The organism is Streptomyces sp. NPDC020362 (genome assembly GCF_040642095.1).
Taxonomy (GTDB): Bacteria; Actinomycetota; Actinomycetes; order Streptomycetales; family Streptomycetaceae; genus Streptomyces.
This window is the reverse complement of the sequence record NZ_JBFAET010000044.1, coordinates 1-55,618: the sequence shown is the minus strand read 5'-3', so window position 1 is coordinate 55,618 and position 55,618 is coordinate 1. Positions and strand designations below refer to the sequence as shown.

General features: G+C 72.1%; 55 protein-coding genes (1 of these 55 cut by a window edge). 20 read left to right on the top strand and 35 right to left on the bottom strand.

Going from position 1 to position 55,618, the window contains the following annotated elements:
* The 7 genes from cobT to AB0H32_RS18640 form a co-directional block, all read right to left on the bottom strand.
* Window positions 1–4,361, bottom strand: partial view of a nicotinate-nucleotide--dimethylbenzimidazole phosphoribosyltransferase gene (gene cobT / locus AB0H32_RS18670; protein ID WP_361121272.1) — the 5' portion only. The gene continues 175 nt to the left of window position 1, outside the view; only the first 4,361 of its 4,536 coding nucleotides appear in the window; it begins with the start codon at window positions 4,359–4,361; its stop codon lies beyond the left edge, outside the window.
* 345 nt (window positions 4,362–4,706) lie between these two features.
* Window positions 4,707–5,936 carry a precorrin-6y C5,15-methyltransferase (decarboxylating) subunit CbiE gene (cbiE, locus tag AB0H32_RS18665; RefSeq protein WP_361121269.1) on the bottom strand — a complete coding sequence of 410 codons (1,230 nt, stop codon included), beginning with the start codon at window positions 5,934–5,936 and terminating at the stop codon, window positions 4,707–4,709.
* Window positions 5,937–6,072: 136 nt separating this feature from the next.
* Complete coding sequence (locus AB0H32_RS18660) at window positions 6,073–6,711, bottom strand: GNAT family N-acetyltransferase (protein ID WP_361121266.1); 639 nt, start codon at window positions 6,709–6,711, stop codon at window positions 6,073–6,075.
* 193 nt (window positions 6,712–6,904) lie between these two features.
* Entirely contained in the window at window positions 6,905–7,735 is an 831-nt protein-coding gene (locus AB0H32_RS18655) for a MetQ/NlpA family ABC transporter substrate-binding protein (RefSeq protein ID WP_361121263.1), read from the bottom strand.
* 118 nt (window positions 7,736–7,853) lie between these two features.
* The gene (locus AB0H32_RS18650) at window positions 7,854–8,597 is read right to left on the bottom strand and encodes a methionine ABC transporter permease (protein WP_361121260.1); all 744 of its coding nucleotides are present in this window, start codon (window positions 8,595–8,597) and stop codon (window positions 7,854–7,856) included.
* Complete coding sequence (locus AB0H32_RS18645; protein ID WP_361121257.1) at window positions 8,594–9,646, bottom strand: ATP-binding cassette domain-containing protein; 1,053 nt, start codon at window positions 9,644–9,646, stop codon at window positions 8,594–8,596. The genes AB0H32_RS18650 and AB0H32_RS18645 overlap by 4 nt, the downstream gene beginning before the upstream one ends.
* A 410-nt stretch (window positions 9,647–10,056) precedes the next feature.
* Window positions 10,057–10,707 (bottom strand): HAD family hydrolase, encoded by a 651-nt coding sequence (locus AB0H32_RS18640; RefSeq protein ID WP_361121254.1) that lies wholly within the window; start codon window positions 10,705–10,707, stop codon window positions 10,057–10,059.
* A gap of 69 nt (window positions 10,708–10,776) precedes the next feature.
* Between AB0H32_RS18640 and AB0H32_RS18635 the strand changes: the two genes are divergently transcribed.
* Both AB0H32_RS18635 and AB0H32_RS18630 read left to right on the top strand, forming a co-directional pair.
* Window positions 10,777–11,136, top strand: a complete 360-nt coding sequence (locus AB0H32_RS18635; RefSeq protein WP_361121251.1) for a hypothetical protein — start codon at window positions 10,777–10,779, stop codon at window positions 11,134–11,136.
* 1 nt (window position 11,137) lies between these two features.
* Window positions 11,138–11,557 (top strand): hypothetical protein, encoded by a 420-nt coding sequence (locus AB0H32_RS18630; RefSeq protein ID WP_361121248.1) that lies wholly within the window; start codon window positions 11,138–11,140, stop codon window positions 11,555–11,557.
* A 72-nt stretch (window positions 11,558–11,629) separates the two neighbouring features.
* Here the strand turns inward: AB0H32_RS18630 and AB0H32_RS18625 are convergent, their stop codons facing one another.
* The 3 genes from AB0H32_RS18625 to AB0H32_RS18615 form a co-directional block, all read right to left on the bottom strand.
* Window positions 11,630–12,127 (bottom strand): GNAT family N-acetyltransferase, encoded by a 498-nt coding sequence (locus AB0H32_RS18625; protein WP_361121245.1) that lies wholly within the window; start codon window positions 12,125–12,127, stop codon window positions 11,630–11,632.
* Between the two features lie 45 nt (window positions 12,128–12,172).
* The gene (locus AB0H32_RS18620) at window positions 12,173–12,679 is read right to left on the bottom strand and encodes a sigma-70 family RNA polymerase sigma factor (RefSeq protein WP_361121242.1); all 507 of its coding nucleotides are present in this window, start codon (window positions 12,677–12,679) and stop codon (window positions 12,173–12,175) included.
* A 155-nt stretch (window positions 12,680–12,834) separates the two neighbouring features.
* Window positions 12,835–14,010, bottom strand: coding sequence for a glycerophosphodiester phosphodiesterase (locus AB0H32_RS18615; RefSeq protein WP_361121239.1), 1,176 nt, complete (start codon window positions 14,008–14,010; stop codon window positions 12,835–12,837).
* A 368-nt stretch (window positions 14,011–14,378) separates the two neighbouring features.
* Between AB0H32_RS18615 and AB0H32_RS18610 the strand changes: the two genes are divergently transcribed.
* Window positions 14,379–15,050, top strand: coding sequence for a lysophospholipid acyltransferase family protein (locus AB0H32_RS18610; protein WP_361121236.1), 672 nt, complete (start codon window positions 14,379–14,381; stop codon window positions 15,048–15,050).
* Window positions 15,051–15,134: 84 nt separating this feature from the next.
* Here AB0H32_RS18610 and AB0H32_RS18605 read toward each other — a convergent pair whose 3' ends face one another.
* The 5 genes from AB0H32_RS18605 to AB0H32_RS18585 all read right to left on the bottom strand — a co-directional run bounded on the left by AB0H32_RS18605 (window position 15,135) and on the right by AB0H32_RS18585 (window position 21,255).
* Window positions 15,135–16,658 carry an MFS transporter gene (locus AB0H32_RS18605; protein ID WP_361121233.1) on the bottom strand — a complete coding sequence of 508 codons (1,524 nt, stop codon included), beginning with the start codon at window positions 16,656–16,658 and terminating at the stop codon, window positions 15,135–15,137.
* Window positions 16,655–17,296 (bottom strand): TetR/AcrR family transcriptional regulator, encoded by a 642-nt coding sequence (locus AB0H32_RS18600; protein ID WP_361121230.1) that lies wholly within the window; start codon window positions 17,294–17,296, stop codon window positions 16,655–16,657. Before AB0H32_RS18600 ends, AB0H32_RS18605 begins: the two co-directional genes overlap by 4 nt.
* Window positions 17,297–17,380: 84 nt before the next feature.
* A complete protein-coding gene (locus AB0H32_RS18595; RefSeq protein ID WP_361121227.1) occupies window positions 17,381–18,352 on the bottom strand; it encodes an aldo/keto reductase in 972 nt (323 codons plus the stop codon).
* Window positions 18,353–18,522: 170 nt separating this feature from the next.
* On the bottom strand, window positions 18,523–19,956 hold the full coding sequence (gene argH, locus AB0H32_RS18590; protein WP_361121224.1) for an argininosuccinate lyase: 1,434 nt from the start codon (window positions 19,954–19,956) through the stop codon (window positions 18,523–18,525).
* A gap of 105 nt (window positions 19,957–20,061) precedes the next feature.
* A complete protein-coding gene (locus tag AB0H32_RS18585; RefSeq protein WP_361121221.1) occupies window positions 20,062–21,255 on the bottom strand; it encodes an argininosuccinate synthase in 1,194 nt (397 codons plus the stop codon).
* 204 nt (window positions 21,256–21,459) lie between these two features.
* Here AB0H32_RS18585 and AB0H32_RS18580 point away from each other — a divergent pair, with 204 nt between their 5' ends.
* Together AB0H32_RS18580 and AB0H32_RS18575 are read left to right on the top strand one after the other, a co-directional pair.
* Entirely contained in the window at window positions 21,460–22,047 is a 588-nt protein-coding gene (locus AB0H32_RS18580) for a pyridoxamine 5'-phosphate oxidase family protein (RefSeq protein WP_361121219.1), read from the top strand.
* Window positions 22,048–22,050: 3 nt separating this feature from the next.
* Window positions 22,051–22,752, top strand: a complete 702-nt coding sequence (locus AB0H32_RS18575) for a L,D-transpeptidase family protein (protein ID WP_361121216.1) — start codon at window positions 22,051–22,053, stop codon at window positions 22,750–22,752.
* On the opposite strand, the gene AB0H32_RS18570 is transcribed toward AB0H32_RS18575, so the two are convergent.
* Complete coding sequence (locus AB0H32_RS18570; RefSeq protein WP_361121279.1) at window positions 22,739–24,211, bottom strand: HAMP domain-containing sensor histidine kinase; 1,473 nt, start codon at window positions 24,209–24,211, stop codon at window positions 22,739–22,741. The two genes, AB0H32_RS18575 and AB0H32_RS18570, sit on opposite strands and share 14 nt — an antisense overlap.
* A 5-nt stretch (window positions 24,212–24,216) precedes the next feature.
* Complete coding sequence (locus tag AB0H32_RS18565; RefSeq protein ID WP_361121213.1) at window positions 24,217–24,957, bottom strand: response regulator transcription factor; 741 nt, start codon at window positions 24,955–24,957, stop codon at window positions 24,217–24,219.
* Between the two features lie 154 nt (window positions 24,958–25,111).
* Between AB0H32_RS18565 and AB0H32_RS18560 the strand changes: the two genes are divergently transcribed.
* The 8 genes from AB0H32_RS18560 to AB0H32_RS18525 all read left to right on the top strand — a co-directional run bounded on the left by AB0H32_RS18560 (window position 25,112) and on the right by AB0H32_RS18525 (window position 33,215).
* Window positions 25,112–26,464 (top strand): ferredoxin reductase family protein, encoded by a 1,353-nt coding sequence (locus AB0H32_RS18560; protein ID WP_361121210.1) that lies wholly within the window; start codon window positions 25,112–25,114, stop codon window positions 26,462–26,464.
* A gap of 32 nt (window positions 26,465–26,496) precedes the next feature.
* Entirely contained in the window at window positions 26,497–26,955 is a 459-nt protein-coding gene (locus AB0H32_RS18555) for an FMN-binding protein (protein ID WP_361121207.1), read from the top strand.
* Between the two features lie 59 nt (window positions 26,956–27,014).
* Window positions 27,015–28,397 (top strand): ferredoxin reductase family protein, encoded by a 1,383-nt coding sequence (locus AB0H32_RS18550; protein ID WP_361121205.1) that lies wholly within the window; start codon window positions 27,015–27,017, stop codon window positions 28,395–28,397.
* A gap of 17 nt (window positions 28,398–28,414) precedes the next feature.
* The gene (locus tag AB0H32_RS18545; protein WP_361121202.1) at window positions 28,415–29,260 is read left to right on the top strand and encodes an FMN-binding protein; all 846 of its coding nucleotides are present in this window, start codon (window positions 28,415–28,417) and stop codon (window positions 29,258–29,260) included.
* Window positions 29,253–30,056, top strand: coding sequence for an FAD:protein FMN transferase (locus tag AB0H32_RS18540; protein ID WP_361121199.1), 804 nt, complete (start codon window positions 29,253–29,255; stop codon window positions 30,054–30,056). The genes AB0H32_RS18545 and AB0H32_RS18540 overlap by 8 nt, the downstream gene beginning before the upstream one ends.
* 128 nt (window positions 30,057–30,184) lie before the next feature.
* A complete protein-coding gene (locus AB0H32_RS18535) occupies window positions 30,185–30,382 on the top strand; it encodes a hypothetical protein (protein WP_361121196.1) in 198 nt (65 codons plus the stop codon).
* Between the two features lie 74 nt (window positions 30,383–30,456).
* Complete coding sequence (locus AB0H32_RS18530) at window positions 30,457–32,292, top strand: ABC transporter ATP-binding protein (protein WP_361121193.1); 1,836 nt, start codon at window positions 30,457–30,459, stop codon at window positions 32,290–32,292.
* On the top strand, window positions 32,289–33,215 hold the full coding sequence (locus tag AB0H32_RS18525; RefSeq protein WP_361121190.1) for a serine/threonine-protein kinase: 927 nt from the start codon (window positions 32,289–32,291) through the stop codon (window positions 33,213–33,215). Before AB0H32_RS18530 ends, AB0H32_RS18525 begins: the two co-directional genes overlap by 4 nt.
* A gap of 47 nt (window positions 33,216–33,262) precedes the next feature.
* Here the strand turns inward: AB0H32_RS18525 and AB0H32_RS18520 are convergent, their stop codons facing one another.
* The 10 genes from AB0H32_RS18520 to AB0H32_RS18475 form a co-directional block, all read right to left on the bottom strand.
* The gene (locus tag AB0H32_RS18520; protein WP_361121187.1) at window positions 33,263–34,033 is read right to left on the bottom strand and encodes a zf-HC2 domain-containing protein; all 771 of its coding nucleotides are present in this window, start codon (window positions 34,031–34,033) and stop codon (window positions 33,263–33,265) included.
* On the bottom strand, window positions 34,023–34,610 hold the full coding sequence (locus AB0H32_RS18515; protein ID WP_361121184.1) for a sigma-70 family RNA polymerase sigma factor: 588 nt from the start codon (window positions 34,608–34,610) through the stop codon (window positions 34,023–34,025). Before AB0H32_RS18515 ends, AB0H32_RS18520 begins: the two co-directional genes overlap by 11 nt.
* Window positions 34,611–34,707: 97 nt before the next feature.
* The gene (locus AB0H32_RS18510; protein WP_361121181.1) at window positions 34,708–35,250 is read right to left on the bottom strand and encodes an arginine repressor; all 543 of its coding nucleotides are present in this window, start codon (window positions 35,248–35,250) and stop codon (window positions 34,708–34,710) included.
* Between the two features lie 7 nt (window positions 35,251–35,257).
* The gene (locus AB0H32_RS18505) at window positions 35,258–36,475 is read right to left on the bottom strand and encodes an acetylornithine transaminase (RefSeq protein ID WP_361121178.1); all 1,218 of its coding nucleotides are present in this window, start codon (window positions 36,473–36,475) and stop codon (window positions 35,258–35,260) included.
* Window positions 36,472–37,386 carry an acetylglutamate kinase gene (argB, locus tag AB0H32_RS18500; protein WP_361121175.1) on the bottom strand — a complete coding sequence of 305 codons (915 nt, stop codon included), beginning with the start codon at window positions 37,384–37,386 and terminating at the stop codon, window positions 36,472–36,474. The genes AB0H32_RS18505 and argB overlap by 4 nt, the downstream gene beginning before the upstream one ends.
* A complete protein-coding gene (gene argJ, locus AB0H32_RS18495) occupies window positions 37,383–38,534 on the bottom strand; it encodes a bifunctional glutamate N-acetyltransferase/amino-acid acetyltransferase ArgJ (RefSeq protein ID WP_361121172.1) in 1,152 nt (383 codons plus the stop codon). The genes argB and argJ overlap by 4 nt, the downstream gene beginning before the upstream one ends.
* The gene (gene argC / locus AB0H32_RS18490) at window positions 38,531–39,559 is read right to left on the bottom strand and encodes an N-acetyl-gamma-glutamyl-phosphate reductase (protein ID WP_361121169.1); all 1,029 of its coding nucleotides are present in this window, start codon (window positions 39,557–39,559) and stop codon (window positions 38,531–38,533) included. Before argC ends, argJ begins: the two co-directional genes overlap by 4 nt.
* 45 nt (window positions 39,560–39,604) lie before the next feature.
* Window positions 39,605–39,976, bottom strand: a complete 372-nt coding sequence (locus AB0H32_RS18485) for a GtrA family protein (protein WP_361121166.1) — start codon at window positions 39,974–39,976, stop codon at window positions 39,605–39,607.
* Complete coding sequence (locus tag AB0H32_RS18480; protein WP_361121163.1) at window positions 39,976–40,926, bottom strand: glycosyltransferase family 2 protein; 951 nt, start codon at window positions 40,924–40,926, stop codon at window positions 39,976–39,978. The genes AB0H32_RS18485 and AB0H32_RS18480 overlap by 1 nt, the downstream gene beginning before the upstream one ends.
* A 23-nt stretch (window positions 40,927–40,949) precedes the next feature.
* Window positions 40,950–43,565, bottom strand: coding sequence for a YfhO family protein (locus tag AB0H32_RS18475; protein WP_361121160.1), 2,616 nt, complete (start codon window positions 43,563–43,565; stop codon window positions 40,950–40,952).
* Between the two features lie 338 nt (window positions 43,566–43,903).
* Here AB0H32_RS18475 and AB0H32_RS18470 point away from each other — a divergent pair, with 338 nt between their 5' ends.
* Together AB0H32_RS18470 and AB0H32_RS18465 are read left to right on the top strand one after the other, a co-directional pair.
* Window positions 43,904–44,329, top strand: coding sequence for a MerR family transcriptional regulator (locus tag AB0H32_RS18470; protein WP_361121157.1), 426 nt, complete (start codon window positions 43,904–43,906; stop codon window positions 44,327–44,329).
* On the top strand, window positions 44,326–44,769 hold the full coding sequence (locus AB0H32_RS18465; protein WP_361121154.1) for a carboxymuconolactone decarboxylase family protein: 444 nt from the start codon (window positions 44,326–44,328) through the stop codon (window positions 44,767–44,769). The genes AB0H32_RS18470 and AB0H32_RS18465 overlap by 4 nt, the downstream gene beginning before the upstream one ends.
* 78 nt (window positions 44,770–44,847) lie before the next feature.
* Here the strand turns inward: AB0H32_RS18465 and AB0H32_RS18460 are convergent, their stop codons facing one another.
* Window positions 44,848–44,973 carry a hypothetical protein gene (locus AB0H32_RS18460; RefSeq protein ID WP_361121151.1) on the bottom strand — a complete coding sequence of 42 codons (126 nt, stop codon included), beginning with the start codon at window positions 44,971–44,973 and terminating at the stop codon, window positions 44,848–44,850.
* A gap of 60 nt (window positions 44,974–45,033) precedes the next feature.
* Between AB0H32_RS18460 and AB0H32_RS18455 the strand changes: the two genes are divergently transcribed.
* Complete coding sequence (locus tag AB0H32_RS18455; RefSeq protein WP_361121148.1) at window positions 45,034–45,477, top strand: DUF6314 family protein; 444 nt, start codon at window positions 45,034–45,036, stop codon at window positions 45,475–45,477.
* Here AB0H32_RS18455 and AB0H32_RS18450 read toward each other — a convergent pair.
* The 3 genes from AB0H32_RS18450 to AB0H32_RS18440 form a co-directional block, all read right to left on the bottom strand.
* The gene (locus AB0H32_RS18450; protein ID WP_361121145.1) at window positions 45,459–46,052 is read right to left on the bottom strand and encodes a histidine phosphatase family protein; all 594 of its coding nucleotides are present in this window, start codon (window positions 46,050–46,052) and stop codon (window positions 45,459–45,461) included. The genes AB0H32_RS18455 and AB0H32_RS18450 overlap by 19 nt on opposite strands.
* A 73-nt stretch (window positions 46,053–46,125) precedes the next feature.
* A complete protein-coding gene (locus tag AB0H32_RS18445) occupies window positions 46,126–46,563 on the bottom strand; it encodes a GNAT family N-acetyltransferase (RefSeq protein WP_361121142.1) in 438 nt (145 codons plus the stop codon).
* 208 nt (window positions 46,564–46,771) lie between these two features.
* Window positions 46,772–48,208: a PLP-dependent aminotransferase family protein gene (locus tag AB0H32_RS18440; RefSeq protein WP_361121139.1), complete on the bottom strand. Its 1,437-nt coding sequence runs from the start codon at window positions 48,206–48,208 to the stop codon at window positions 46,772–46,774.
* Here AB0H32_RS18440 and AB0H32_RS18435 point away from each other — a divergent pair.
* Window positions 48,207–49,118, top strand: a complete 912-nt coding sequence (locus AB0H32_RS18435) for a DMT family transporter (RefSeq protein ID WP_361121136.1) — start codon at window positions 48,207–48,209, stop codon at window positions 49,116–49,118. The two genes, AB0H32_RS18440 and AB0H32_RS18435, sit on opposite strands and share 2 nt — an antisense overlap.
* 16 nt (window positions 49,119–49,134) lie before the next feature.
* Complete coding sequence (locus tag AB0H32_RS18430; RefSeq protein WP_361121133.1) at window positions 49,135–49,332, top strand: DUF1918 domain-containing protein; 198 nt, start codon at window positions 49,135–49,137, stop codon at window positions 49,330–49,332.
* Between the two features lies 1 nt (window position 49,333).
* On the opposite strand, the gene AB0H32_RS18425 is transcribed toward AB0H32_RS18430, so the two are convergent.
* Window positions 49,334–50,578 (bottom strand): family 10 glycosylhydrolase, encoded by a 1,245-nt coding sequence (locus tag AB0H32_RS18425; protein WP_361121130.1) that lies wholly within the window; start codon window positions 50,576–50,578, stop codon window positions 49,334–49,336.
* Window positions 50,579–50,748: 170 nt separating this feature from the next.
* Here AB0H32_RS18425 and AB0H32_RS18420 point away from each other — a divergent pair, with 170 nt between their 5' ends.
* Window positions 50,749–51,609, top strand: a complete 861-nt coding sequence (locus AB0H32_RS18420) for a 3-hydroxybutyryl-CoA dehydrogenase (RefSeq protein WP_361121127.1) — start codon at window positions 50,749–50,751, stop codon at window positions 51,607–51,609.
* A 194-nt stretch (window positions 51,610–51,803) separates the two neighbouring features.
* The gene (locus tag AB0H32_RS18415) at window positions 51,804–52,061 is read left to right on the top strand and encodes a hypothetical protein (protein WP_361121124.1); all 258 of its coding nucleotides are present in this window, start codon (window positions 51,804–51,806) and stop codon (window positions 52,059–52,061) included.
* On the opposite strand, the gene AB0H32_RS18410 is transcribed toward AB0H32_RS18415, so the two are convergent.
* The 3 genes from AB0H32_RS18410 to AB0H32_RS18400 form a co-directional block, all read right to left on the bottom strand.
* Window positions 52,058–52,594, bottom strand: coding sequence for an NUDIX hydrolase (locus AB0H32_RS18410; protein ID WP_361121121.1), 537 nt, complete (start codon window positions 52,592–52,594; stop codon window positions 52,058–52,060). The genes AB0H32_RS18415 and AB0H32_RS18410 overlap by 4 nt on opposite strands.
* Before the next feature lie 83 nt (window positions 52,595–52,677).
* Window positions 52,678–54,018 (bottom strand): transcriptional regulator, encoded by a 1,341-nt coding sequence (locus AB0H32_RS18405; RefSeq protein WP_361121118.1) that lies wholly within the window; start codon window positions 54,016–54,018, stop codon window positions 52,678–52,680.
* A 288-nt stretch (window positions 54,019–54,306) separates the two neighbouring features.
* Window positions 54,307–55,368, bottom strand: coding sequence for a PP2C family protein-serine/threonine phosphatase (locus tag AB0H32_RS18400; protein WP_361121115.1), 1,062 nt, complete (start codon window positions 55,366–55,368; stop codon window positions 54,307–54,309).
* Between the last annotated feature and the right edge of the window lie 250 nt (window positions 55,369–55,618).

The following is a 55,618-nucleotide window of genomic DNA, read 5'->3' as shown; positions in this document are numbered from 1 at the left end:
GCGCTGCGGTGGCCGGCGATACAGGCCGCAAGGACCTCGGGGGCGATGGCGCGGGCGACGAGGGCGGCGGCGCCGGCGCTGACGCCGTCCAGGATCACCGGCGTCCGCAGGGAGGCGCCGCCGAGGAGCAGGCCGACGATGGCCGCGTGCTCGAAGCCGCCGATCGCCGCGAGGACGCCGATCGGGTCGGCCGGGTCCGGCTGGTGGAGTTCCAGGGCACGCCGGACGACCTCGGTCTTGCGGGCCAGGGTCTCGTCGTTGATGCCGGTGCCACGACCGGTGACCTCCGCCGGGTCTGCGCCCGTGAAGACGGAGATCAGCGCGGCGGACGCCGTCGTGTTCGCGATGCCCATCTCGCCGGTGAGCAGTGCCTTGTTGCCGGCCGCCACGAGGTCGCGGGCGGTCTCGATGCCCACCTCGATGGCGGCCTTGGCCTCCTCGCGGGTCATCGCGGGGCCCGTGGTCATGTCGGACGTGCCGCCGCGGATCTTGCGGGGCAGCAGCCCGGGCGTGGCCGGCAGGTCGGCGGCGACACCGACGTCGACCACGCACACCTCGGCGCCGACCTGGTTGGCGAAGGCGTTGCAGACCGCTCCCCCGCCCAGGAAGTTGGCCACCATCTGGGAGGTGACCTCCTGCGGCCAGGGGGTGACGCCCTGGGCGTGGACACCGTGGTCGCCGGCGAAGATGGCGACGGCCGCGGGCTCCGGGATGGGCGGCGGGCACTGCCGGGACAGCCCGGACAGCTGCGCGGAGATGATCTCCAGCATGCCCAGCGCGCCGGCCGGCTTGGTCATGCGCTTCTGGCGCTCCCAGGCCTCGCCGAGCGCCTTGGCGTCGAGCGGGCGGATCTGTGCGACGGTCTCGGCAAGCAGGTCGTGGGGTTCCTCTCCGGGCAGGGCGCGGCGGCCGTACGTCTCCTCGTGCACCACCCAGGACAGGGGGCGTCGCTTGGACCAGCCGGCCTGCATCAGCTCGGGCTCGTCCGGGAACTCGTCGACGTACCCGACGCACAGGTAGGCGATGACCTCCAGGTGCTCGGGCAGGCCGAGGGCGCGAACCATCTCGCGCTCGTCGAAGAAGCTGACCCAGCCGACGCCGAGGCCCTCGGCACGGGCGGCGAGCCAGAGGTTCTCGACGGCGAGCGCGGCGGAGTACGGCGCCATCTGGGGCTGGGTGTGCCGGCCGAGGGTGTGGCGGCCGCCGCGGGTCGGGTCCGCGGTGACGACGATGTTCACCGGGGTGTCGAGGATGGCCTCGATCTTCAGTTCCTTGAACTGCTTGGCCCGGCCCTTGGGCAGCGACTTGGCGTACGCCTCGCGCTGGCGCTGGGCGAGTTCGTGCATCGTGCTGCGCGTCTCGGCGGAGCGGATGACGACGAAGTCCCAGGGCTGCGAGTGGCCCACGGACGGTGCCGTGTGGGCCGCCTCCAGAACACGCAGCAGCACCTCGTGCGGGATCGGGTCGCTGCGGAAACCGTTGCGGATGTCGCGCCGCTCGCGCATCACCTTCAGGACGGCCTCGCGCTCGGCGTCGTCGTAGGCGGGCGCGGCCGGTCCGGTGGACTGTCGTACCTCTTCCACTGCGGCCGTGCTCTCTTCCTGGTCGGCGGCCCTGGTCTCCAGGTCCTCCGCGTGCTGTACGACATCGGGGGCGTGCTCGGCGTCCGGCACTGCGGCGGGCTCTGCCTCGCGCGGCGCCGGGACCGTGGCCACGGACTCCTGCTGCTCCTGGACGGGCAGCACGAGCGGATGGGGCGGGGTCGGCGCCAGGTGCGGGGAGGTCGGCACCGAGCCCTCGACCGGCACGAACCGGCCGAGCAGCTGCTCGGGGTGCGGCTCCAGCGGGACGTTGGGCAGCAGCGGGTCCGCGGTGACGCCGGGCGCCGACGGGCCGGGGGCGCCCTGCTCCACTACGGGCCCCGCCTCGGCGGACCGGAGTTGCGGACCGGCCGGGGCGGAGGGCTGGGCCGGCATGGTGGCGGGGATGCCCTCGCCGACCGCCTCCTGCGGGTGCGACGGCTCCTGTGCGACGGCCACGGCCTCACCTTCGTTCGGAACGGCTGCGGCCATCTGCGGGCCCTGCGCCTGCGGGAGGACCGCTTCAGGCGCCTCGGTGGCCACAAGTGTGCCGGCGGCCGGAGTCACCGCACCGTCGGCGACGGGCGGGGCCTGCACGGGGCCCTGTCCCGGGGGGGCGACGGCCTCGGCCTGCGGCTCGACAGCCGCGGTGGCGGCGGCGACCGGCTCGGCGGCCACTGCCTGCTCGGCGGCCTGCGCGGAGTCGGCGGCGGGCGCGGACTCGGCAGCCTGCGCGGACTCGGCGGCGGGCGCCTGGCCGGGGTCGGCGACCTGGTCGGCAACGGGCACCTGCACGGGATCGGCGACGGGGGCGCCCTCGACGACGGAGCTGCCTTCGACCACAAGGGTGCTCTCGGCGACGGGGGTGCCTTCAGCGACGGGGGCGTGTCCGGCCGCCACGGCCCCGGCCCCGGTGCCGAAGACCTGTGGGTCGGTCTGCACAGGAACGGCTCCGGCCGCCGCCTGAGCAGCAGCGGGGTCGGCGGCCTCGGGGACGCTGTGGGCGGCGACCGCGCCGGCGGCGGGTGCCGCACCCTCACCAGCGACAGCGACAGCGTCGGCGCCAGCGACAGCGTCGGCGACGTGGGGCACGGGCTGGGCGGCGACCGCGTCGACGCCCTCGGCCGGACCATGGGCCGCAACGGCGTCGGTCTCCTCGGCCGCAGCCACAGCAGGAGCCGGAACGGCGTCCGCCGCCGGAGGCACGGCCCCGGCCGGAGCGCCAGCCTCGGCCGGAGGCACGGCCCCGGCCGCGACGGCGTCGGCGCCCTGTGTCACGGCCACGGCCACGACGGCATCCGCACCCTGTGCAACAGCAACAGCCGCGGCAGCGTCCGCGCTCTGTGCCGCAGCCCCGGCCGTGGCGGCATCCGCAGACTGGGTCACGGCCACGGCCACGGCCGCACCCGTCACCGAGTCAGCGCCACCGGCACCGGCTGTCTGCGCGGCGTCGCCGAGCGGCACGGCTGCGCCGAGCGGCACGCCCTCGACCGGCTGCGGCTGCACGCCGTCGTTCTGCACGACGGGCCCGGGCACCTGGACGGCGTCCAGTGCCTGCGCGCCCTCCGCCTGCTGTCCCGGTACGGCCTCGCCCTGCGCCTCCTGGACGGGGGCGGGGGCCACCTCGCCCGGCGCCTCCGCGGTCGGAGTCTCCGCAACCACCGCCGGCTCGGCACCCTGATCGGCCTCGGCCGCCGTCGGTACCGGTACCGGTACCGAACCCTCGGTCTGCTGTCCGGCCTCCGGCGCCACCGACGTCTCCGGCACGGCCGCCGTCTCCGGCACGGCCGCGTTCTCGGCGCCACCGGTCCCGTCCGCGGCCACCTCCAGAGCCTCGGCCGGACCCTGCGCGACCGGCGCACCCTGTGCGTCCTGCACGACCGGCGCGACCGGCGTCTCCTGACCGGCCCTGGCCGGAACGTGGGCGTCCTGACCGGCCTCCACCGCAACGTCCTGACCGGCCTCCACCGCAATATGGGTGTCCGCCGGGCCCTGTCCAGCCGGAGCTGCGTACACCCCGTCGTGGCCGTGGACCGGCTGCGCGCCGTCGTGGCCGTGGACGACACCCGTCCGGGCCGGCTCCTGGGGAGCCTCGTCCGGCGTCTGCGTGACCGCCTGCGTGGCGAGGCGGGCCATGGCGGCCTGGGCGGCGTCGGCCGGTTCCGCGAGGGACCCCCCGACCGGACTGACCGTTTCCCCGGCCTGGGCCTCGGTACCGACCTGGGCCACGGCCGCCGGGGCGGCGCCCCACGGGGCCGCGCTCTGCGGAGCCATGTCGTGCAGCGGCTGGGCGTCGAGGTACTCGGGGCCGGCCGTGGGCGCCGCCGGCTGTCGTACCGGCACGCCCGCGGGCCCGCGGTCGGCGAGGGAGCGCACGGGGCTGGCGGAGGCGTCGGGGATCGGGGGCCCGAGATGCAGCGGCCGACGCGAGGGCTGGGGGGCCGCCGTCGGGTCGTGCGGAGCCGAGAGAATCGGCGACGCAGGCACGGACGCCGGCGCCGGATTCGGCAGCCGGACGCCGCTGAGGTCGACGGAACCGCTGTCCCGGCCGCCCGTCTCGTGCGGGTCCGGCTCGTGGACGGCCTCGACGACCGGTTCCGGGGCGGGTGGCGGCACTTCGTTGCCCCACGCGCCCTGGGCACCCGGCAGCAGCAGGTCTTCGTCCTCGGCGGGTGCCTCGGAGAGGTAGGTGTACGCGCCGTGCGCGGGGGCGCCCGGCTGTTCCACCATGCCTGCGCTCTCCGGCTGCCCCTCGGCCGGGACCTGGCCGGTGTCGGTCATGCGTACCCCTCGCCCATCGGTTAGTGCTCCTACGTCCAGCTCACCCGGGACGGCGCACCGACCGCCCCGCAGTGAAGAACGAGCGTGCGTGCCCAGCGGCACGAACGACCTGCCCAAAAAAGGCGACAAAGCCATTCAGTGGCATTGTCCCGGCCGTTCCGCCGTCGCGACAGCATGATCCGCGACAGCCCGCTGTGGACTGCGCCACGTTGCGCGTCCTCGGGTTCTGCCGTACCACACCCGCCCCAAAACGGGCGTGCTTTCCGGACATTGACGAACGAAGTTCCGGGCCACCGGAGCGGTACAACGATCGGCCAGCCTACCGCGCGCAGTACGACAACAGGATCACGGGGCGCGATCCGGCAATACGCCGCTGAGCAGGAACGCAACGTTCCGCTCGGTCTCCGTCCAGGCCCTGGTGTCGAGCTCGACGGACTGCAGCAGAGCGCACTCGACGCGGTATCCGTGTTCGGTCAGACCGCGGCCGACGAGCTCGGCCTCGTCACGGGTGGCGGCGTGGGTGACGATGCGCTGCGGGCGCCGGTCGGCGACCGCGGAGACCACGGCGGCTCCCCCGGCGCCGACCCGGACGACGTCCGGTTCGGGCAGGTTTTCCAGGACATGGGGGGCAGTTCCCTGCACGACCTGGAGCTGGACGCCATAGCGGCGGGCGGCCAATTCCGTGCGCGCGCAGGCGCCGGGATCCCGGTCGACGGCGATGACGGCCGCCCCGGCGCGCGCGGCCTCGGTGGCGAACGCTCCGCTGCCCGAGCCGATGTCCCAGACGAGGTCGCCGATCCGGGGTCCGAGGCGGGCGAGTTGGGCGGCCCGGAGCAGCTCCGTCTCCCCTTCGCCGAGGCGGCCGCCGTGCGCCGCGTACGCCGCGTACTCCTCGTCCCGCTGCACCCAGCCACGCGGACCGGCGCCCGGGTCGCGCCCGGCGATCCAGCCGCCGCCCTCGGCCGAGCCCGCGGGGCCGCCGATGACGATGACGACGTTCGGGTCCCGCCAGGCGTGGTCGGGGGCCTTGTCGGAGGTGACGACGGTGACCTGCTCGCGTTCGGTGCCCAGTTCCTCGCAGATGACGAAGGTGCGGTGGACCCCGTCCAGCAGCAGGCCCAGTTCGGCGGGTCCGGCGCCGGGTGCGGTGAGGACGGCGACCTTGGTGTGGGCACGGCACACGTTCACGGCCCGGCGCAGCGTGCGCGGATGGGCGACGACCACCTGGGCGTCGTCCCACGGCATGCCGGCGCGGGCGAAGGCGCCGGCGACGGAGGAGACGGCCGGGACGACCTCGACCTCCAGGCCGAACTCCGGAGCGCGCAGGGTCCGTACGACGCCGAAGAAGCCGGGGTCGCCGTCGGCGAGCACGACCGCGGTGCCGCGGTGGGCGGCGATCCGGCGGGCGGCCAGGGCGAGGCTGCCGAGCCGGATGCGCTCGGCGGCGGGCGGGACCTGGGGCAGCGCCAGATGGTGGGCCGCACCGGCCACGAGCGTGGCGGCGCCAAGGGCGGCGCGTGCCGCATCAGTCAGCGGCGAGCCGTCCCAGCCGATCACCGTGACCCGGTCGGCCATCGTCGTCAGTCTCCAGGTTTTCGCAGGTCGTCGTGGGTACGGGGCCCGTGGGCGGGCTCCGTGAGCGTACCCGGTGAAAGTAGCGGACGCGCGGTGGGGCGGGGCCGCAGGCAGCTGCGGGCGCGCCTCGTCGGCGTCAGTTCCAGTCGGAGTAGGGCCCGAAACCGCCGGTGTCGGCGAGCTGCTCGTCGGCGCCCTCCAGGTCCTCCGGGAGGAGGCTCCACACGATGAAGTCGGTCCGCACGTCGGCCCAGGCGCCGTCCTCGGTGCGGTGGTGGACTATGCAGGCGTTGCGCAGCACGCCCTCGCTGATGCAGCCGATCTTCTGGGCGACCTGCTGGGAGGCGGTGTTGTCGGCGGCGGTGCGGATCTCGATCCGCTCGAACTTCTGGTCGCCGAAGAGCCATTGCGCGGTGACGAGGGCGGCCTCGGAGGCGTAGCCCTCGCCGCGCGCCCAGGGGGCGACGATGTACGACAGCTCGGTGGAGCGGATGTGCCAGTTGGTCTTGCCCAACTGGACGATGCCTACCAGGCGCTGGGTGAGGAACTCGGTGACGGCGAGGTCCAGACCCCGGCCCGCGGCGCGCTCGGTGGGCGCGTACCCGGTGATCCAGTGCCGGGCGGCCTGCTCGGTGAAGGGCTGGGGGACGTCGGTCCAGGCGGCGATCTGCTCGTCGTTCATCATCTCGGCCAGGGCCGGCACGTCGCCCTCGTCGAGGGGACGCAGCACCAACCGCTCCGTGCTGATGGAGATGGTGGGGAAGGTGCTAGTCATGCGCCGCTCCGTAACCTTCGGAAAAACTTGAGAGAGCATCAGGACCGTCAGGGCCCCGCTGAACTGCCCAGCATGCAGCATGAAACCACTGAACCGCACGACGGGGCCCACCCCGGGTGAAGGAGTGGACCCCGTGCGTGGCGATACGCCGCTTACGTGCCGTCAGTTCCGGTTCAGCCGCTGGTCAGCGGGCTCAGAAGGACGGGATGACCGAGCCCTGGTACTTGTCCTCGATGAACTTCTTGACCTCGGGCGAGGTGAGCAGCTTGGCGAGCTTCTTGACCCGCGGGTCCTTCTCGTTGCCCTTCTTCACGGCGAGGAAGTTGCCGTACGGGTTGTTCTTCGCGGACTCCAGGACGAGGGCGTTCTCGGCGGGCTTGAGGCCCGAGGAGATGGCGTAGTTGCCGTTGACGACCGCCGCGTCCACGTCGTCCAGGGAGCGCGGGGTCTGGGCCGCCTCGACCTCCTTGAACTTGAGGTTCTTGGGGTTCTTGGCGATGTCCTGCGGGGTCGCCTCGGTGCCGGCGCCGTCCTTGAGCGTGATGAGCCCGTTGGCGGCGAGCAGCTTGAGGGCGCGGGCCTCGTTGACGGCGTCGTTCGGGACCGCGATGGTCGCGCCGCTCTTGAGGGCGTCGGCCTTCTTGACCTTGTGGGAGTAGAGGCCGAGCGGCTCCAGGTGCACCGTGACGACGGGCACGATGTGGGTGCCGCGCTTCTTGTTGAAGTCGTCCAGGTACGGCTGGTTCTGGAAGTAGTTGGCGCCGACCGAGCCGTCCTCGGTCGCCGTGTTCGGCGTGATGTAGTCGGTGAACTCCTTGACCTCCAGGTCGAGGCCCGCCTTCTTCGCCAGGTTCTTCTGGACGAAGGTCAGGATCTCGGCGTGCGGCGTCGGGCTCGCGGCGACGACCAGCGGGCCGCTGTAGTCGGAGGAGGTGGAGTCCTTGCCGGAGCCGCAGGCGGTGAGCCCGAGGGTGAGGGCTCCGGCGGCGAGGACGGCGGTGGTGAGCTTGGCGGTGTTACGCACGAAAAGTGCCTTTCCTTAAGGGGTGGTGCGACCCCGGATCTCGGGGCGTCGGCGCGGGGCGCCGTCATGGGGGGTGGTGGTCTGTCGGCCCGGGGAGAATGGTGAGTCCGGGAGCCGGTCAGCTCTTCTTCACGGCGTCGGCGGCGACCGTGCCGGGGAAGACGCCCTTCAGCGGCCTGAACAGGAGCAGGCCGCCGGACCTGCCGCTGCGGCGGTGCAGGGAGCGGGCCGCGACGTCGCCGACGACCTGGAGCAGGGAGATGACGACGGCGAGGATGGCCACGGTGATCCACATCATGCCGGTCTCGAAGCGCTGGTAGCCGTAGCGGACGGCGACGTCGCCGAGGCCGCCGGCGCCGACCGTGCCCGCCATGGCCGAGTAGCCGATGAGGGCGATGATCGTGGTGGTGGCGCCCGAGATGAGCGACGGGAGCGCCTCGGGCACGAGCACGCTGCGGACGACCTTCCACGTGCTGCCGCCCATGGACTGCACCGCCTCGACGAGTCCGCCGTCCACCTCGCGCACCGACATCTCCACCAGGCGCGCGAAGAAGGGGACCGCCCCGACGGCCAGCGGGACGATGGCGGCCTCGCGGCCGATGGTGGTGCCGGTGATCCAGCGGGTGAAGGTCATCAGCGCGACCATCAGGATGATGAACGGCATCGAGCGGGCGATGTTCACGACCTGCCCGATGACCTTGTTCACGACCACGTTCTGCAGCAGTCCGCCCTTGTCCGTCAGGACGAGCAGGACGCCGAGCGGAAGTCCGCCGACGACGGCGATCAGCGTGGACCAGCCGACCATGTAGAGAGTGTCCCAACACGCCTGGGACAGCACGGGCTGCATCTCCGACCAGGTCACTTCGCGCCTTCCTTCACCAGCACGGGCTCCTGGCCCTCGTGGCCGACGACATCGATCTGCAGGCCCTGTTCGCGCAGGAACCCGATCGGCACCACGTTGTCCTCGTAGCGGCCGGGCAGTTCGATGCGCATGCGGCCGATCTGGAGGCCGCCGACGGTGTCGATGGCGGCGCCGAGGATCGAGATGTCGATGTTGTAGGTGCGCGAGAGCTGGGAGATGACCGGCTGGGTGGCGGCCTCGCCGTGGAAGGTGACGTCGAGGACGGTCCGGTCGGCGCCGGTGGCCTCGCCGCCCACCGGGAACAGCGCGGCGGCCAGCTCCGAGCCCGGGGTGGCCAGCAGCTCGCTGACCGTGCCGGACTCCACGATCCGGCCCCTGTCCATCAGGGCGGCGGAGTCGCAGATCGACTTCACCACGTCCATCTCGTGCGTGATGAGCAGGACGGTCAGGCCCAGCTGCCGGTTCAGGTCGCGCAGCAACTGGAGGATGGACCGGGTGGTCTCCGGGTCCAGGGCGCTGGTGGCCTCGTCGGAGAGCAGCACCTTGGGGTCGCCGGCGAGGGCGCGGGCGATGCCCACGCGCTGCTTCTGGCCGCCGGAGAGCTGGGCGGGGTAGGCCCCGGCCTTGTCGGCGAGGCCTACCAGGTCGAGGAGTTCGAGCGCCTTGCGTGAGCGTTCCCGGCCGGACCTGCCGAGGATTTCGAGCGGGAGCTCGACGTTCTCCTGGACGGTCCGGGAGGAGAGCAGGTTGAAGTGCTGGAAGACCATGCCGATCCGGCTGCGCGCCTGCCGGAGTTCGCGGCCGGCGCGGGGGCCGCGCCCGGCGAGCGCGGTGAGGTCCCGTCCGGCGACGGTCACCGTCCCGGATGTCGGACGCTCCAGCAGATTGACACAGCGGATGAGCGAGGACTTGCCGGCGCCGGACTGGCCGATGACGCCGTAGACCTCGCCTTCTCGGACGTGGAGATCGACGCCGTCCAGGGCGGTGACCTCACGGCCGCGGGAGCGGTGAGCCCGGTAGATTTTCGTGAGGCCCGAGGTGGTGATCACAGGGATTTCCGTCACTGTCGAGTGCGCGGGCGTGGATGTGCCCGGGCACGGGTGCATGCGTTGCATTCGTTCAGGGACGCGGCACGGTTCTCGCTGTGGCGGTGAACCGGGGAGAACTTCGTGTGCGCTGGGTCCCCACGCCGTTCAGGCAGTGGGGGAGGCGTCGGTCCGTATGCCGGGAAGCGGCGTCGGACAGGACACGGCTCTCGCTTCGGGGCGCGAGGCTCAGGTGGTGCAGGGGCCCTCTAGAAGGCGCACATTCGACGCAGACACAGACAACGAGCACCGGGCGTCAGGGTCGCCTCGGTCGCAAGGGTGCGGCAGCTCGTCGTGGTCATGCGATCAGTAAACCAGACCTACGGTGCTGACCGGCCGCCGCTGTCCGCATGCTGGACAGCGGCGGACAGTTCTCAATCGCGAACGGTGATTTCCACTCCCCCGTCGGTGACCAGTGCGGACAAGGCCGACAGGTCCTCGACCACCAGGTCGGCGTCCAGCTCCTCGGACCGGTGGGTTGTGGCCAACGCCACGGTGGTCATGCCGGCCGCACGGCCCGCCTGGAGTCCGGCCGGGGCGTCCTCGAAGACCACACAGCGGGCCGGGTCCACCCCGAGCTGCCGGGCGGCGAGCAGGTAGGGCTCGGGGTCGGGCTTGCCACGGGTGATGTCGTCGGCACAGATCAGCGTCTTGGGCAGGATGCCGACGGCGTCGAGGCGGGCCTCGGCGAGCCGGCGGGTGGCGGATGTGACCACGGCCCAGCGGTCGGCGGGAAGCAGGGCGAGGAACTCCCGCGTCCCGGGCAGCAGTTGAACGCCCCCGTCGGGCACGTCCTCCACCTCCAGCTGTTCGACCCGCGCGACCGCCTCCGGCACGAGACGGGCGGGCAGCAGGTCGGCGACTATCTCGGCCGCCGGCCGCCCGTGCAGTGCCACGCGCCGGAACTCCTCGGCCGTGATGCCGTACTCACGGGCCCAGCGCGTCCAGCAGCGCTCGACGGAGGCGAGGGAGGAGACGAGGGTGCCGTCGTTGTCGAACAGGAGGGCGTGCGCGTGGATCGTCATGGTCTAGACCCTACGGTGGACTACGGGGTCGGCGGCGCCGGGCCATTTCGGCCGTAATAAGGTCACGGCATGCTCAATGCCCTGACGCTGGTGACCGGAGTCGCCGCGCTGCTGCTCGCCGCCTGGTGCGGCTGGGCCGCCCACCGGGACCAGCCGACCAAGGACTGGCACTTCATCGGCATGGCCGTGGTGTCGCTCCTGGCCGTGATCCAGCTGGTGGTCGGGATCGTGCAGCTGGCGCGGGGCGAGAAGCCGGAGCAGGGCACGACGATCTTTGTTGCATATCTGCTGGGCGCGTTCGCGTGCGTGCCGACGGCGGGCTTCATGTCGCTGGCCGAGCGCACGCGCTGGGGCTCGGTGACGGTGGCGGCCGGCGGTGTGGTGCTGGCCGTACTGGAGGTGCGGCTCTATGACATCTGGGGAGGCTGAGATGACGGCGCTGGAGGAGAAGCCGACGCGTTTGATCAGCGGGCCGGGCATGCTGCTCGTCTGGTTCTACGGCGTGATGGTGGTCGGCGCGGTGTCGCGTTCCGCGTACCAGATCGCAACGGACTTCCAGCGGGCACCGCTGGCCTATTCGCTCTCGGCCGTGGCCGGGGTCGTGTACGGGTTCATCACGTACACGCTGATCCGCGGCGGGGAGACGGCCCGCAGGGCGGCCCAGGTGTGCTGCGCGGCCGAGCTTGCGGGTGTGCTGATCGTGGGTACGTGGACGCTGGTCGAGCCGTCCGCTTTCCCTGACGCGACCGTGTGGTCCGATTACGGGATGGGCTACATCTTCATTCCCGTGCTGTTGCCTGTTTCCGCGATGTACTGGTTGCGGAAGGCGCGGATGGCGAGGGGCGCCTGAGGAGCGTTTGCGAGTCCGGGTGGTTCGTGGGTCCTCGCGCAGTTCCCCGCGCCCCTTACGGGGCGCTCTGCCTCACGCCGTCTGGGCGAAGGCTCCCGCCGGCTTCTCCAGGACGATCATCTCCACGCCGTCGGCGCCCTGGGAACGGCCCACCGTTTCGTAGCCGGAGCGGCGGTACAGGCGGAGGTTGCCCTCGCTGCGGTGGCCGGTGAAGAGGCGGAACCTGGTGGCGCCCCGCTCCTCGGCCAGCGCCGCCTCGGCCGCGCGCAGCAGCCTGGCGCCGATGCCGTGGCCCTGCAGGCGGGGGTGGACACAGAGCTTGCCGATCGCGGCCGCTCCGTCCTCGGTCACCTTGCCGCGCACCGAGCCGACCACCTCCTCACCGAGGCGGGCCACGAAGACGCAGTCGGAACCGACCTCCTGGCGCACCGAGTCGAGGGTCTGGACGAGCGGGTCGATGCGGTAGTTGCCGTACAGCGCCGCCTCGCTCTGGAAGCACAGGTACTGGAGTTTGAAGATCTGCTCCGTGTCCTGCTCGGTCGCCACCGAGATGGTCACGCTCATGCCCATGTGCGCATGCCTCCCGCTCACCTGATCGCCTGTCGTCCCCCACACCTATCCCCGCGCTTCACGGGCCGCAACCTCCGGCGCGAGCAATCGCCGCAGACATCCCAGACATCTGGAACGTTCCGGTCCGAGACTGCCCTGTGAGATACCCAACTCCCCCGCGATCTCCCGGTATGTCAGGTCCTTCGGGGACAGCAGCGCCTCCATGAGGCGGGGGCAGCGGCCGGGCAGCCGGCGGACCGCGTTGCGCAGGGCGCGGTGGCGCGCGGCGGTCAGGGCGAGCTGCTCGGGGCCGGGGCGCAGGTCGTCGGCCGGCTCGGTGCCGTAGGGGCGTTCCCGGCGCGTCGTGCGCCGGCTGCGGCGGGCCTCGGCACGGACGGCCTTGCGCAGCCAGCCCTGCGGGTCCTGCGGCGGCCCGTCGGCCTGCAGGCGCTCCAGGAGGCGGAGCCAGACGGCCTGTTCCAGGTCGTCCGGCTCGTCTCCGGAGAAATATGCCTCGGCGGAGGCCTCGGCCGTGAGCAGCGGGCCCAGGGTGGTCACCAGGTCGTGCGTCATATACGGAACGACGCACCGCCCCGGCGGCAGGTTTCCGGGGCGGCGGGGAGTCAGCCCGAACGGGGTGCAGTACGGCCTCGCCGTTGACGGACGCTCAGGCCGGCGGACCCACGGACAGACAGACCCACGGACCGATGGGCGGCGGGCCCGCGGGCTCAGCCGGCCAGGAAGTCGGCGCGGGCGAGCACGCCGGTGTCGGCGTTGTCGGTGAAGACACCGTCGATGCCGGTCGCGAAATACGTGCCGAAGGCGCCGAAGGCGTCGCCGTAGGCGTCCGCGGCGGTTCCCTTGCGGTACTCGGCCGGGAGGAAGGGGTTCTCGTTGCGCATGGTGTAGGGGTGCAGGACCAGGCCCACCTTGTGCGCGTCGGTGACGAGCGTGGTCGGCTTGCCCAGGGTGCCGTCGGCGTTCTTCGGGATGACGAGGTCCAGCGTCGGGCCGATGCCCTGCGCGTAGCCGGCCATCTCCCTGAGGCCCTTCGGGGTGATCAGGTCGGCGACCGTGCGCGGGTCGCCCGCCTCGACGAAGTCGTAGGGGCGGCTGTCCGCCGTGGAGAGCAGGACCACCAGCGGGTTGTCGACCAGCTGGTTCAGCTTCTGGATGCTGCTCGGCTCGAAGGACTGCAGGATGACCGGCGCGTGCCGGTCGTCCTTGCCGTACTTGCGCAGCAGCTTCGCCACCCGCTCCTCCAGGCCGAGGCCCAGCTTGCGGAAGTAGGTGGGGTGCTTGGTCTCGGGGTAGATCCAGACCTGCCGGCCGCGCTTGCGGGTCTGCTCGTCCTGCCACTCGAGGACCTCTTCGAACGTGGGGATCTCCCAGCGCCCGTTGTAGAGGGTGTTGTGCGGCCGGTTCGCCGGGATGCGCTCGACGGCGCGCAGCGTCTTCAGCTCGGCGAGGGTGAAGTCCTCGGTGAACCAGCCCGTGGTGGGGACGCCGTCGAGGACCTTGGTGGTCTTGCGGCCGGCGAACTCGGGGTGGGAGGCGACGTCCGTGGTGCCGCCGATCTCCGGCTCGTGGCGGCAGACGAGGTGACCGTCCTTGGTGGGCACCAGGTCGCCCGCCTCGACGACGTCGGCGCCGAGGTCGAGGGCCAGGTTGTACGAGCCGAACGTGTGCTCGGGGCGGTAGCCGCTGGAACCCCGGTGGCCGATGATCGTCGGCTTCGGCAGGCTCTTCAGTCCGCGCCCGCCGTGCGCGGCGGTGCGGGACTCGGCCGCTCTGGCGGCGCCGGACAGTCCGAGGACCGCTCCGCCCGCGCCGAGGACCGCTGCGCCGAGGAGCGCCCGCCGTCCCGTTCCCTGCGTCTGCCCGTTCGCCTGGTCGCTGTCCATGAGCGCTCTCCTGCCGTCCGCCCGTTCGATGCGCGCCGATCGTAGGGGGCCGCACATGACGGACGGGAGTCCTCGGGTCGAACACGTGGCTGACGCCGTATGGCAGGTCCGGGACGGGAGATGACGGTCCGTCGGCATGGGCGGGGGCGGGGCGGGCACCCGGGCCGGGAGGGCTCCGCGCGATGTCCGTCACACCGTCGCCGGGGCGTCACGGACCGGCTCCGGCCCGTCACCGCAGGTAAACCAGTGTCAACAGTACGTAAGACCTCGGTGAACCGGGCGCACCCGATGTGCGCTTCCCCCGGAGCCGCGAGTAATGTCCTCACCTGCACAGACACATATCGCTTCCCTCGACATCGGAGGACCCGTTGTCCCGCTTCGCGCTCATCAAGGCAGTGCTCGGACCGATCATGCGCCTGATGTTCCGCCCCCAGGTGGAGGGCGTGGAGCACATCCCCGGGGACGGCCCGGTCATTCTGGCCGGAAACCATCTGACGTTCATCGACTCGATGATCCTGCCCCTGGTCTGTGACCGGCAGGTCGTCTTCATCGGCAAGGACGAGTACGTCACCGGCAAGAGCCTCAAGGGCCGGCTCATGGCCTGGTTCTTCACGGGCGTCGGGATGATCCCGGTGGACCGCGACGGCGGTCGCGGCGGTGTGGCGGCGCTGATGACCGGCCGCCGCGTCCTCGAGGAGGGCAGGATCTTCGGCATCTACCCGGAGGGCACACGGTCTCCCGACGGCCGCCTCTACCGTGGCCGCACCGGCATCGCCCGCCTCACGCTGATGACGGGCGCGCCCGTGGTCCCCTTCGCGATGATCGGCACGGACAAGCTGCAGCCGGGCGGGGCGGGGATGCCGCGGCCCGGCAAGGTCACCGTCCGCTTCGGCGAGGCGATGGAGTTCTCCCGGTACGAGGGGATGGACCGGGACCGCTATGTGCTGCGGGCCGTGACCGACTCCGTGATGGCTGAGGTCATGCGGCTGTCCGGGCAGGAGTACGTGGACATGTATGCGACGAAGGCGAAGGCCGCCTGACCGCCCTGGTGGCCCTGTCCGTCCGGCAGGCGCGGGTGCGTCGTGGTCTCTCGCGCAGTTCCCCGCGCCCCTGAGCTGGTCACCTCACCCGGCGCTTTCCAGTTTCTGGCCCTTCAGCAGGAACCAGGCCGCCAGTGCCGTTGCCAGCAGGACCGCCGCTCCTGCGGCCGAGGCCAGGTGCAGGCCGTGGACGAAGGATGCGCGGGCCGCGTCCAGCATGGCTTCCGCCGTGTGGTGGGGCATGTGCGCGGATGCCTCGACCGCCGCGCCCAGTGACTCGTGAGCCCCCGCCGGGGTGCCGGCCGGGCCCGTGAAGTCCCGGTAGACGCCCGTGACGATCGAGCCGAGCAGGGCGATACCGAGGGCCGCGCCCAGTTCGTACGCCGTCTCGGAGACCGCGGAGGCGGCGCCCGCCTGGTCCTTGGGCACGCTGGAGAGGATCACGTCGGCCGTCACCGTGAAGGAGAAGCCGGCGCCGATGCCGACGACCAGGAGCGCGGCGCCGAGGACCGGGTAGCCCGTCGAACCGCCCACGCTCGTGAGGACGGCGAGTGCGACGCCCACGGCCGCGAGGCCGCCCGAGACCACGGCCCGCACGGAGAAGCGCCGTGCCGCGCGGCCCGCGACCAGACCCGCCGCCACCGCTCCGACGGCGGCGGGCAGTTCGGCCAGGCCCGCCTCGAACGGGCGCCTGCCCTGGACGAGTTGCAGGTACTGGGAGAGGAAGAACACCAGGCCGGACATGCCCAGCACGGTCAGCAGGTCGGCGAGGACCGCTCCGCTGAAGCCACGGCGCCGGAACAGGCGCATGTCCAGCAGCGGGGCCGGCATGGTGAGCTGGCGGCGCACGAAGCCGTACAGGGCCGCCGCGCCGAGCAGGGCCGCGGCGAGCGTGGGCCCGGTGAAGCCGTGGGTGGCGGCCTCCTTGACCGCGTACACGACGGCGATCATGCCGACCAGCGACAGGACGACGCTGATCAGGTCCCAGGGGCCCGGGTTCGGATTGCGGGACTCGGGCAGGGTGCGGATGCCGACGAGGACCAGGACCGCCATCACCGGCAGGTTGATGAGGAAGACCGAGCCCCACCAGAAGTGCTCGAGCAGGAAGCCGCCCGTGATCGGGCCGACGGCCGTACCGGCGGAGGCGGTGGCGCCCCAGATGCCCACCGCGAGGCTGCGCTCGCGCGGGTCGTGGAAGATGTTGCGGATCAGGGCGAGGGTGGCGGGCATCAGGGTGGCACCCGCGACACCGAGCAGCGCCCGCGCCAGGATCATGAGTTCGGGCGTCGTCGCATAGGCGTTCAGGACGGATATCGCACCGAACGCCACGGCGCCGCCGAGGAGGATCCGCTTACGGCCGATGCGGTCGCCGAGGCTGCCCATGGAGACCAGCAGACCGGCGATGACGAAGGAGTAGACGTCACCGATCCACAGGAGCTGGGTGCCGGAGGGGTTGAGGTCTTCGCTGATGTAGGGGGTCGCCAGGCCGAGGACGGTGGCGTCGACGGCCACCAGCAGCACGGCCAGGACGAGGACGGAGAGCGCGAGCCAGCGGCCCGGGCGCTTCTCCACCTCCGCCGCGCGAGCCGGCCGCAGGGTGCTGGTCATGATTCCTCTCTTCGTGGTGCGTCGATTCGTGATGCGTCGCTGCGCGGTGCGTCGGGGCGAGGTGCACCGGACCGTGGTGCGTCGATTCGTGGTGCGTCGGGGCGTCGTGCGCCGCCGAGCAGCAGCTCGACGATCATGTAGGTGAAGTCCTTGGCGGCCACCCGGCCCTCGGCCACCGCCCAGGCGCCGGAGCCCAGCAGGCCGTACAACGCCTCGGTGAGCCAGGCCGGGGTGAGGTCGATGCGGAACTCGCCGCTCTCCTGGCCGCGCCGGAACAGGGCCGTGAGGCGCTCGTCGATGCGGGCCCACCCCTGGTTCTGTTCCTCGCCCTCGAACAGCTGGTTCTCGGTGTAGAGGAAGGCGAGCAGGGCGGCCGAGGGTTCGATCGCGCGGACCAGGCGGCGTACGGCTTCGCCCGCCGGTCCGTCGTCCAGACGGGCCGTGTCCAGAGCCGCCTCGCACTCCGCGATGCCGAGCGCCTCCAGCGCCCGAACGAGCGCGTCGCGTCCGGCGAAGTGACGGTGCAGCGTGGCCCGGCTGATCCCGGCGGCCTTGGCGACCTCGTCCATGGTCGCCGTGGACTTGCGGGTCAGCAGGGCAGCTGCGCTGCGCAGCACGTGGTCACGATCCAGGGCCATGAGACAAGCATAGACCATGTGAGACATCATTGTCTCACATTAGGCATGGGTATCTCATCGAGGCTGGTCGGAGCGGATGCCTTGTCAGTGCCAGGGCAGCTGCCCGCGCCGCTCCCAGTAGGCGCGTGGGTCCTCGGCCAGGGTGGCGAGACGGGTCAGCTGGTCCTCGTCGAGGTCCACCACCGGCGCGTGGAGGTTGGAGGCGAGCTGGGCGACGGTCGCGGCGCCGGAGAGGACGACACCCGCCCACGGCCGGCGCAGGATCAGGGCGAGGGCGACGGCGTCGCAGCCGAGGCCGGACTCTTCGGCGACGGCCTTCAGCACGTCCGGGGCGTGCGGCGCGGCGAGCCGGCCGTTGGCCATGCCCTCCTTGACGATCACGGTCAGTCCGGCGTCGTGCGCCTCGGCGAGCGCGGGTGCCGCCGAGGTCTCCAGGGCGTTGTACGTCGACTGGACGGTGCGGAAGAGGGGCTCGCCGTCGACGGTCACCTCGAGGGCGGCGCGGATCGCGTCGGCCTGGGCGGGGCCGCTGGTGGAGAAGCCGATACTGAGGCCCTCGGCGGCTGCTTCGGCGAGCCTGGCGTGGAGGTCCTTGTCGGTGAGGGCGGGGCTGTCCGGGGTCACCGAGTGGATCTGGTAAAGGTCGAGCCGGTCGCCGAGCAGCGCGTCGGTCTCGGCGCGCTGGCGCTCGTACGTCGCCGGGCCGTGGTCCTTCACCTCGTGCTGTGCGGCGTCGGTGGACCAGCCGGCCGTGTAGGTGTAGCCCCACTTGCTGCCGACGACCACGTCGTCGACGTCCGGGCGGGCGTTCAGCCAGTCGGCGAGGAACTCCTCGGAGCGGCCGTAGGAGCGGGCGACGTCGAAGTAGCGCACGCCCTGGGCGTAGGCGGCGTCGAGGAGTTCGTGGGTACGGCTCCGGAGCGCGTCGACGCTGCGGTTCTCGCCCAGGTCCTCGTCCCGGCCGAGATTGATGTAGCCGGGGCGGCCGACAGCGGCCAGGCCGAGGCCGATGTGGCAGGTCGGCGTCGTGGCGTGCGCAAGACGGGCGAAGGGCATCGCGGGCTCCGTTCGGTCGGCTCCGGTACGGCTTGCGACCAACGTAACCCGCGATGACGCTCCGTTCGGGGAGCCGGGCGCCGGGGGCTCGGGTGGTACCGGCCCGCCGGCGACTGCGCGTCGGCCGTGGCTCGTCGCGCAGTTCCCCGCGCCCCTGACGGGGCGCTCCCCTACTGCTTCTCCTTGGCCGTGGCCCACTCGTGCTGGCCTGCCACGTCCGCCTTGACCTCGGTGAGCTGGACGGCGACCGCGCTGGGAGCGGTGCCGCCGCGGCCGTTGCGGGAGGCGAGGGCGCCCGGGACGTTGAGGACGGAGCGGACCTCCGGGGTGAGATGGGTGGAGATCTTCGCGAACTGCTCGTCCGTCAGCTCGTCCAGCTCCTTGCCCTCGCTCTCGGCGACCTTCACGCACTCCCCCGCGACCTCGTGCGCCACACGGAACGGCACACCCTGCTTGACCAGCCACTCGGCGATGTCGGTGGCCAGCGAGAAGCCGGCCGGGGCCAGTTCCTCCATGCGCTCGCGGTTGACGGTGAGCGTCGCGATCATGCCGGTGAAGGCCGGGAGCAGCACCTCCAGCTGGTCGCAGGAGTCGAAGACCGGCTCCTTGTCCTCCTGGAGGTCGCGGTTGTAGGCGAGGGGCAGGGCCTTGAGGGTGGCCAGGAGCCCGGTGAGGTTGCCGATGAGACGGCCCGACTTGCCGCGCGCCAGCTCCGCGATGTCCGGGTTCTTCTTCTGCGGCATGATCGACGAGCCCGTGGAGAACGCGTCGTGCAGGGTCACGAAGGAGAACTCCTTCGTGTTCCAGATGATGATCTCCTCGGAGATCCGGGAGAGGTTCACGCCGATCATCGCGGTGATGAAGGCGAACTCGGCGACGAAGTCGCGGGAGGCCGTGCCGTCGATCGAGTTGCCGACGCTGCCGTGCTCGAAGCCGAGGTCCTTGGCGACCGCCTCCGGGTCCAGGCCGAGGGAGGAGCCCGCGAGAGCTCCGGAGCCGTACGGCGACACCGCCGTCCGCTCGTCCCACTGGCGCAGCCGCTCGGCGTCCCGGGACAGGGACTGCACGTGGGCCAGGACGTGGTGGGCGAAGAGCACCGGCTGGGCGTGCTGCAGGTGGGTGCGGCCGGGCATCGCCACGTCCGGGTGGGCCTCGGCGAGGCCGATCAGCGCGTCCTGGAGGCCGGCGATCAGGCCGCCGATGATCCGGGCGTGGTCCCGCAGGTACATCCGGAAGAGGGTCGCCACCTGGTCGTTGCGCGACCGGCCGGCACGCAGCTTGCCGCCCAGGTCGGGGCCGAGGCGCTCCAGGAGACCGCGCTCCAGAGCGGTGTGGACGTCCTCGTCGGCGATCGTGCCCACGAAGGAGCCGTCGGCCACGTCGGCCTCCAGCCGGTCGAGGCCGGCGATCATGCGCGTCAGTTCGTCCTCGGTGAGCAGGCCCGCCCGGTGCAGCACGCGTGCGTGGGCGCGTGAACCGGCGATGTCGTAGGGCGCGAGCCGCCAGTCGAAGTGGACGGACGCGGACAGCTTCGCCAGGGCCTCGGCGGGACCGTCGGCGAAACGGCCGCCCCAGAGCCGTACGTCACCGCTGTTGCTGCTCACTTGCGTTTGCTCCTCGGAGAGATGGCTGTGGACGACCGCCTCCCCACCCTTCCAGGCGGGGAGGCGGCTGTCAGGCTGATACGCGTGAGGTGGACCCGTACGGGGTCAGGCCAGGTCCCGCTTGGCCGCGATCTTCGACGACAGGCTGTAGATGTCGATGAAACCCTTGGCCGCGGCCTGGTCGAAGGTGTCGCCGGTGTCGTAGGTGGCGAGGTTGAAGTCGTACAGGGACGACTCGGAGCGACGACCGGTGACGACCGCGCGGCCGCCGTGCAGGGTCATCCGGATGTCGCCGGAGACATGCTGGTTGGCCTCGTTGATGAAGCCCTCCAGGGCGCGCTTGAGCGGGGAGAACCACTGGCCGTCGTAGACCAGTTCGCCCCAGCGCTGCTCGACCTGCCGCTTGTAGCGGGCCAGCTCGCGCTCGACGGTGACGTTCTCCAGCTCCTGGTGGGCCGTGATGAGCGCGATCGCGCCCGGGGCCTCGTACACCTCGCGGGACTTGATGCCGACGAGGCGGTCCTCGACCATGTCGATCCGGCCGATGCCCTGGGCGCCGGCGCGCTCGTTGAGCTGCTGGACGGCCTGCAGGACGGTGACGGGCTTGCCGTCGACGGCGACCGGGACGCCCTCCTTGAAGGTGATGATCACCTCGTCGGCCTCGCGCGGGGTGGCCGGGTTGGAGGTGTACTCGTAGATGTCCTCGATCGGGGCGTTCCAGATGTCCTCCAGGAAGCCCGTCTCGACCGCGCGCCCGAAGACGTTCTGGTCGATGGAGTACGGGGACTTCTTGGTGGTGGCGATCGGGAGCCGCTTCTCCTCGCAGAAGGCGATCGCCTTGTCACGGGTCATGGCGTAGTCACGGACCGGGGCGATGCACTTCAGGTCGGGGGCGAGGGCGACGATGCCGGCCTCGAAGCGGACCTGGTCGTTGCCCTTGCCGGTGCAGCCGTGGGCGACGGTCGTGGCGCCGTGCTTCTGGGCGGCGGCCACGAGGTGCTTGACGATCGTCGGCCGGGAGAGGGCGGAGACCAGCGGGTAGCGGTCCATGTAGAGGGCGTTGGCCTTGATCGCCGGGAGGCAGTACTCGTCGGCGAACTCGTCCCTGGCGTCGGCGACCTCGGCCTCGACGGCACCGCAGGCGAGGGCGCGCTTGCGGATGACGTCCAGGTCCTCTCCGCCCTGGCCGACGTCCACCGCAACGGCGATGACCTCGGCGCCCGTCTCCTCGGCGATCCAGCCGATGGCGACGGAGGTGTCCAGACCGCCCGAGTAGGCGAGTACGACGCGCTCGGTCACTGGTTTCTCCTCACACTGCACTTGCTGACATGCATGAGTATGCAGAACTCTGCATGATTCGTCAATCGCCGCCTTCGAGAGCCGGGCCGCGACCACCCCGCATCCACCGCGGCCGGGGCGACTGCGGTGGCCTCGACGGGTCCCGACCGGCGGATCGGGCAATTCATTAGACGAGCGAACGAGTTGCGTCGATAATCGTTAGACATGGGAAAGACCTATGAACGCATCGACGGCAGGCTCCGGACGTTCATCGAGGAGCAGCCCCTCTTCTTCACCGCGACCGCTCCCCTCGCCGACGAGGGCACGATCAACCTCTCCCCCAAGGGCCTCAGGGGCTCGTTCGAGGTGCTGGACGCATTCACCGTGGCCTACCTCGACTTCGCCGGGTCCAACGCGGAGACCATCGCCCACCTGCGGGAGAACGGCCGGATCACCCTCATGTGGTGCGCCTTCCAGGGTCCGCCGAACATCGTGCGCGTGCACGGCCGGGGCGAGCCGGTCTTCCGTGACGACCCGCGCTTCGGGGAACTGCTCGCGCGTTTCCCCGCCGTCGACCCGAAGCAGCACGGACTGCGCGCGATCATCGTCGTCCACGCCGAACTGGTCCGCGACTCCTGCGGCTACGCGGTTCCCCATATGGCCTACGAGGAGGACCGCGATCTGCACGGCAAGCGCTTCGCCCGCGAGGACGACGCCTCGCTGAGCGCGTACTTCACCAAGAAGGAGCACATCGCGACCAGCCTGGACGGCCTGCCCGGGCTGCCGTTGCCGCTGCCGCCGTCTAGCTTCTGAGCCATGCGCCCAGCCCTTGCCCTCGCCCTCGTGTCCGCGTCCCTGTGCGGCCTCGCCCTCGCGCCCGATCCCTCGGCGGTCTCGCTGCCCGCACAGATGGCGGACACCGGCGGCGGTACCCAGCTCATCACCGCCCAGGCACCGGGCACCGATGCGACGTCCGGCACGCTCACCTGGTGGGACCTGCGGGACGGCCAGTGGGTGCAGGCCGGGTCCGCACCGGCCCGCTTCGGGTCGAAGGGGCTGGTGGAGGGGGGTGCGCGGGTGCAGGGGACGAGCACGACGCCGACCGGCCTGTACGACCTCCCGTTCGGGTTCGGGATCAAGCCGGCGCCCGCCGGCACGCGCGTCGCCTACCGGGCGGTGAAGGACAGTTCCTGGTGGTGCGAGGACAACGACTCCACCTCGTACAACCGCTGGGTGGACCCGCTGCCGGCCGACTGCCGGGCCTCGGAGGCCGAGAAGCTGAGCTCGTACGGCACCCAGTACGGGTACGGGCTCGTCGTCGGGTTCAACTACGACCAGCCCGTGCGGGGACGCGGGGCCGGGATCTTCCTCCATGTGAACGGGCAGGCAGCGACGGCCGGCTGCGTGTCCGTCCCCGAGGATGCGATGCAGCAGATCCTGACGTGGGTGGATCCCGGCAGGAAGCCGCACATCGCGATCGGCACCGTGGACGGCGCCACCGCCCTCACGCGGTACTGACGTCCCCCAGGGGCAGCCGCACCGTGAACGTCGTGGCCCCCGGCCGGCTCTCCAGCCCCACGCTTCCCCCGTGCGCCTCCACGACCGCCGCCACGATCGACAGGCCCAGCCCCGCCCCGGCGCCGGAGGCCTCGGGGCGGCGACGGTGTTCGGCCCGGGTGAAGCGTTCGAAGACGTCGGGTCGAACGTCCTCGGGGACGCCCGGTCCGTCGTCGTGGACCGAGAGGCGGGCCTCGCCCTCCGCGGACTCCAGGGTCACCGTCACCTTCGTGCCGGCAGGTGTGTGCAAACGTGCGTTGGCCAACAGGTTGGCCAACACCTGTTGGAGACGGTGGGCATCGCCCGGAACCGTCACCGGGTCCTCGGGCAGGTCCAGCCCCCAGCGGTGCCCGGGGCCCGCCGCACGGGCGTCGGTGACCGCGTCCAGGACCAGGATCGTCAGGTCCACCGGACGGCTCTCCAGCGGGCGCCCCGCGTCCAGACGGGCCAGGAGGAGCAGGTCGTCGACCATCTCGCCCATGCGGGAGGACTCGGCGGCGATGCGCTCCAGGGCGCGGGTCACCTCGGCCGGCACCGGACCCGGGTGCAGCAGGGCCAGCTCCGCATGGCCCCGGACCGAGGCGACCGGGGTGCGCAGTTCATGGCTGGCGTCGGCGGCGAAGCGGCGCAGCCGCTCCTCGCTCGCGTGCCGTTTGGTCAGGGCGTCCTCGACGTGGCCCAGCATGCGGTTGAAGGCGGCCGCCACCCGGCCGACCTCGCTGCGGGGATCGGGGTCCGGGGCCCGCGGCGGCAGGGCCACCTCGCCGCTGGCCAGGGGGAGTTCGCTGACGCGGGCGGCGGTGGCGGCGACCCTGCTGAGCGGGCGCAGCGACCAGCGGACCCAGCAGGCACCGGCCACGCCGGCCACCACGAGGGCCAGCCCGAAGACGACGCCTGCCACCAGTTCGAGGCGGTGCACGGTGGCCTGGACGGGTTCCAGGGGCAGGCCGACGATCAGGACGTCCCCGTCCCGGCCCGGGGACGCGACGACCCGGTAGTCGTGCAGGGCGGAGAGGCCGATGGTGTGTGGTCTTGCGTCGGCCGGTACGGCGGCCAGCCGCCGCAGGTCCGCGGCGGACAGGTCGACGTTCAGGTCGGCCGACGGATCGCCGCCGCGGATGAGGCCCTTGTTGGTGACCGTACCGTTCAGCAGGCGGGCTCCGAAGGTGCCGGTGGCCATCCGGCGGGTGTCGCCCTGCTCGTCTCCGTCGTGGTCGTCCGGCAGCCTGCCCCTGTGCTCCAGGCTCTCGGGGAAACGGGTGCCGACCTGGGCGAGCTGTTCGTCGAGGCGCCGGGTGAGGAAGCCGTCCAGTTCGACGACCGCGGCCAGTCCCACGGCCGCGCAGCTCACCGCCAGCAGCACCACCAGGCCGAAGGTCAGCCGGGCGCGCAGGGTGCGGGGGCGGGGCAGGCGCCGCAGGGAACTCACCGGGACACCGGCTTCAGGACGTAGCCCGCGCCACGCACCGTGTGGATCATGGGCTCGCGGCCCGCGTCCACCTTCTTGCGCAGGTAGGAGATGTACAGCTCGACCACATGGGCCCGGCCACCGAAGTCGTAGGACCAGACCCGGTCGAGGATCCGGGCCTTGCTGAGGACGCGGCGCGGGTTGCGCATGAGGAAGCGGAGGAGTTCGAACTCGGTCGGCGAGAGCTCGACCAGCTCGCCGGCCCGGGTCACCTCGCGGGCCTCCTCGTCCATGACCAGGTCGCCCACGGTCAGCCGCGGCCCCTCCTCCAGCAGGCGGGCCATGCCCGCGCGGCGCAGCAGTCCGCGCAGCCGGGCGACGACCTCCTCCAGGCTGAAGGGCTTGGTGACGTAGTCGTCGCCGCCCGCCGTGATGCCGGCGATGCGGTCCTCGACCGCGTCCCGGGCGGTGAGGAAGAGCACGCAGACGTCCGGCCGCACCTCGTGCAGCCGGCGCAGCACGGCGAAGCCGTCGGTGTCGGGGAGCATCACGTCCAGGACGACGGCGTCGGGCAGCAGCTCGCGTGCGGTGGTGACCGCCGAGGCGCCGTCACCGGCCGCGCGGACCTCCCAGCCCTCGTAGCGCAGGGCACCGGTGAGCACCTCCGCGAGGTCGGGGTCGTCGTCGACGACCAGGACGCGCAGGGGGGTGCCGTCGGGGCGGGTGAGGGCCGGCCGGCCGGAGCGGGTGGTGTTCATCGCGCCTACCAGCATCGCTCGTGCGGACGGTGGCGGGCCGCCCGGGCGGCTGTGAGTTTTCTCTGAGTCCGCCGGGTGCGGCGGCCGCTCAGAGGTCGCTCAGAGCTTCGGCGCGCACAGTGGCCCGGGCACGACGGACGAAGGGACCACTGTCATGACCACCGTGGACGAGCCGCGCACGGCCCCGCCCGTGTCACCCGCCGCGCGCCGCTCTTCCGCGGGGCTCGTACTGGCCGTGCTGTGGGCGGGGGCGGCGGCCGTGGTCGGACTGTGGTGGGCGGACACGGGGTCCGTGGTCGGCACGGCGGGCTGGCTGACGGGGGCCGGGCGGATCGCCGGGCTGCTGTGCGGGTACGCCTGCGCGGTGCTGGTCGGCCTGATGGCGCGGGTGCCGCTGCTGGAGGTGCGGATCGGCTCCGACCGGGTGGCGCGCTGGCACGCGATGGCCGGCCGGTACACGATCTGCCTGCTGGTCGCGCACGTCGTGCTGATCCTGGCCGGATACGCCGCCCAGGACCGGGCCTCCCTGTGGCACGAGGCGGTCACCGTCGTCCTGGACTACCCGGAGATGCTCAAGGCCACGGCCGGGACGGTGATCCTCCTCGCGGTCGGCGTCACCTCGGCGCGGGCCGTGCGCCGCCGGACCAGCCACGAGTTCTGGTACTACGTCCACCTGCTCACCTACGCGGCCGTCTTCCTGGCCTTCGGGCACCAGGTGGCCCTCGGCGACGAGTTCAACGGCGAGCCGGCGGCCACCGCCGTCTGGTATGCGCTGTACCTCTCGGCGGCGGCCCTGGTGGTGTGGTTCCGGATCCTCGTCCCGGTCCGGCTGAACCTGCGGCACCGGCTGCGCGTGGAGTCGGTGCACCCGGAGGCACCCGGCGTGCACTCGGTCGTGGTGCGCGGGCGGCGCCTGGACGAGCTGGGCGCGCGGCCCGGGCAGTTCTTCCGCTGGCGGTTCCTCGGCGACGGCATGAGCTGGACGTCGACGCCGTACTCCCTGTCGGCGCCGCCGCGCCCGGACCGCTTGCGGATCACCGTCAAGGCGCTCGGGGACCACAGTGCGGCCGTCCCGCTGCTGCGGCCGGGCACCCGGGTGTGGGCGGAGGGACCGTACGGCTCCCTGACCGCCGACCGGGCCACCGGGCCCCGGTCCCTGCTGATCGCGGCCGGTGTCGGCATCACCCCGCTGCGGGCACTGTTCGAGACGCTGCCCGGCGAGGTCGCGCTGCTCTACCGGGCGCGAAGCGCTCAGGACCTGGCGCTCGGCGGCGAGCTGGAGGCGATCGCCCGGTGGCGCGGCGCGCAGGTGCGGTACGCCCTCAACGGGCCGCGCGGGGAGCGCCCCGGCATCACGGCCGAGTCGCTGCGCGCGGCCTTCCCGGGCCTGGCCGGGCACGACGTCTACATCTGCGGCCCGCACGGCTTCGCCCAGGACGTGTACGCGGCGCTGCGGGCCGCCGGGGTGCCGGACCGCCGTATCCACCACGAGTCGTTCGAGCTGTGAGAGCCGAAGGTGTCAGGAGTGACGAGGCCGCCGTGCACGCGTTGAACAAGAACCGCCCGCTGCGCCGCATCGTGCTGGCCGGTGCGGCCACCGTCTCCGGGATGGTGCTGCTGCTGGCGCTGAAGCCGCACACGAGTCCCGCGGTGGCGACGGCGGGCACCAAGTCGCCTGCCGTGTCGAGCAGTTCGGGCCCCACAGCCGGTTCCGCCGCGGGGACCAGGACCGTCACCGGGGACACCGTCCAGACCCGCTGGGGCCCCGTCCGGGTGCGCGTCACGCTGAAGAGCGGCCGGCTGACCGACGTCACCGCGGTCAGCTATCCGCAGGACAACCCCCGCGACCAGGAGATCAACAGCTACGCCCTTCCCCAGTTGCGGCGCGAGGCGCTCGCGGCCCAGAGCGCGCAGATCGACACGGTCTCGGGGGCCTCCTACACCAGCGACGGTTACCGCCGGTCACTCCAGTCCGCCCTCGACTCCGCGGGCCTCTGAACACTCAGCGCATGCGGCACGTATCTGTGGGCCAAGGGCCAAGTCCCCCCGGAGGAACCGTGACCACCACGCTCGCAGGCGGACGTGCCGCCCGCCGCCAGACGATGCGCCGCATCCGCCCGCGCCGCTCCCCGGCCGTACCGCTGCTTGTCGCGGTCTGGGCGGGCGCGATGGCCGTGCTGTGGCTCTGGTGGCACAACACCCCGTCCATCGCCGACGACAACGGCAAGATCCTGAACGCGGGCCGGATCACCGGCCTGCTGGCCGGCTACCTCATGGCGCTGGTCGTCCTGCAGATGGCGCGCGTCCCCGCACTGGAACGGCGCGTCGGGTCCGACCGGGTGGCCCGCTGGCACGCGATGAGCGGCCGTTACACGCTCTGCCTGATCGTCGCGCACGTCTTCCTCACCATGTGGGGGTACGCGCTCCAGGCCGGCAAATCGCTCGGCGACATCGTCCAGCAGACCATCGACTCCGTCGACCAGCTGCCGGACATGGGCAAGGCCGCCATCGGCATGGGCCTGTTCGTGGTCATCGGGCTGACGTCGGTCGGCCCGGTCCGCCGCCGGCTGCCGTACGACACCTGGTACCACGTCCACCTGTTCACTTACGCGGCGGTGTTCCTGACGTTCTGGCACCAGATCAGCACCGGCAACGACTTCGCGGTCGAGCCCGCCGCCAAGACCTTCTGGTACGCGCTGTACGGCTCGGTCACCGCGCTCGTGCTCTGGTACCGGATCCTCACCCCGATCCGGCTGAACCTCCGTCACCGCATGCGGGTGGAAGCGGTGATCGAGGAGACGCCGGGCATCGTGTCGGTGCTGATCGGCGGGCGCAGGCTGCACCGGATGGGCGCGGAGGCGGGCCAGTTCTTCCGCTGGCGGTTCCTCGCCCCCGGGATGCGGTTCAGCTCGCACCCGTACTCGCTGTCGGCGGCGCCCCGCCCCGACATGCTGCGGATCACGGTGAAGGCGATCGGCGACCACAGCGCCCGGCTGCGCGAGCTGACGCCCGGTACCCGGGTGTGGGCGGAGGGCCCGTACGGTGCGCTCACCGCCCAGCGGCGCAGCAAGGGCAAGGTGCTGCTGGTCGCGGGCGGGGTCGGCATCACGCCGATGCGGGCACTGTTCGAGACGCTCCCCGGGGCGGCCGGTGACATCACCCTGCTGTACCGGGCCAACACGACCCAGGACCTGGCGCTGTGGGACGAGCTGGCCGCGATCGCCAAGGAGCGGGGCGCCAGGCTGATGTACGCGGTCAACAGCCCCGAGGGCGAGCGGCCGGACATCTCCGCGGAGAACCTCCAGCGGAAGATCCCGGACATCGACCACCACGACGTGTTCATGTGCGGGCCGCCCGGGTTCGCGCAGTCGGTGTTCGAGGCACTGCGCGGCGCGGGGGTCCCCGCGCGCCGTATCCACCACGAGTCGTTCGAGATGTGAGCGGGAGCTGCGAAGCGATGAGGAAGAGCCACCCCATTCGGCGCGTCGTGCTGGCCACCGCCGCCACCGTGTCCGGTGTCGTGCTGCTGCTGTCGCTGAAGCCCGCGTCGGACCCGGCCGCGGCTTCGGCGGCGGGCGCGGCTCCGCAGCAGACCGCGGCGGGGCAGGAGTCTCCGCAGGGCGGTCAGGCGGGCGGTGCGCAGTCCGCCGGGACGGTGACCGGCGATGCGGCCCAGACCCAGTACGGGACCGTTCAGGTGCGGCTGACCGTCGCGAACGGGAAGATCACCAAGGCGGAGGCGGTACAGGCGCCCAAGGGCGGCCTCAGCGACCAGAAGACCGCCCTCGCCGTGCCCAAACTCAACCAGGAGGCCGTGGCCGCGGGGACCGCGAACATCGACGCGGTCTCCGGAGCCACGTACACCAGCACCGGCTACAAGCAGTCGCTCCAGTCGGCGCTGGACAAGGTGAAGTCCTCGTCATCCTCGTCGTCGGGCGCGTCCGGCGGTTCGTCGTCCGGCTCCGGTTCGTCGTCCGGGTCCGGTGCCGCCTCGGGGTCCGGCTCCTCCTCGGGCTCGGGCCGGGCCCAGGCCCGCACGGTCACCGGCAAGGCCGTCCAGACCCAGTACGGCACCGTCCAGGTCCGGATCACGGTCAGCAACGGGAAGATCACCAAGGCGGACGCGGTGCAGGCGCCCAAGGGCGGCCTCAGCGACCAGAAGACCGCCCTCGCCGTGCCCAAACTCAACCAGGAAGCCGTGGCCGCGGGGACCGCGAACATCGACGCGGTCTCCGGAGCCACGTACACCAGCACCGGCTACAAGCAGTCGCTCCAGTCGGCGCTGGACCAGGCCGGTGGCTGACACGGTGGCCGAGCCGGCTGAAGCGCCCGCCGCGGTGCGTCATGCGGAGGAGGTCATGGGGACCGTCTTCTCCTTCGACGTCCGCGGCGGGGAACCCCGTGCGGTACGGCAGGCCCTGGAGTCGGCGGTCGCCGGCCTGCACCGGGTCGACGCGCTGTTCTCCACCTACCGCGAGGACAGCGAGGTGTCGCGGCTGGCCCGCGGCGAGCTGACCGTGGCGCAGTGCGCTCCCGAGGTGGCCGAGGTGCTGGAGCTGGCGGCCGAGGCGGAGCGGGTGAGCGACGGGTGGTTCAGCACGCGGTACCAGGGGGTGCTGGATCCGACCGGGATCGTGAAGGGCTGGTCCGTCGAGCGGGCGGCGCGGCTGCTGGCGGCGGTGGACGGGGTGTGCGGGGTCAGTGTGAACGGGGGCGGTGACGTCCAGATGCTGGGTGCCCCGCAGCCGCAGCGTCCCTGGCGGGTGGGGGTGGCCGATCCCCTGCGTCCGGGCGGGCTGGCGGCGGTGATCTCGGCCGCCGGGGTGGACGAACTGTCGGTGGCCACCTCCGGCACGGCCGAGCGCGGGGCGCACATCGTGGATCCGCGCACGGGTCGGCCCGCGGTGACGGACCTGGTGGCGGTGACGGTGGTCGGGCCGCGGCTGACCTGGGTGGACTGCTGGGCCACGGCCGCGTTCGCGATGGGGTCGCGGGCGGGGCTGGCGTGGCTGGAGTCGCTGCCGGACGTCGAGGGACTGCTGATCACCGCGGGCGACGAGGTGCGGTGCACCGGGGGGCTGGCGTCGCGGCTGGGCTGAGGGGCGCGGCCGGGTTCAGGGGCGTGGCTGAGCCGAGGAGAGGATATTTCATGTCTTTTGCCCGGAAATGCCATCCAAGTTCTGCCGTGAGTCGTATCTCCTGTGAACCAGGTTTCTGGAGGAACAACATGGCCATCTTCAGCACTCTCATGCCCGCCATGCACCGGGACCGCGGCGACAGTTCGTCGAACCACCGCGGCGACCGGCACGACCACGGCGACCACGGCCACGGCGACCACGGTGACCACGGCCGCGGCGACCACGGTCACGGCGGCCACGGCGACCACGGTGGCCACGGCGGCCACGGTGGCCACGGCGGCTACTGATCACACCCGAAGGCTGAGCGGACCGGAGACGGGAGGACCCGGTCCGCTTCGCCGCTCCCCGAAGAACGCATGCCATGGCGCATGTCCTGCGGCGTCTGCTGTCGGTGGGCGAGGCCTCCGACGGTGTGGTCGCAGCTGCACCCGAGGTGCCCCCGAGCGCGGTGTTCCGGCGGTTCTGGCCGTACACCCGCGGAGCCCGGCGCTGGCTCGTGCCCGTCGTCTTCTTCAGCCTGGCCGGCCCGGCCGTGGACGCCGCGGAGATCTGGCTCTTCAAGATCGTCGTGGACGATGTGCTGGTCCCCCGGAATCTGCACCCGTTCGTGTGGATCGCACCCGTCTATCTGGGGCTCGTCCTGTGCTCCGGCATTCTGGCGTTCGCCGACGGCATGACGTCCACCTGGGTCAGCGAACGCTTCCTGCTCTCTCTGCGCGCCGATGTGTTCAAGCACGTCCAGGGGCTCTCGCTCGGCTTCTTCGAACGCCGGCGGCTCGGGGACGTGCTCTCCCGGGTCACCGGCGACGTCGACGCGGTCGAGACCTTCCTGCTCTCCGGAGTGGCGGACGCCCTCTACTACGTGATCCGGCTCGGCGTCTTCCTCGGCCTGCTCGTCTACCTGCGCTGGGACCTGACCCTGCTCGCCCTCGCCATCGTGCCGCTGTTCTGGGGTGCGGGCCGGCACTTCTCGCGGCTGATCAAGGAGGCGTCGCGGGAGCGCAGGCGGCTCACCGGCTCGATCAGCGCGATCGCCGAGGAGTCGCTGGGCAATGTCGCCCTCGTCCAGGCGTACAACCGGCAGGGCTGGGAGGAGCACCGGTTCGAACGGGAGAGCGCCGGCCGGTTCCGTGCGGCCATGGCCTCGGCGCGGATCCGTGGGGTCTACGGGCCCGTCGTCGAGATCATCGAGGTGGCCGGCGGCCTCGCGGTGATGGGCCTGGGCACCTGGAAGCTGATGCAGGGCCAACTCACCCTGGGCGGGCTGCTGGTCTTCCTGGCCCTGATCGGCAAGCTCTACGGCCCGGTCCGCGGCCTGTCCGGGCTCGGCACCACCTTCTACGCGGCGTCCGCCTCGGCCGAGCGGATCATCGAGTTGCTCGACCAGCGGCCCCAGGTGACCGAGGCCGCCGGTGCCCGGCGGATCGGCCGGACGCGCGGTGAGGTGGAGTTCGACGGCGTCTGGTTCCGCTATCCCGGTACCTCGTCCTGGGCGCTGTCGGACGTGTCCTTCCACGTGGCGACCGGCGAGACGCTGGCGCTGGTCGGGGCCAGCGGAGCCGGCAAGTCGACGCTCGCGAAGCTGCAGCTGCGCTTCTACGACCCCGACCGGGGCGCGGTCCGCCTCGACGGCACCGACCTGCGCAGCCTGCGCCTGTCGGACGTACGGGAGAACGTCGCGGTGGTGCTGCAGGAGACGCTCGTCTTCCACGGCACCGTGCGGGAGAACATCGCCTACGGCCGGCCGGACGCGACGGAGGAGGACATCGTGGCCGCGGCGCGTGCCGCCGACGCGCACACGTTCATCACGTCGCTGCCGGACGGCTACGACACGCTGGTCGGCCAGCGCGGCCGGACCCTGTCCGGCGGGCAGTGCCAGCGTCTGGCGATCGCCCGCGCGATGATCAGGGACGCGCCCGTCCTGCTGCTCGACGAGCCGACCACCGGGCTCGACGTCCGCTCGGGGCGGCGGATCATGGACCCGCTGCGGCGGCTCATGTCGGGGCGGACCACCATCGTCATCTCGCACAACCTGCTGACCGTCCGCGACGCCACCCGCATCGTGGTGCTCGACCACGGCCGGGTCGTCGAGCAAGGCACCCACGACGATCTGCTGGACCGCGGCGGCACCTATGCGCGGCTCCACCGGCTGCACGCCGTGCCCGGATCCTCCGACCCGCGCACGGTGCCGTCGTGAACGTCCCCGCGGCCGGGATCGCGCCTCCCCTGGCACCGGGCACCAGACCGGTGCCGGGCTACCGGGTGCTGGCGCATCTGACGCGCACCGGCTGGCTCGACGTCTACGACGTCTGGAGCGAGGAGCGGGCCTGCCGGTGCGTGCTCAAGGCGGTGCGCCCCGACCGCCGGGGCGAGGAGCGGCTGCACGGACGGCTGCTGCGCGAGGGCCGGTGGCTGCGCGACTTCACCCATCCCCACCTGGTCCGCGCCTACGAGACCGTCGAGTCGCCCGAGCCGTTCGTCGTCCTGGAGACCCTGACCGGGGAGACCCTCTCCCACCTCCTGGACCGGTTGCGGCGCCGGCCGTCCGCCGCCGACGTGGCGCTGCTCGGGGTGCAGCTGTGTTCCGCGGTCCACTACCTCCACGGCCGGGGTCTGCTGCACCTGGACCTCAAGCCGTCCAACGTGGTGGTGGACTGCGGTCATGCGAAGGTGCTGGACCTGAGTGTGGCACGGCCGCCCGGGCCGGCGCCCGCGGGCCTGGGTACGTTCTGCTATCTCGCCCCTGAACAGGCCCGCGGCGGACCGCTCACGGCCGCGGCCGACGTGTGGGGCATCGGCATCACCCTGTTCGAGGCCGCCTGCGGAGTCCTGCCGTTCGGCCGCGACGGGACGGCGGCCGACGAGACCAGCGACGGCCAGGAGAGGGACGACGACGATCCCGCCGGATCACCCGAGGGGCATTCGCGGCCCGAGCGGTATCCGCAGCTGGAGCGGAGCGCCCCGCCGGTCGCGTCCCTGAGGCGGCTGCCCGCTGCTCTCGCCACGGCCGTCGACGGCTGTCTCCGGACCGATGCGCCGTCCCGGCCCACGGTCGCCGAACTGGCCGCCGCCCTGGAGGCGATGCTCCCCGGCCCGCCGAGTCCCGCGCCCCACGTCTGAAGCCCGGCGGACGGCGCGCGACGAGCGGCAGACGGCGGACTGCGGGGTCACGTCTCCGGGGCCACGACCTGACCCGTCTGCAGGCGGGCACTGGCGAGGACCGTGCCGTCCGGGGTCACGACATGGGCGCCGGTGAGCTTGTGCGGGTCGACGGCGGCCGATCCGCCCCACGAGCCGTGCCCGCTGTCCAGCCGGAAGTCACCGACGGGGACCGACGTACCGTCGGAGCGTTCGAGCACACAGCTGACCTTGCCACTGTACGGGGTGCCGGGGCCGGCGAGAGCGACGGTCATGAAGAGCCAGCCGTGGATACCGGGGTGGGCGTAGACCTCGCCGGCGGGCTGCCCGCCGCCCGCCGGGATCATGTCGCCGACCAGCATGGGTTCGCTCTCCACGGCGGCCGGGGGCGAGGCGGTGACCCCCTGGACGGCGGTGCCGACGGCCCAGCCGGCGAACCCGATGGCGAGCGCGAGGGCGGAGACGGCGGCCGCCAACCGCAGCCGGGCCCGGCGGGCGCGGCCCCGGATGTCCTGGTGCGCGAGGCCGGGCGTGCGGGCACGGGACCGCGCCTCGTGCGCCGCCGCGTCCTGGGCCAGCTTGCGGCCCACCCGGGTCTCGAACCCGACCGGCGGTTCGCTGTCCGGCAGCAGACCGATCAGCCGGTCGCCGACGAGGGTCAGCTGCTCGACGTACTCCCGGCAGTCGGCGCAATGGTCCAGATGCGCCACGGCCGCCGCCCGCTCCCGACCGGGCAGCACGCCCAGCGCGAGCTCGGCGCCGATCTCGCGCAGGTTGTCGCAGGTCACGTCATGGGACATGGTCGCCTCGGTTCGGAGACGCAAGCGTGGTCCGCAGTTTCGCCATCGCCGTCCTGATCCGCGTCTTCGCGGTACCCAGCGGAATGTTCTCCCCGTCGGCGATCTGCTGGGCCGTCATGCCGTAGATGCCGGCCATCACCAGGGCACGGGCCTGTTCCCGCGGCAGCCGCGCCAGGGCGGCCCGGAGCTGGGACGAGGCCTCGTCGGCCAGTGCCCACTCTTCGGGGGTCTCGGTGACGACGCCGAGCAGGCTCTCGAGGTCCTCGGGGGCCACCGGATCCGTCCGCCGCGCACGGACGGCGTCGATGGCGAGGTTGTGCGCGATGGTCGTGAGCCAGGTCGTGACCGACCCGCGGCGCGAGTCGTAGATCTGCGCGTGGCGCCACGCGCGCTCGAACGTCTGCTGGGCGATGTCCTCGGCGAGCTGCGGATCCCTGGTCACGGCCATGGCAACTCCGAACACCCTGTGCTGGAACCTCCGGACGAAAGTGACGGCGAGCTCCGGGTCGCCCGTGGCCAGCCCGGACAGCAGTGCCTCGTCCGGGAGGCGGCCCACAGGCGACCGGAAACCCGACACACCTCTGTATACGGTCGGCCGCCGCCAGGAGATTGCCCGCCCGCCGCGGAAGATCACATTCCTATTCTGCTCCGCCGGGCGGTGCCCTGCATGTGGGTCAGTGCCCGTTCTGGGCCAGTCGCAGCAGATGGGCCGCCAGCGCCTGTCCCCCGCTCGGGTCCCGGCTGATCAGCAGCAGGGTGTCGTCACCGGCGATGGTCCCCAGGATGTCGTGCAGCTCCGCCTGGTCGATGGCCGAGGCGAGGAACTGGGCGGCCCCCGGCGGGGTGCGCAGGACCACGAGGTTGGCGGAGGCCTCCGCGGAGATCAGCAGCTCCTGGGACAGGCGCCGCATCCGCTCCTCCTTCGCCGACTCGCCGAGCGGCGCGCGGGGCGTGCGGAAACCGCCCTCGCTCGGCACCGCGTAGATCAGGTCGCCGTCGTTGTTGCGGATCTTGACCGCGTTCAGCTCGTCGAGGTCCCGGGACAGCGTCGCCTGGGTGACGCTCAGCCCGTCGTCGGCGAGCAGCTTCGCCAGCTGGCTCTGCGACCGCACCGGCTGCCGGTTGAGAATGTCCACGATCCGGCGGTGCCGTGCGGTGCGGGTCTGCGGTACGGCGGGCCCGGCGCCCGCCTGCTCGTGGTCCTGCGCCTGGCTCATCGTCGTCTCATTCTCCGGATCGTCCGTCCCCGCTCGCCGGGCTCGCTGCGTCGAGGATGCCGGGCAGCGCCTGGAGGAGAGCACCTGCCTCGTCGTCGCGGAGGTTCAGCGGCGGCATGAGCCGTACGACGTCGGCGGCGGGCGCGTTCACCAGGAAGCCGGCCTCCTGGGCCGCCTGCTGCACCTGCGGTGCGTGCGGCCCGGTGAGCACGATACCCAGGAGGAGGCCGGCACCCCGGACATAGCCGATCAACGGGTGGTTCAGCGCCTCGATTCCGTCCCGCAGCCGCTCGCTCTGCCGCTTGACGTTCTCCAGCAGTCCGTCGTCCGCGATGGTGTCGAGGACGGCGAGGCCGGCCGCGCAGGCGACCGGGTTGCCGCCGAAGGTCGAGCCGTGGTGGCCGGGCCGGAGCAGCTCGGCGGCGCGTCCGAAGGCCACGGTGGCGCCGAGCGGCAGCCCGCCGCCGAGTCCCTTGGCGAGGGTGACGACGTCCGGCAGGACGCCTTCGTGGGCCTGGTACTCGAACCAGTTCCCTGTACGGCCGACGCCCGTCTGCACCTCGTCGAGGACGAGCAGCGCCCCGGTGGCGGCGGTGATCGCCCGGGCCGCCTTGAGGTACCCGGCCGGGGGCACCACCACCCCGTTCTCGCCCTGGATCGGCTCGACGACGACGAGCGCCGTCTCCTCGGTCACCGCCGCGGCCAGCGCCTGCGCGTCGCCGTACGGGACGTGCGTGACATCGCCGGGCAACGGCAGGAACGGCGTCTGCTTGCCGGGCTGGCCGGTGAGCGCGAGGGCACCCATGGTCCGGCCGTGGAAGCCGCCCGTGGTGGCGACCATGTGGGTGCGCCCGGTCAGCCGGCCGATCTTGAACGCACCCTCGTTGGCCTCGGCGCCGGAGTTGCAGAAGTAGACCCTGCCGTCCCGGCCGAAGAGCTGGAGCAGCCGTTCGGCGAGGGCGACGGGCGGTTCGGCGACGAACAGGTTGGAGACATGGCCGAGGGACGCGATCTGCGTGCTGACGGCCTCGACGACGGCCGGGTGGGCGTGGCCGAGGGCGTTGACCGCGATGCCGCCGACGAAGTCGAGGTACTCCGTGCCGTCGGCGTCCCACAGCCGGGCGCCCGCGCCGCGCACGAGGGCCAGCCGGGGCGTGCCGTAGTTGTTCATGAGCGCGCCCTGCCAGCGCCCGGTCAGCTCTGCGTTGGTCGCGGTACCCGTCATGGCTGCTCCCCCTCGGCTTCGTCGGGCACGACCATGGTGCCGATGCCCTCGTCGGTGAAGATCTCCAGCAGGATCGAGTGCTGGACCCGGCCGTCGATGACCCGGGCGGTCCGTACGCCGCCCCGCACGGCGTGCAGGCAGCCCTCCATCTTCGGCACCATGCCGGCGGACAGCTCCGGCAGCAGCTTCTCCAGCTGCGACGCGGTGAGGCGGCTGATCACCTCGTCGGAGTTCGGCCAGTCCTCGTAGAGGCCCTCGACGTCCGTGAGGACCATGAGGGTTTCGGCCCCCAGTGCCGCAGCGAGTGCCGCAGCCGCCGTATCAGCATTGACGTTGTAGACATGTCCGTCGTCCTGACTGCGGGCGATGGAGGAGACGACCGGGATGCGGCCGTCGGCGAGCAGGGCCTCGATCGCGCCCGTGTCGATCTCGGTGATCTCGCCGACCCGCCCGATGTCGACGAGTTCGCCGTCGATCTCGGGCTGGTGCTTGGTGGCGGTGATGGTGTGCGCGTCCTCACCGGTCAGGCCCACGGCCAGCGGTCCGTGCTGGTTGAGCAGGCCGACCAGCTCGCGCTGGACCTGCCCGGCCAGCACCATCCGTACGACGTCCATGGCGTCCTCGGTGGTGACGCGCAGGCCCGCCTTGAACTCGCTGACGATGCCGTGCCGGTCGAGGGCGGCGCTGATCTGCGGGCCGCCGCCGTGCACGACGACCGGCCTGAGACCGGCGTGCCGCAGGAAGACGACGTCCTGGGCGAAGGCGGCCTTCAGCTCCTCGTTCACCATGGCGTTGCCGCCGAACTTGATGACCACGGTCCTGCCGTGGTGCCGGGTCAGCCAGGGCAGCGCCTCGATGAGGATCTGGGCCTTGGGCAGCGCGGTGTGCTTACGCGTGGTTCCGGTGCTCATGAGGAGTAGGCGCTGTTCTCGTGGACGTAGTCGGCGGTGAGGTCGTTGGTCCAGATGGTGGCGGTCTCGCTGCCGGCCGCGAGGTCGGCGACGATGTGCACCTCGCGGTAGCGCATGTCGACCAGCTCGCGGTCCTCGCCGACGCCGCCGTTCTTGCACACCCAGACGCCGTTGATGGCAACGTTGAGCTGGTCGGGCTCGAAGGCGGCGGACGTGGTGCCGATCGCGGACAGGACGCGGCCCCAGTTGGGGTCCTCGCCGTGGATCGCGCACTTGAGGAGGTTGTTGCGGGCGATGGAGCGGCCCACCTCGACGGCGTCGTCCTCGGTCGCGGCGTTGATCACCTCGACCTTGATGTCCTTGCTGGCGCCCTCGGCGTCGCGGATGAGCTGCTGTCCGAGGTCGTCGCAGACCTGCCGTACGGCCTCGGCGAACTCGTCGTGACCGGGCGTGATGCCGGAGGAGCCGGAGGCGAGCAGCAGCACCGTGTCGTTGGTGGACATGCAGCCGTCGGAGTCGACGCGGTCGAAGGTGACCTTGGTGGCCGCGCGCAGCGCACGGTCCAGCGCGTCGTCGTCCAGGTCGGCGTCGGTGGTCAGGACGACCAGCATGGTGGCGAGGCCGGGGGCGAGCATGCCCGCGCCCTTGGCCATGCCGCCGACGGTCCAGCCGTCCCTGGTCACCACGGACGTCTTGTGGACGGTGTCGGTGGTCTTGATGGCGATGGCGGCCTTCTCGCCGCCGTGCTCGGAGAGCTGGGCGGCGGCCGTCCCGATGCCGGGGAGCAGCTTGTCCATGGGCAGCAGCACGCCGATGAGGCCGGTGGAGCAGACGGCGACCTCGATGGCGCCCCGGCCGAGGACCTCGGCCACCTTCTCGGCGGTGGCGTGCGTGTCCTGGAAGCCCTTGGGGCCGGTGCAGGCGTTGGCACCGCCGGAGTTGAGGACGACGGCCGACACCTGGCCGCTCCTGAGGACCTGCTCGGACCAGAGCACCGGCGCGGCCTTCACGCGGTTGGAGGTGAAGACGCCCGCCGCGGCACGGCGCGGACCGTTGTTGACCACGAGGGCCAGGTCCGGGTTGCCGTTCTCCTTGATCCCGGCGGCGATGCCCGCCGCCGTGAATCCCTTGGCTGCCGTGACACTCACGGTGCGACTCCGATCGTCGAAAGCCCGGTGGTCTCGTCGAGCCCCAGGGCGATGTTCATGCTCTGGACGGCACCGCCCGCGGTGCCCTTGGTCAGGTTGTCGATGGCGCTGATCGCGATGATGCGGCCCACCGCTGCGTCGTACGCGACCTGCACCTGAACGGCGTTGGAACCGTGGACGGACGCCGTCGCCGGCCACTGGCCCTCGGGGAGCAGACGGACGAACGGTTCGTCGGCGTAGGCCTTGGCGTATGCGGCGCGCAGGGAATCGCCGGTGACGCCGGGCCGGGCGGAGGCGCTGCACGTGGCGAGGATCCCGCGGGGCATCGGCGCCAGGGTGGGCGTGAAGGAGACCGCGACCCGCTCCCCGGCCGCCCCGGTGAGGTTCTGGATCATCTCGGGGGTGTGCCGGTGGCCGCCGCCGACGCCGTACGGCGACATGGAGCCCATGACCTCGCTGCCCAGCAGGTGCGGCTTGGGCGCCTTGCCGGCGCCGGAGGTGCCGGACGACGCGACGATCACCGCCTCGGGCTCGGCGAGGCGGGCCGCGTAGGCCGGGTACAGGGCGAGGGTGACGGCGGTCGGGTAGCAACCGGGCACCGCGATGCGCTTGGACCCCTCCAGCGCGGCGCGGGCGCCCGGAAGTTCGGGAAGGCCGTAGGGCCAGGTGCCGGCGTGCGGGGAGCCGTAGAAGCTCTCCCAGTCGGCCGGGTTCTTCAGCCGGAAGTCGGCGCCCATGTCGATCACGAGGACGTCCGGTCCGAGCTGCTCGGCGACGGCGGCGGACTGCCCGTGCGGCAGCGCCAGGAAGACGACGTCGTGCCCGGCGAGCGCCTCGGCCGTGGTCTCGGCCAGCACCCGGTCGGCCAGCGGCAGCAGATGCGGCTGGAGCGCGCCGAGCCGCTGGCCGGCGTTGGAGTTGCCGGTCAGGGCACCGATCTCGACCTCGGGGTGCGCGAGGAGCAGGCGCAGGACCTCTCCGCCCGCGTATCCGCTCGCTCCGGCCACCGCCGCACGTACCGCCATGTCCATCCTCCTCTGGATGGCATGACTATACGTATCGCTGCACTTTTATGCAATCGACTTGGGGAGCATGACCCAGCGGGACACGACGAAGGTGACCGGGATCGCCGCCGCCGAGGCGAGCAGCGGGGCGAAGCGGCTGCCCGCGTGCAGGACGTCGACGATCACGTACACCCCGACGGTCGTGATCAGGAAATTACTGACGTTGGTCAGCGGGAACAGCAGGAATTTCCGCCAGGTGGGTCTCGTGCGGTAGGTGAAGCGCGCGTTCAGGAAAAAGGATCCGATCATGCTGATCAGGAATGCCAGGGTGTGCGCGGCAAGGTAGGGAAGACAAGTGAGAAACAACAGGTAAAGACAGTAGTAGGTGGCCGTATTCACGACTCCGACCACAGCAAAGGTGAGGATCTGCCTCGACATCAGGGGATGAGATCTTTCGTCCGTTCCACATTGGTCGCCTTCACCAGGAAGTGCGGACGCCCCTTCACCTCGTAGTAGATGCGGCCGGTGTACTCCCCGATGACTCCCAGCATGACCATCTGGACTCCGGCCAGGGCGGTGACGGCGGTGATGATGGTCACATACCCGGGTGTCTGCACCCCGTTGGCGAGGGCGGCGCCCACGATCCAGGCGGTGTACAGCCCCGCGCACAGCAGCAGGCCCATGCCGAGCCAGAGGGCGGCGCGCAGCGGCCGGTTGTTGAAGGACAGCAGGCCGTCCAGGCCGTAGTTGAGCAGGCCGCGGAAGGACCAGGAGCTGCTGCCCGCCTCGCGCGTCGCGTTCTCGTACTCGAAGGTGGTGGCCGGGAAACCGACCCAGGCGAACAGGCCCTTGGAGAAGCGGTTGTACTCGGTGAGGTCCAGGATCGCGTCCACCACGCGGCGCGAGAGCAGGCGGAAGTCGCCCACGCCGTCGACCAGTTCGACGTCGACCATGCGGTTGATGAGCCGGTAGTACAGGCGGGCGGTGACGGTGCGGGCCAGGCGGTCGCCGGTGCGGGTGCGCTTGGCGATGACCTGGTCGTAGCCCTGGCCGCGCAGCTCCACCATCCGCTTGATCAGCTCGGGCGGGTGCTGCAGGTCGGCGTCCATGACCACGACCGAGTCGCCCGAGGCGTGCCTGAGGCCGGCGAGCAGGGCCGCCTCCTTGCCGAAGTTGCGGCTGAAGGAGACGTACCGCACCCGGGAGTCCCGGACGGAGAGGTCCTCCAGGACGGCGAGCGTGCGGTCGCGGCTGCCGTCGTCGACGTACACGAACTCCATGTCGTGGCCGAGCGGCAGCATGTCGTCCGCGATCCTCTGGACCTCCTCGTGGAAGCGTTCGAGGACGTCCTCCTCGTTGTAGCAGGGCGCGACGATCGATATCAGCATGGCGGTCCCTCCTGGGGAGCGGGTCAGAGAGCGGTGGCCACGCGCTCGCGCGGTGGTGTGGTCGTGGACGGTGCCGGGTCCCGTCGGCGGCGGACGGCGGTGAGGGTGCCGAGCACGGCGAGCACGAGGAGCGAGCCGCCGCCGACGGCCGTGCCCAGCCGCAGGCCGGGTGGGTGGAAGGTGCAGGTGAGGGTGGCCGAGGAGCCGTCGAGGGGCATGGCGATCAGCCCGTGGTACTCCCCCGCCGGGGTCGCGGGGGCATCGCCCGCGCCGCAGCGCCAGCCGGCGATCCGGGGGGCCGCGACGACGGCGGTTCCCCTGCTGCCGGGCGGGAGTTCGGCCCGGATCGTGCCGTCGGAGACGGTCACCCGGGTGGCGCCGGTGGCCCGGAGCCGTTCGACCGCGGTGTGCAGCCGGGCGGTGTCCAGGCAGCCGACCGCGCCGTCCGGGACGAAGCTCGTCCTGTCCGGCGACAGTTCGATCCGCAGGCGGCCGGAGGCCGGAACCGTGCCGAGCCGCTGCATGGGCGCGATCTTGGTGACGGGGTGGTCGGACCGGAACCGTCCGGTCGGGTCCCGCCGCGTGGCACCGGCCAGCCGCGCGGTGCCCGAGAGGTGCGGCGCCCACAGGTACACCTCGCTGCCGGCCGGGCACCGGGCCGTGATGGTCGGCTTGTGCCCGGCGGTCGCGACGGGCGGCGCGCCGATGCGCAGGCCGGGCCGGTCGTCGTCGCTGCGGCTCGGCACCCGGCCGGCGGCGGTGCGCACGGTGAGGCGGGGCACGGTGTAGACGCGGGTGCCCAGCAGCAGTTCCTGGTTGCGGTACGGCGACGGACCGAAGGTGGAGAGGCCGGCGTGCGCGGCGGCGCCGGCCGGACGGACCGTCACCAGGGGCGGTACGTCCTCGCGGGACACGGTCACCCCGCTGCCGTCCTGCGGGAACCAGTTCTGGTGCGGGTCGGGCGGGGAGTGCACCCGCGCGCCCACGGAGAAGATCGCGTCGGTGACGGCGTTGTCGAGGCTCTGGAGGTTGCGGCCGCGCGAGGTCCAGCCGTCCCCGAGCGCGGTGAGGGTACGGCTGAGCACGTCGGAGGTCAGGCTGCTGTAGTACTGGGCGCCCTGGCCGCCGACCAGCATCGGGTCGTTGCCGACGGTCTGCTCGCGTCCGGGGTCGGTGCGGTACCGGGGCCAGCTGTCGGCCTCGGAGACCGCCGCCGCCTGCCGCGACTGCCGTCGGCCCCAGGGCGCGTAGTCGTCCATGTGCGCGAGGCGCATCCGGGTCGCCACGGCGGAGGTGGCGGCCGTCTCGCCGATCTGCGCGCCGAGCAGAAGCACGACGGCGAGGACGGCTAGCCGGGTGCGCCGCCCGGCGTCGGCGCGGGCCAGCAGGGCGAGCCCGCCGAGCGCGCCGGCGGTGGCGAGCAGCAGCACCGGCCAGGCGAAGAACCGGACCAGATGGCTGCGGCTCGCGACGAGGGTGATCAGGGCGAGGAGCCCGGCGGCCGCCGCGAGCGCGCGCCGGTCGGGCAGGCCGTACGACAGCGCCTGCCAGGCGGCGATCACCAGCAGCCCGCACAGCACGAACGCCTGGCGGTAGGGGCTGCCCTGCGGGGTGGCGAAGGCGTGCCAGACCAGGTGGGTCGGCGCCCACTGCAGGGAGAGGGTCACCAGGAGGACGAGGAGCGTCCAGCCGGTGCGCACCCGGACGGGGACCGCACGGTGGAACGGCAGGGCGAGGGCGAGCAGCAGGGTCGTGATGCCCACGTAGACGGCCGGGGACGCGAAGCCGTACGTCGCCGGCAGCAGCCGGGCCAGCAGGTCCTCGCCACCCACCGGGACGAACTGGCGGACGCGGCCCGGGTGGGCGTGCCTGGTGCCGAAGTAGACGACCGTCACCAGCGGGGCGGCGAGGCCCACGCCGAGGACCACGGTGAGGGCTGCGCGGCCCGCCGCCGCGAGCGCCCGCCGGCGGGGCAGGTCCGCCAGCAGCAGACGGAGCAGCAGGACCAGGCCGGCGCCGAGGGTGGCCATGTAGGCGGTGTAGAAGTTGGCGGCCCAGGCGAGGGTCACGACGAGGACACCGAGGAAGCGCCGGCGTCCGGTGAGCGCCCATTCGCCGACCAGGCAGAGCAGGGGCAGGGCGACGAGCCCGTCCAGCCACATGGGGTTGTAGGCGGCGTCGGCGACGCTCCAGCCGCACAGGGCGTAGGAGGTGCCGAGCAGGCCGGCCGCCCACCAGCGGCCGGGGCGCAGGGTGAGCAGCAGGCAGGCCATGACCGCCGCGGCCGCGGCGGTCTTCAGGAGGGTGACGGCATACACCGCGAGGTCGATCTCGTCCCGCGGGAAGAGGGCCACGAGCAGCGCGAACGGGCTGCCGAGATAGGTGCCGAGGTCGGGCAGGAAGCTGGAGCCGTAGCCGGACTGCCAGTTGACGAGGAGGCCGCCGTCGGCCCTGCCGTGCAGCAGGTCCCACAGGTGGGCGTGGAAGGGCACGTACTGGTTGCCCAGGTCGTTGACGCTGCGGGTGCGGGGGCCGAAGGGGTAACTGCGGGCGAGGGTGTCGGCTGCGCAGAACGCCGTGATCGTGACGGCCGCGGCGAGCAGGGCGGCGGCCCGCCTCGGCCGGGATGCTTCTTTCACACCCTGTTCCTGTCCGGGAGCCGACGCGCGCTGCCGTGGGCGGCGCCCCTTTTGCCGGGCGAGGTCGAGCAATGCATTTCGGGCGGTCTCCCACGGAATGTATGCCTCATCGATTCGCCGTCTTAGACGGGACACGTTTCCTGTTGGTTGTGTGCGCACCAAAAAGTGAGACGGCTGCCTCCGAATACGGGAAACACCGGGTGAATTTCATGACGGCCGGGAAAACAACGTCTTTCCGAAAGGTGATTTCGAAGTGAATCGCCCTCACGGGCCGCTCCGGAGAGTGATCGCGGACCGGGCTTGACCTGGAGCGCACTCCAGGTTCTAACGTTCTTGTCATGACCAGCGGACAGCCCCTCCCGCAGGACCGGGAACCGTCGTTGACCATCGCCCAGGTGGCCGAGCGCACCGGCCTTACGCACGACACCCTGCGCTACTACGAGAAGGCAGGCCTGATCGAGCGGGTCGGCCGGACCACCGGCAACCAGCGGCGCTATCAGGCGGCCGACCTGGCCTGGCTGGAGTTCCTGCTGCGGCTGCGCGAGACCGGCATGTCGATCGCCGACATGCAGCGCTTCGCGCTGCTGCGGTCCGAGGGGGACGCGACGGTCGCCGACCGGCTGGCGATGCTCCGCGGGCACCGAGCCGAACTGGCCGACCGCATCCGGGCGCTCAGGCGCAACGCGGCCGCGCTGGACGACAAGATCGATCACTATGAACGGCTGCTGGACGAGCGGCAGCCGGGGACGGACGGACCGGCATGAGCGAGAGCACCACCCGTGACGAGCGTTTCACCCACGGCCTGGAGGTTCTGAAGAAGGTCGACGGCGAGGCCGGGCAGCGGGTCGTCGACTCGCTCGCCGACATCAACCCGGAGCTGGGCCACCAGATCGTCGCCTGGGCCTTCGGGGAGATCTACGACCGGCCCGGACTCGCCCCGCGCGACCGCCAGCTGGTCACCCTGGGCATGCTCACCGCGCTCGGCGGCTGCGAGGCCCAGCTGGACGTGCATGTGAACGCGGCCCTCAACGTGGGTCTCACGCCCGAGCAGATCACGGAGGCGCTGCTGCACTCCGCCGTCTACTGCGGCATACCGAAGGCGCTCAACGCCACCTTCGCCGCGAAGAAGGTCTTCGCCGAGCGCGGGTTGCTGCCGCTCGGACAGCAGCCCGCCGAGGAGGAGCCGGCGGCTGCTTCCGCCTGACCCGGGGACTGCGCCGCCCGCCCCGGCGGCTGCCTCCGCCCGGCCCGAGGGCTGCCGCCGCCCTGCTCGCCGCCGCCTTCACCCGGCCCGAGGGCTGCCGCCGCCCGGTCCCGCCGCCTTCAGGGCTGTCTCGGCCCGGCCCGCCGGCTGTCCCGCCTCGGAGGCGGCCTTCGCCCCACCCGGGTCGATCGCTACGGGACTCATCGGCACGGCAGGATAGGAACAGGGGGCAGAGGCGCGTCGACGGACGGACAGGAGTTGATGATGGGCGAGTTCTGGCCCGTGGCCGACGTCCTGACCCACCTGGCCGGATGCTGGCGGGTGGAGCGGACCGTGCGGGACCTGGCGAGCGGTGCCGAAGGGCGCTTCGAGGGGGTCACCGTCTTCAGCCCGCTCGACGGCGGCGGGCTGCTGCACGAGGAGTCGGGGACTTTCACCTGGCAGGGCGTGCCGAGGGAAGCGACGCGGACGCTGCGGTTCCTGCCGGGGAGTGCGCCGGGCACGGCGGACGTACGGTTCGCGGACGGGCGGCCCTTCCACGAGCTGGACCTGACCACGGGGCGGTACATCGCCGATCACCCCTGCTCGGCGGACCTCTACCGGGGCGAGTTCACCGTCACGGACGCCGACCACTGGCGCACGGTGTGGCGGGTGGGCGGACCGGCCAAGGACCTGGTGCTGACCACCGGCTACGCGCGCGTGCGCTGAGTCGACGCGGCGTCGAGGCGGAGGTTCCAGCGGCCCGCCCGGCCCGTCACGGTGGTCGTCGACAGCGGACGGACGTCGATGTTCCAGTAGGTCGCGGGCGGGGCCTTGAGTGCGTACACGAGGGCTGCGCGGATCACGGAGGGCTCGGCGACGGCGACGATCCGGCCGCCGTCCTCCACCGGGCGGGTGTCCAGCCAGCCGCCGACCCGCGATATGAAGGCCAGCAGCGACTCGCCCCCGTGCGGGGTGGAGCGCGGGTCGGCGAGCCAGGCGTCCACCGCGTCCGGCTCGCGGGCCATCGCCTCGCCCAGGGTCAGCCCCTGCCAGCGGCCCATGTCGCAGTCGCGCAGGGCGAGCTGCACCAGCGGGGCGTACCCGAGGGCGTCGCCGGTGGCACGGCTGCGCGGGGTCGGGGAGCAGTAGCGCAGCTCGGCCGCCGCCAGCGGCAGCAGATCCCCGGCGAGGCGCTGCACCTCGTCCCAGCCGGCCTGGTCCAGCGGCCGGTCGTCCTGGAAGCGCTCCGCGAGCAGCGGGGAGCTGCGCGCGGCCGCGACGAACGTGACCCTAAGTGGCATGCGGTGATGGTGTGCCTCAGGTGTGCACAGGTCAAGGGCTGTCGGCTGTGCGCTACCCGGGGTGTGCGAGCGCTTACTCGAAACGGAGGACCATCCACTGGTCGGGACGGTCCAGCGTCCCGAAGCCCAGCTTCTCGTACACGCCGTGCGCGTCCTCGGTGGCCAGCAGGACACGGCGGACGCCGAAGGGCCGCAGGTGGTCGCGGATACGGCCGACGAACGCCGTGCCGACGCCCTTGCCGCGCACCGACGGGTCGACGTACACGTCGGCGAGCCAGGCGAACAGCGCGCCGTCGGTCACCACGCGCGCGTAGGCGACCTGTTCACCCGAGCCGGCGGCGTACACCCCGAAGTTGATCGAGGCCGCCATCGCGCGCTCGTGCTTCTCCCGGGGGCGGTCGATCGCCCAGTACGCGTCGGTCGACAGCCAGCCGTGGACACGGTCCACGTCGACGCGGGCGGTGTCGGCGGAGAACTCGTAGCCGTCGGGGAGATCGGGTGCGTCATTCATGCGGGGATCCTCACAGGACGGCAGGACCGGCGTCGAACGGATTTAGCCGACGGGTCCACCGTCCCGCCCGCCGAGGCCACCGTCCCGTGCGCGCGGGCCACCGTCCCGTACGCCCTCGCCACCGCCCCGCCCGCCGAGGCCACCGCCCCGCCGAACCGCCCTCGCCCGCCCCGCCCCGGAACACGCCCCAGGTGTCCCTGGGTGTGCCCTAGGTGAGCACCTCGTCGCACGCCACCCGCAGCCGCCATACCCCCTCCGCGATCTCCCCCGTCCCCGCCACCGCCGCAAAACTCAGGCGCAGATGGCTCGCCGGGGGCTCGGCGCTGAAGTAGGGGCGGCCCGGCGTGACGGCCACCCCCGCGCGCAGGGCCGCGGCGGTCAGGGACGACTCGTCGGTGCCGTCGGGGAGGCGGAGCCAGAGGTGGTAACCGCCGGACGGGATGTGCGGCAGGGCGAGTTCGGGAAGACGGCGGGCGAGTGCGGCCGTCATCGCGTCGCGGCGGGTCTTCAGCTCGGCCGACAGCGCCCGCAGATGGCGGGGCCAGGCCGGTGAGCCGACTAGTTCCAGGGCGGCCTCCTGCAGCGGCCGGGGCACGAAGAAACTGTCCACGACCTGGATGGCGCGCAGGCGTTCCAGCACGGGTCCGCGCGCGGCCAGCGCGCTCACCCGGAAGCTGGGCGAGGTCGCCTTGGTCAGCGAGCCGACGTGGACGACGACACCGTCGGGGTCGTCGGCGGCCAGCGTGCGGGGCAGCGGACCCGAGTCGGCGTGCACGAGACGTCGTACGTAGTCGTCCTCGATGACGAACGCTCCCGCGGCGCGGGCGATGCGCAGCACCTCGGCGCGGCGTTCCGGGGCGAGGACCGCGCCGGTCGGGTTCTGGAACAGGGGCTGGCAGACGAACACGCGGGCGCCGGTGGCCCTGAAGGCGTCGGCGAGCAGGTCGGTCCGTACGCCGTCGGGGTCGACCGGCACCGGGACCGGGCGCAGGCCGGCCGAGCGCGCCAGGGCCAGCATGCCCGGGTAGGTGGGCGACTCCACGAGGACCTGGGCACCGGGCGGGGCGAGCGCCCTGAGAGCCGTGGCCAGCGCGGACTGCCCGCCGGCGGCGATGAGCACCTCGGCGGCCGTGACGGCGCCGCCGATGCCGCGCGCGAACCATTCCCGCAGCTCCGGCAGGCCTTCCAGCGGGGGCCTGCCCCAGGCTCCGGGCCGTCGTCCGGCCCGGGCGAGGGCCGCGGCCATCGCCCGCTCGGGCTGGACGGAGGGGTGGGGGTAACCGCCGTTGAACTCCAGCACGCCCGGGGGCGGTGCGGCGAGGCAGACCGTGACGCCGGAGGCGTCCACCGTGCGCGGTACGAGGTCGGCGGCGCCCTCGGCGCTCAGCGCGACCTCCTGCCAGGAGGTGTCCCCGGCGGGCTCGGCGGCGGCCCGCGGCCGCGCACGGAAGGCGCCGGCGCCGGGCCGGGTGACCACCAGCCCCTCGGCGGCCAGCTGGGCCAGGGCCCGCGAGACGGTCACCGGACTGACCCGGAACCGCTCGACCAACGCTCTGCTCGATGGGAGCTTTCCACCTGGAGAGTAGCGGTCGAGCTCCCGTCGTAGCTGTTCTGCCAGTTCACCGACACTGCTACGCTCGGACATGAGAGTACAGAGTAGCGCTACTACCCCGTCGGCGATAGCGGTCACCGCTCCTCGCGAGCGCCGGTCCTTCGGCACGGGGCTGGCCGCCCTCGGCGTGATCGCCTTCTCCCTCACCTTCCCGTCCACCGCGTGGGGCCTGGAGAGCTTCGGCCCCTGGTCCCTGGTGGCCGTGCGCAGCGTCCTCGCGGCGCTCGTCGCGGGCAGCTGCCTTCTGGTGCTGAGGGTGCCGCTGCCCGAGCGGCGGCACCTGCCGGGTCTCGCGGTCGTCGCCGCCGGCGTGGTGCTCGGCTTCCCGCTGCTGACGACGCTCGCCCTGCAGACCTCGACCACCTCGCACGCCGCCGTCGTGGTGGGCCTGCTCCCGCTGACCACCGCCGCCTGCTCGGCGCTGCGCATGGGCCACCGGCCCTCGCGTCGGTTCTGGCTGGCGGCGCTCGCCGGTGCGGCGGCCGTGATCGCCTTCACGGTGGGCCAGAGCGGCGGCGCGCTCACCGCCGCCGACGGATATCTGTTCGCCGCGCTGCTGGTGTGCGCGGCCGGCTACACCGAGGGCGGCAGGCTCGCCCGGGTCATGCCCGGCTGGCAGGTCATCGCCTGGGCGCTGGTGCTGTGTCTGCCGCTGAGCGTGCCGGCCGCCGCGCTGGCGCTGTCGTCCGAGCCGGTGCAGCCGACCTGGCACGGCCTGACGGGTCTGGTGTGGGTCTCGGTGGTCTCGCAGTTCCTCGGGCTGGTCGTCTGGTACCGCGGGATGGCGGCGATCGGGATTCCGAAGGCCAGCCAGTTGCAGTTGGCCCAGCCGCTGCTCACACTGGTGTGGTCGGCACTGCTGCTGGGCGAGCACCTCACGGCGGCCGCTCCGCTGACCGCCGTCGCCGTGCTCGTCTGCATCGCCGTCACCCAACGGTCGTGACCGTGAGGAGGGCCTGATGCGCGCAACCGTGGGCGACCAGCTTGTCCAGCACGGCAGGGTGGTCGGCGAACACGACCACATCTCCGAGGTCGTGGAAGTGCTGGGTTCCGAGGGCAATCCTCCGTACCGCGTCCGCTTCCAGGACGGGCACGAGGCGATCATGTCCCCCGGCCCCGACTGCCAGGTCAAGCACAAGGAAAAGAACCAGCACTAGATCAGCGCGGTGGCTTCGCCGGCTGCCCGTAGTGGTCGGCGACCACCCGTGCCATCGCCCCGATCGGATCCGCCGCCACCTCCTTGGCGGCGAAGAACACGTGCCCGCGCACCTGCGGGTACCGGGCGGCGAACGTGAGGTGCCGGGACAGCTCGACCGGGTCCCGCCACGCCTCGGGCTGTCCGGCGGCCCCCGCCCTGTAGAGCGCCTCACCGATGTACAGCTGCGTCCCGGTGCCCTCCGCCGCCTTCGCCCACCAGTCGACCAGTGTCGTGTAGTCGGCGGCGGCGAAGCCGATGTGCCAGTACAGCTGCGGGACGATGTAGTCGATCCACCGGTTGCGGACCCAGGTGCGCGTGTCCGCGTGCAGGTCGTCGTACGTCTGGACGCCCGCCTGTGTGTCCGAACCGAGCGGGTCGGTCGTGGCGTTGCGCCACACGCCGAAGGGGCTGACCCCGAACCGGGTGCCGGGACGCACCCGCCTGATGCCCGCCGCCATCTCCTTCACGAGCGTGTCGATGTTGTCGCGGCGCCAGGCGGCCCGGCCGGGGAAGTCGCCGCCGTAGCGGTCGTAGGCGGCGTCGTCGTCGAAGGTCTGGCCCGCGACCGGGTACGGGTAGAAGTAGTCGTCGAAGTGGACGGCGTCGACCGGGTACCGGGCGACCGCGTCGAGCATGGCCTGCTGCACGAAGGCGCGGACCTCGGGCAGGCCCGGGTTGTAGTAGAGCTTCCCGCCGTACGGCACCACCCAGTCCGGGTGCCTGCGCGCCGGGTGCGAGGCGGTCAGCCGGCCCGGATCGGTGTGGTTGGCGATGCGGTACGGGTTGCACCAGGCGTGCAGGTGCAGGCCCCGGGCGTGGGCCTCCTGCACGGCGGTGCCCAGCGGGTCCCAGCCCGGGTCCTGGCCCTGGGTGCCGGTGAGGTACTCGGACCAGGGCTCGTACGGCGAGGGCCACAGGGCGTCCGCGGTCGGCCGCACCTGGAGCACCACGGTGTTGAGCCGGTCACGGACCGCCCTGTCGAGGTGCGCCGTCAGCTCCGCGCGCTGCACGGCCGCCGTGAGGCCCGCCCGCGAGGGCCAGTCGCGGTTGGACACGGTCGCCAGCCACACTCCCCGCATCTCGGAGCTCGCGTCCGGCTCGTGAGCGTCCGGGTCGGGCCGGCCCGGCGTCGCCGCGGCGCCGTGGGCCAGGGTCAGTGTCGACAGCGCCGCCAGCGCGAACGCACGTCGCGACATACGCCCCATGTGCACACCCCCATACGCTCCGGATCCGCTGCGTCACGGATCGTTCCGCGCCCCAGGATGCACCCACCCGGGCGATCGATCATCGATACTTGGCGGTAACGTGCACGATCGGAGCAGGCACCGAACCCGGAGTCCTGCCGGAGCCGGAGAACACCAGCGAAGGGAACGATGTGACCGACATCGAGCGCGTCGGAGTCGTGGGCTGCGGCCAGATGGGCGCCGGCATCGCCGAGGTGTGCGCCCGCGCGGGACTGGACGTGAAGGTCGCCGAGACCACCGGCGAGGCCCTGGAGATCGGCCGTACCCGGCTGCTCAACTCCGTGACCAAGGCGGCCGAGCGCGGCAAGATCAGCGAGGAGGAGCGGGACGCCACGCTGGCGCGGCTGAGCTTCACCACCGATCTCGGCGAGTTCGCCGACCGCGATCTGGTGATCGAGGCGGTCGTGGAGAGCGAGCAGGTCAAGACGGAGATCTTCCAGGTGCTCGACCAGGTGGTGACCCGTGCGGACGCGATCCTGGCCTCCAACACCTCCTCCATCCCGCTGGTGAAGCTGGCGGTCGCCACCTCCCGCCCCGACCACGTGGTCGGCATCCACTTCTTCAACCCGGCCCCGGTGCAGCGGCTGGTCGAGCTGATCCCGGCGCTCACCACCTCCGAGGGCACCCTCGGCCGTGCCCAGCTGTTCGCCGAGAAGCTGCTCGGCAAGCACGCCATCCGCGCCCAGGACCGCTCCGGGTTCGTCGTGAACGCGCTGCTGGTGCCCTACCTGCTGTCCGCGATCCGGATGTTCGAGTCGGGCATCGCGAGCCGCGAGGACATCGACAACGGCATGGAGATGGGCTGCGCCCACCCGATGGGCCCGCTCAAGCTGTCCGACCTGATCGGCCTGGACACCATCGTCTCCATCGCCAACTCCATGTACGCCGAGTACAAGGAGCCGCTGTACGCCGCTCCCCCGCTGCTCCAGCGCATGGTCGAGGCGGGTCGGCTCGGCCGGAAGTCCGGCTCGGGCTTCTACACCTACGGCTGACTACGAAGAGCGACGCCCCGCGGGCCCGGCACCGAACTCGGTGCCGGGCCCATCTGTTTCACACACCGTGTGCGCGCCGGGCACGCATATGCCCTTCGCACACTCTCCCCACACGCCCACCAGGCGAGTTCACTCTTCATGCGCATGCAAGGGATGCGGAACAACCACGTCCGACTACGGAAAGGAGTGGACTCGTGACCGCCGACCCGGAGCATCCCGTGGTCCATGGAGAACTCGCAGAGTTACGTCGCCGCCTCGACGTGGCGTACGCCCAGGTCGAGGGAGGACTCGCCCTGCTCAGTCACCGCGCCAAGGAGACCGCCAAGGAGGTGGACGAGCTGCACACCCGCTTGAGCTCGCTGGAACACGCACGCTGGCCACTGCCCTCGGTCGCCGCGCTCACGGCTCTGGGAGCGCTCGCCGTGACGGTCTGGCAGGCGCTGGGCCACTAGGCATCGGCGAGCCTGAGATGGTGCAGCAGGAGTAACGCGGCCGCCATGTTGGCGGCCGGGACCTCCCCTCGGGCGATCAGGTCGGGGACGACTTTGAGGGGGACCCATTCGCGGCGGTCCGACTCGAAGTCGTCCACGGGGTGTCCGATGTACTCGGCCCGGTCGGACCAGTAGATGTGGTGCCGGGCGTCCGTGAGGCCGTTGGACGGCTCCACGCTCATCAGGTGGTGCAGGGGTCCCGGCCGCCAGCCGGTCTCCTCCTCCAGTTCTCTGGCGGCCGCACTTGCGATGTCCTCGCCGTCCTCGACCACACCCGCGGCCAGTTCCCAGCCCCAGCTGTCGGTGATGAACCGGTGGCGCCACAGGAGCAGGACTTCGTTGGCCTCGTTGACCACCGTGGCGACGGCGACCGGCCGCAGCCGGATCAGGAAGTGGTCGAGGTGCCGGCCGTCCGGCAGCTCGACATCTGCGAGATTGACGCTGAACCAGCGGTTTTCATACACAGTTTGTTCGTTCCGTTTCGTCCACTGCACGGTTCTGCCACCTTCCGACGAGTAAGTGGCAATATCGCAGCAGGGACTTCTCCAGGCCTACAGCGCAGACCTCAGCCCGGGGGCTACAGCGGTACGCGCAGTGCGCCGTCGATGAGTTCGGCCGCTTCGGCCGTTCCGGCCGAGCCGCAGCGCACCAGATGCTCGCGCACCGCGCGGAGTCTGTCGCGCAGCCGCTGGGACTCCATCCCGCGGGCCTGCTCCGCCATCTGCACGGCGACGGCCACCGCGTTGTCGGCGTTGCCCTGCCGCAGCTCGATCGTGCTGAGCATGGCGAGCCGGTGCACCCGTCCCCGGTCGTGGGCGGGGTTGTCGACCGCGGCCGCCGCGTGCTCCCGGGCGGCGGCGAGTTCACCGAGGCTGAGCAGCGCCTCGGCCACCTGGACGTTGACGAGGCCCGGCTGGACGTAGCCGGTCTCGTCGGGCTCGTACCCGCGCCGGATGCGGTCGGCGGCCGTCTCGGCCCGGCGGATGCAGGACAGCGCGCTGCTGCTGTCGCCGAGGTGGGCGTACGCCTTGGCCTGCATCGCGTACAGGTCGGAGGCGAGGGCCGGGGTGATGTGCTTGCCGGCGGCGCGCAGCGCGGCCTCGGCGAAGGCCACGGCCTGGCGGTACTCCTTCATGAACAGCGCCTGGTTGACGAGCAGCGCGATGACGTAGGCGCCAAGTCCCCGGTCACCGCTGGCCTTTGCCAGCCTGAGGGCCTGGTGGAAGTAGCGCTGCGCGAGGCCGTGCGCGTCGGAGTCGTACGCGCAGATGCCCGCGATGGCCACCAACCCGCCCGTGGCCCGGTGCAGTTGGCGGCCGGTCGCGTCGGTGTAGCTGCCGCGCAGCAACGGCGCCGCCTCGGTGTTGAGGAAGCCGACGATCCGGGTGCGGGTCGCGATGCCGCCGGCCTTGCGGTACATCTGCTCGTAGTGGGTGCGGGCGGCGCGCAGCATCTGGATGTCGGCCGTGGTGACCCGGTGCCGGCCGCCCCGGGAGACGTCCTGGTCCTCGGGCGGGTTCTCCCACTCCCACACCGGCATCACGGCGGGGGTGCCGGTGACCGCGGGAGCGCCGAGCACATGCGGCCGCTGCTGTTCGTCGGAGCGCCACAGCGCGGTGGCCCGCTCCACGAAGCCGGAGAGCGAGCCGGCGTGCGGGGTGCTGGGCTCGCCCGGCACCCCGAGGCCGATGTCGTCCAGGGTGACGGGCCGGTGCAGCCGTCCCGCGAGCACCTCGCAGATCAGGTCGGGCACCTGGCCGCGTGGCCGCTGGCCCTTCAGCCACCGCGCCACGGCGGTGTGTTCGTAACGGAGCGTCAGGCCCCGTTTCCGTCCGGCCTGGTTGACGTGGGCGGCGAGACCGGCGTGCGAGATCCCCGCCTCGTCCAGGATCGCGTCGAGCAGAGTGTTGGGCTGCATGGGATTGCCCCCCGAGTCGCCTGGTGCCGTCAGCGTAGTGCGTCCGCTTTCACACGGGGTGTGAACGGAGTGCGCGAATCCGCAGCGTGTGCACACTGTTGCGGAGAGTGTTCTGCCGGTTCACTGAAAGTCCTCGCAAGAGGCTGGCCAAGCCGCCGGCTCCCCCTCAGAAAGCGGTGGCTTGGCCAGACGCGTCCGCAGAGGTGCGGCGGCCGACGGTGCGGTGCCGGGCCAGCGGTGCCTTGCCGGACCAGCGGTGCGGTGCCGCACCAGCGGTGCGGTGCCGGACTAGCGGTGCGTGGTCGGTTGCGGGTCGGTGGGGGCTTGTCGCGCAGTCCCCCGCACCCCCGGTATGCCGACGTTCCTGCGATCGTTGCGCAGGACCAGTACGGCGACATCGTCCGTGGGCTTGCCGGCCGTGTGCTGCAGCAGAGCTCCGAAGACCGTGCGCAGCACCGTCTGGGCCGAGACCGGATGATCGTGTACGGCCTCACGCAGCACGGTCGGCAGGGAGAGGAAGCGGCCCCGGGCGTCCCGGGCGTCCTCCGCCCCGTCCGTGAAGAGGACCAGGGACTCGCCGGGGAGGAGGCGGCCGCACGGGCGGGCCTCCAGCTCCGCCGGCAGGGGGAAGGGACCCAGGGGCGGGAGCGGCTCGGCCCGGGTGAGCGGCTCCACGCGGGTGCCGCTGAGCAGATACGGCCAGGGGTGACCGCAGTTGAGGGCGCGTAGCTCGCCCTCTTCGCCGATGTCCAGGAGCAGGAGGGTGACGAACTCCTCGGCGACCGGGTTGTCGGGGTCCGGGGCGCCGTTCGCGGGGTGTTCGGCACGGGACCGCTCGCGCAGGTGCCGGGCCAGGGCACGCTCCAGTCTCCGCAGGACCGAGCCGAGTTCGGGCTCGTCGTGCGCCGCCTCGCGGAAGCTGCCGAGCACGGCGGCGACGGTGCCGAGGACGCCGAGGCCGTGGCCGCGTACGTCCCCCATCACCACCCGGACCCCGTGTTCGGTGGCGACCGCCTCGTACAGGTCGCCGCCGATCGTCGCACCGCGGTCGGCGGACAGCTGGGCCGCGGCGAGATTCAGACCGCCGAGGCGGGCCGGCACAGGCCGCAGGACCACGCTCTGGGCGACGCCGGCGACCCGGCGGGCCTGGCGCAACTCGCGCAGCAGGGCACGACGGACATACACGATCAGTCCGGTGCCGACGGCGAAGAACACGGCGCTGGTGACGATGCGTGCACCGAGCCCGTCCTGCTGCGGGCAGCCGAATCTGTAGGCGACCGCCACGGCTCCCCAGAGCGTGGCCAGTACGGCTCCCCGCGCGGCGGGTGCCCGCGCCTTGATGCGGATCATGCCTCTGGTCCCCCAAATGGGCCCTGACAGAGCAGACGGACCGACCCCGAAAGGCCGGTCCGATTCTGTCCAGAGGCACGGCCCAGAAGGGTCGGATCCCTCCCGATTCCCACCCGAACGAGTGAGAACACCCAGGCCAGCCTGCATTTATGCAGCTGACGGCAGGTCTACGCGCCCCTGAGGGGCGCGGGGCTGTGTTTCCTGTGCGGCTCCGCCGCGTGGGCGCGGGGCGCCCCGCCGGGCCCCCACC

Coding starts and splice junctions, on each gene's coding strand:
- AB0H32_RS18510 (WP_361121181.1), bottom strand. CDS start 35,250: ATGAGCCAGGCGCAGGACCACGAGCAGGCGGGCGCCGGGCCCGCCGTA.
- AB0H32_RS18620 (WP_361121242.1), bottom strand. CDS start 12,679: ATGACGCACGACCTGGTGACCACCCTGGGCCCGCTGCTCACGGCCGAG.
- AB0H32_RS18460 (WP_361121151.1), bottom strand. CDS start 44,973: ATGAGTCCCGTAGCGATCGACCCGGGTGGGGCGAAGGCCGCCTCCGAG.
- AB0H32_RS18575 (WP_361121216.1), top strand. CDS start 22,051: ATGCGCCCAGCCCTTGCCCTCGCCCTCGTGTCCGCGTCCCTGTGCGGC.
- AB0H32_RS18565 (WP_361121213.1), bottom strand. CDS start 24,957: ATGAACACCACCCGCTCCGGCCGGCCGGCCCTCACCCGCCCCGACGGC.
- AB0H32_RS18545 (WP_361121202.1), top strand. CDS start 28,415: ATGAGGAAGAGCCACCCCATTCGGCGCGTCGTGCTGGCCACCGCCGCC.
- AB0H32_RS18430 (WP_361121133.1), top strand. CDS start 49,135: ATGCGCGCAACCGTGGGCGACCAGCTTGTCCAGCACGGCAGGGTGGTC.
- AB0H32_RS18635 (WP_361121251.1), top strand. CDS start 10,777: ATGCTCAATGCCCTGACGCTGGTGACCGGAGTCGCCGCGCTGCTGCTC.
- AB0H32_RS18435 (WP_361121136.1), top strand. CDS start 48,207: ATGAGAGTACAGAGTAGCGCTACTACCCCGTCGGCGATAGCGGTCACC.
- AB0H32_RS18445 (WP_361121142.1), bottom strand. CDS start 46,563: ATGAATGACGCACCCGATCTCCCCGACGGCTACGAGTTCTCCGCCGAC.
- AB0H32_RS18450 (WP_361121145.1), bottom strand. CDS start 46,052: ATGCCACTTAGGGTCACGTTCGTCGCGGCCGCGCGCAGCTCCCCGCTG.
- argC (WP_361121169.1), bottom strand. CDS start 39,559: ATGGCGGTACGTGCGGCGGTGGCCGGAGCGAGCGGATACGCGGGCGGA.
- AB0H32_RS18440 (WP_361121139.1), bottom strand. CDS start 48,208: ATGTCCGAGCGTAGCAGTGTCGGTGAACTGGCAGAACAGCTACGACGG.
- AB0H32_RS18595 (WP_361121227.1), bottom strand. CDS start 18,352: ATGCCCTTCGCCCGTCTTGCGCACGCCACGACGCCGACCTGCCACATC.
- AB0H32_RS18615 (WP_361121239.1), bottom strand. CDS start 14,010: ATGGACAGCGACCAGGCGAACGGGCAGACGCAGGGAACGGGACGGCGG.
- AB0H32_RS18425 (WP_361121130.1), bottom strand. CDS start 50,578: ATGGGGCGTATGTCGCGACGTGCGTTCGCGCTGGCGGCGCTGTCGACA.
- cbiE (WP_361121269.1), bottom strand. CDS start 5,936: ATGGCCGACCGGGTCACGGTGATCGGCTGGGACGGCTCGCCGCTGACT.
- AB0H32_RS18520 (WP_361121187.1), bottom strand. CDS start 34,033: ATGTCCCATGACGTGACCTGCGACAACCTGCGCGAGATCGGCGCCGAG.
- AB0H32_RS18600 (WP_361121230.1), bottom strand. CDS start 17,296: ATGGCCCTGGATCGTGACCACGTGCTGCGCAGCGCAGCTGCCCTGCTG.
- AB0H32_RS18625 (WP_361121245.1), bottom strand. CDS start 12,127: ATGGGCATGAGCGTGACCATCTCGGTGGCGACCGAGCAGGACACGGAG.
- AB0H32_RS18470 (WP_361121157.1), top strand. CDS start 43,904: ATGACCAGCGGACAGCCCCTCCCGCAGGACCGGGAACCGTCGTTGACC.
- AB0H32_RS18535 (WP_361121196.1), top strand. CDS start 30,185: ATGGCCATCTTCAGCACTCTCATGCCCGCCATGCACCGGGACCGCGGC.
- AB0H32_RS18530 (WP_361121193.1), top strand. CDS start 30,457: ATGGCGCATGTCCTGCGGCGTCTGCTGTCGGTGGGCGAGGCCTCCGAC.
- AB0H32_RS18480 (WP_361121163.1), bottom strand. CDS start 40,926: ATGCTGATATCGATCGTCGCGCCCTGCTACAACGAGGAGGACGTCCTC.
- argB (WP_361121175.1), bottom strand. CDS start 37,386: ATGAGCACCGGAACCACGCGTAAGCACACCGCGCTGCCCAAGGCCCAG.
- AB0H32_RS18465 (WP_361121154.1), top strand. CDS start 44,326: ATGAGCGAGAGCACCACCCGTGACGAGCGTTTCACCCACGGCCTGGAG.
- AB0H32_RS18485 (WP_361121166.1), bottom strand. CDS start 39,976: ATGTCGAGGCAGATCCTCACCTTTGCTGTGGTCGGAGTCGTGAATACG.
- AB0H32_RS18630 (WP_361121248.1), top strand. CDS start 11,138: ATGACGGCGCTGGAGGAGAAGCCGACGCGTTTGATCAGCGGGCCGGGC.
- AB0H32_RS18660 (WP_361121266.1), bottom strand. CDS start 6,711: ATGACTAGCACCTTCCCCACCATCTCCATCAGCACGGAGCGGTTGGTG.
- AB0H32_RS18640 (WP_361121254.1), bottom strand. CDS start 10,707: ATGACGATCCACGCGCACGCCCTCCTGTTCGACAACGACGGCACCCTC.
- AB0H32_RS18455 (WP_361121148.1), top strand. CDS start 45,034: ATGGGCGAGTTCTGGCCCGTGGCCGACGTCCTGACCCACCTGGCCGGA.
- AB0H32_RS18580 (WP_361121219.1), top strand. CDS start 21,460: ATGGGAAAGACCTATGAACGCATCGACGGCAGGCTCCGGACGTTCATC.
- AB0H32_RS18560 (WP_361121210.1), top strand. CDS start 25,112: ATGACCACCGTGGACGAGCCGCGCACGGCCCCGCCCGTGTCACCCGCC.
- AB0H32_RS18405 (WP_361121118.1), bottom strand. CDS start 54,018: ATGCAGCCCAACACTCTGCTCGACGCGATCCTGGACGAGGCGGGGATC.
- AB0H32_RS18605 (WP_361121233.1), bottom strand. CDS start 16,658: ATGACCAGCACCCTGCGGCCGGCTCGCGCGGCGGAGGTGGAGAAGCGC.
- AB0H32_RS18505 (WP_361121178.1), bottom strand. CDS start 36,475: ATGACGGGTACCGCGACCAACGCAGAGCTGACCGGGCGCTGGCAGGGC.
- AB0H32_RS18400 (WP_361121115.1), bottom strand. CDS start 55,368: ATGATCCGCATCAAGGCGCGGGCACCCGCCGCGCGGGGAGCCGTACTG.